The following is a 57,671-nucleotide window of genomic DNA, read 5'->3' as shown; positions in this document are numbered from 1 at the left end:
GTACTGGAGACACCTAAGCAACAACCGGCTTCTGATGATGTCCCGGTGCTTCAAGAGCAAAAGTCGGCCAATCCGGCGACTGACGTGCCTCCAGCTCAAGAGCAGAAGTAAGAAGGTTTCAAACGCTGTATTGCCGAGGTGGTGGAATTGGTAGACACGCAACCTTGAGGTGGTTGTGCCCATAGGGTGTAGGGGTTCGAGTCCCCTTCTCGGTACCAATTATCAGGAGAGCCCGCAATTGCGGGCTTTCTTGTCGGTGGAAGGGTTACATTGACCCTGTAATGGATCGGTCGTATACTTCCGCCCCAGCTTTGTCGCGGGATGGAGCAGTCTGGTAGCTCGTCGGGCTCATAACCCGAAGGTCGTCGGTTCAAATCCGGCTCCCGCAACCAGTTTCAGAGGCCCCTTCCAAGGGGCTTTTTGTTAGCTGGACACTTTATAGCGCCGTTGCTTGACGGCGTTTCAGGGATGGGCGATTCGCCCATTTTTTTTTATTTGCACAGCATGCACAAACATGCACGAGGGGGTTCAGGTGTCGAGCAAGCTAGAACAGTTGCAGGCCTTGTTGGCCCCGGTGGTCGTGGCCCTTGGCTATGAATGCTGGGGTATTGAGTTTTCGGCTCAAGGTCGCCACTCACTGTTGCGCGTTTATATCGATAAGGAAGGCGGCGTGTTGGTGGACGATTGCGCCATCGTCAGCCGTCAGATCAGCGGTGTACTGGATGTTGAAGATCCAATCGCCTCCGAATATACCCTTGAAGTTTCCTCGCCTGGCATGGAACGCCCGCTGTTCACCCTTGAACAGTTTGCTTCGTTTGCCGGTGAACAAGTGAAGATCAGGCTGCGTTCGCCTTTCGAAGGTCGACGCAACTTCCAAGGCCTTCTGCGCGGTATAGAAGAACAGGATGTCGTGGTGCAGGTAGATGACCATGAGTTCCTGTTGCCGATCGATATGATCGACAAGGCCAACATTATTCCCAGTTTTGACTGATACGTGCCAGATACTGCGGATCCCGCGGATCCAATGGCTTGCGAAAGGCGAGGCGTACGATGAGCAAAGAAGTACTGCTGGTTGTTGAGTCGGTATCCAATGAAAAGGGCGTACCGGCTAACGTGATTTTTGAAGCGCTGGAGCTGGCCCTGGCCACTGCTACCAAGAAGCGGTTTGAAGACGAAGTTGATTTGCGTGTGGAGATCAATCGCCACACGGGTGCCTACGAGACATTCCGTCGCTGGACGGTCGTCGAGGAAGCCGACCTGGACGATCCCGCTATCGAAACCTGGCCGAGCAAGGTTGCGCAAACGCATCCGGGCGCCAAGGTCGGTGATGTCGTCGAAGAGAAGATCGAGTCCATCGAGTTCGGCCGCATTGCTGCACAGACCGCCAAGCAGGTCATCGTGCAGAAGGTTCGCGAGGCCGAGCGTGCACAGGTGGTCGACGCTTACCGCGAGCGCCTCGGGGAAATCATCTCCGGCACCGTGAAAAAAGTTACCCGCGACAACGTGATCGTCGACCTGGGCAACAACGCCGAAGCGTTGCTGGCCCGTGAAGACATCATTTCCCGCGAAACTTTCCGTGTCGGCGTGCGCCTGCGTGCGCTGCTCAAGGAAATCCGCACCGAGAACCGCGGCCCGCAGCTGATCCTGTCGCGTACAGCGCCGGAAATGCTGATCGAGTTGTTCCGCATCGAAGTGCCGGAAATTGCCGAAGGCCTGATCGAAGTCATGGCCGCCTCCCGTGATCCGGGTTCGCGCGCCAAGATCGCGGTCCGCTCCAAGGACAAGCGCATCGACCCGCAAGGCGCCTGCATCGGCATGCGCGGTTCGCGTGTCCAGGCCGTATCCGGCGAGTTGGGCGGCGAGCGTGTGGACATCGTCCTGTGGGACGATAACCCGGCTCAGTTCGTGATCAATGCCATGTCGCCTGCTGAAGTGGCGGCAATTATCGTCGACGAAGATGCCCATGCCATGGACATCGCCGTTGGCGCAGACAATCTGGCTCAGGCCATTGGTCGCGGCGGTCAGAACGTGCGTCTGGCGAGCCAGTTGACTGGCTGGACCCTGAACGTGATGACCGAATCGGACATCCAGGCTAAGCAGCAAGCTGAAACCGGCGACATCCTGCGCAACTTCATCGAAGAGCTTGAAGTCGATGAAGAGCTGGCACAGGTGCTGGTGGATGAAGGCTTTACCAGCCTGGAAGAGATTGCCTACGTACCGGTGGAGGAGATGCTCAACATCGACGGCTTTGACGAGGAAATCGTCAACGAGCTTCGCGCTCGGGCCAAGGATCGCTTGTTGACCAAAGCCATCGCTACTGAGGAAAAGCTGGCAGACGCCCATCCGGCCGAAGACCTGCTCTCGCTTGAGGGCATGGACAAGGATTTGGCGATGGAACTGGCGGTGCGCGGCGTAATTACCCGCGAAGACCTGGCCGAGCAGTCTATTGACGACCTGCTCGACATCGACGGCATTGACGATGATCGTGCCGGCAAGTTGATCATGGCCGCCCGAGCCCACTGGTTCGAGTAATAGGCGCGGCCTGAGGAGAGAAGTGCATGACGCAAGTCACGGTGAAACAACTGGCCGATGAGGTCAAAACACCGGTAGAGCGCCTGTTGCAGCAGATGCGTGAGGCAGGTCTGCCGCACACCGCCGCCGAGGAACATGTGACCGACAGTGAGAAGCAATCCCTGCTGACTCACTTGAAGAGCAGTCACAAGGCTAAAGTGGAAGAACCACGCAAGATCACTCTGCAGCGTAAGACCACCAGCACCCTGCGTGTTGCCGGTAGCAAAAGCATCAGTGTCGAAGTACGCAAGAAGAAAGTCTTCGTACAGCGTAGCCCGGAAGAAATCGAAGCCGAGCGCAAGCGCGAGCTGGAAGAACGTCGCGCAGTAGAAAATGCTGCCCGCCAGAAGGCTGAAGAAGAAGCCAAGCGTCGCGCCGAAGAAGAAGCGCGTCGCCAGCCTGCTGCTGCGCAACCGGAGCCGGTCGAAGCCGTTGCGGCACCTGCCCCGGCGGCCGAACCTGTGCGTGAAAGCGCGCCGGTCGTTGCGCCTGCTCCAGCACCTGCGGCCGATACCCGCAAGCGCGACGAACAGCGTCGTCCCGACAAACCACGTGCCGACGACAACCGTCGTGGCGGTGGCGGTGGTGATGGCGAGCGCAAGAACGCGCCTCACCGTGCCTCGGTCAAGGAAAAGGCGCCGGCACCTCGTGTTGCGCCACGTACCACCGACGAAGAAAGCGATGGCTTCCGTCGCGGCGGTCGCGGCAAGGCCAAGCTGAAGAAACGCAACGCCCACGGTTTCCAGAGCCCGACCGGCCCTGTCGTGCGTGAAGTGAAGATCGGCGAGACCATCACCGTGGGCGACCTGGCCCAGCAGATGTCGGTCAAGGCTGCTGAAATCATCAAGTTCATGTTCAAGCTGGGTACCCCGGCCACCATCAACCAGGTACTGGACCAGGAAACTGCCCAGCTGGTTGCTGAAGAACTGGGCCACAAAGTGACCCTGGTCAGCGACACCGCCCTGGAAGATTCCCTGGCCGAGTCCCTGAAGTTCGAAGGTGAAGCGGTTCCACGTGCGCCGGTCGTGACTGTCATGGGTCACGTTGACCACGGTAAGACCTCGCTGCTCGACTACATCCGTCGTGCCAAGGTAGCTGCGGGCGAAGCCGGCGGCATCACCCAGCACATCGGTGCGTACCACGTTGAAACCGAACGCGGCATGGTCACCTTCCTCGACACCCCGGGTCACGCCGCGTTTACCGCAATGCGTGCCCGTGGTGCCAAGGCGACCGACATCGTGATCCTGGTGGTCGCGGCGGACGACGGCGTGATGCCGCAAACCATCGAAGCCGTTCAGCATGCCCAGGCTGCTGGCGTACCGCTGGTGGTTGCGGTGAACAAGATCGACAAGCCGGGTGCTGACCTGGATCGCATCCGTAGCGAATTGTCGGCTCACGGCGTGACCTCCGAAGAGTGGGGCGGCGACACCCCGTTCGTACCGGTTTCGGCGAAGATGGGTACCGGCGTCGACGAATTGCTCGAAGCGGTATTGCTGCAGGCCGAAGTGCTCGAACTGACCGCCACTCCATCGGCCCCTGGCCGTGGTGTGGTAGTTGAATCGCGCCTGGACAAGGGCCGCGGTCCGGTGGCGACGGTCCTGGTTCAGGACGGTACGCTGCGTCAGGGCGACATGGTGCTGGTTGGTTCGAACTATGGCCGCGTGCGCGCCATGCTCGACGAGAACGGCAAGCCCATCAAGGAAGCCGGTCCGGCTATCCCGGTCGAGATCCTCGGCCTGGACGGCACCCCGGACGCTGGCGACGAGATGAGCGTTGTGGCTGACGAGAAGAAGGCCCGTGAAGTCGCGCTGTTCCGTCAAGGCAAGTTCCGCGAAGTCAAACTGGCTCGCGCACATGCCGGCAAGCTGGAAAACATCTTCGAGAACATGGGCCAGGAAGAGAAGAAGACGCTCAACATCGTCCTCAAATCCGACGTCCGTGGTTCCCTGGAAGCCTTGCAAGGCGCTCTCAACGGCCTGGGCAACGACGAAGTGCAAGTGCGCGTGGTCGGCGGCGGTGTCGGTGGTATCACCGAGTCCGATGCCAACCTGGCCCTGGCTTCCAACGCGGTACTGTTCGGCTTCAACGTGCGTGCCGATGCCGGCGCGCGCAAGATCGTCGAGCAGGAAGGTCTGGATATGCGTTACTACAACGTGATCTACGACATCATCGAAGACGTCAAGAAAGCCCTGACCGGTATGCTGGGCAGCGACGTGCGGGAGAACATCCTGGGCGTGGCCGAAGTTCGCGACGTGTTCCGTTCGCCGAAGTTTGGTGCCATCGCCGGTTGCATGGTGATCGAGGGTGTCGTTCACCGTAACCGTCCGATCCGTGTACTGCGTGAAGACATCGTGATCTTCGAAGGCGAGCTGGAATCGCTGCGTCGCTTCAAGGATGACGCTTCCGAAGTCCGTGCCGGCATGGAGTGCGGTATTGGCGTCAAGAGCTACAACGACGTCAAGGTCGGCGACAAGATCGAAGTCTTCGAGAAGGTCCAGGTTGCTCGCAGCCTCTGACTCGCGTACTTCAAGAGCCGCAACGGGCAGCCGCATGAACATGCGCTGCCGCGCTGGCGGACTCTAAACGCAACGCCCGGTCTGGCTTTCGCCAGGCCGGGCGTTTGCCGCTTTCAGACCTTGCGGGTTTCCCGTAGGGCAGTAACAGGTAACAAGACATGGCAAAAGAATACAGCCGTACCCAACGAATCGGCGATCAGATGCAGCGCGAGCTGGCCCAGTTGATCCGCCGCGAAGTCAAGGACCCGCGTGTCGGCCTGGTCACCATTACCGCAGTGGAAGTCAGCCGTGACGTCGGTCATGCGAAGATTTTCATTACCGTGATGGGCCAGGACGGTGCCGAGGAAATCGCCCAGAGCATCAAGGTGCTCAACTCCGCCGCTGGTTTCCTGCGCATGCAGTTGGCCCGTGAAATGAAGCTGCGCAGCGTTCCACAGTTGCACTTCCACTACGACGAAAGCGTCGTGCGGGGCGCGCACCTGTCGGCGCTGATCGAACGCGCGGTGGCTGAAGACAGCCAGCACGCGGCTGAACCCGAAGACTCCAAGGAGTAATCGGTGGCCCAGGTCAAACGTATCCGCCGCAACGTCAGCGGCATCATCCTGCTCGACAAGCCGCTGGGGTTTACCTCCAATGCGGCACTGCAGAAGGTTCGCTGGTTGCTCAACGCCGAGAAGGCCGGGCACACCGGCAGCCTCGACCCACTGGCCACCGGCGTGCTGCCGCTGTGCTTTGGCGAGGCGACCAAGTTCTCCCAGTACCTGCTCGATTCCGACAAGGGTTATGAAACTCTGGCGCAATTGGGCAAGACCACCACCACCGCGGATGCCGAAGGTGAGGTTCTGCGCGAGCGTCCGGTGACCGTTGGTCAGGCTGATATCGAAGCTGTGCTGCCAGGTTTTCGTGGGCAAATCAGTCAGATACCGCCGATGTACTCCGCCTTGAAGCGTGATGGGCAACCGTTGTACAAACTGGCCCGTGCAGGCGAAGTAGTGGAGCGCGAACCGCGTTCTGTTACTATTGCGCGCTTGGAATTGCTGGCCTTCGACGGTAATACTGCGCGGCTGGCCGTGGATTGCAGCAAAGGCACCTATATCCGCACGCTGGTCGAGGATATTGGCGAGCAATTGGGCTGTGGTGCGTACGTGGCAGAGCTTCGGCGGACCCAGGCCGGTCCTTTCACGCTGGCCCAGACGGTCACGCTGGAAGAGCTCGAGGCCGTGCATGCCGAAGGCGGCAACGAAGCGGTCGACCGCTTCCTGATGCCATCGGACAGCGGTCTGCTGGATTGGCCGCTGCTGCAGTTCTCGGAACACAGTGCGTTCTACTGGCTCAACGGCCAGCCAGTACGTGCCCCGGATGCGCCGAAGTTCGGCATGGTCCGGGTACAGGATCACAACGGTCGCTTCATCGGTATCGGTGAAGTGAGCGAAGACGGGCGCATTGCGCCGCGTCGATTGATTCGGTCGGAATGACCGGAACCCGCCTGGGTAACAGCAGGCGGGCGAGTGTGGCTGTTAACAGGCACGGTCACGACTCATTTATAGATACAGGGATTTGTCCCTGGCCTGTTGGTACGGTTTCCCTGGAAACGGTACCTCACAAGAGGAAAGCCACATGGCACTCAGCGTTGAAGAAAAAGCTCAGATCGTGACCGACTACCAGCAGGCTGTTGGTGATACTGGTTCGCCAGAAGTGCAAGTTGCACTGCTGACCGCCAACATCAACAAACTGCAAGGTCACTTCAAGGCCAACGGTAAAGACCACCACTCCCGTCGTGGTCTGATCCGCATGGTAAACCAGCGTCGTAAGCTGCTGGACTACCTCAAGGGCAAAGACGTTAATCGTTACAGCACCTTGATCGGCCGCCTGGGCCTGCGTCGCTAATCAGCGATTGCGCTATGAGGTTGGTTGTCTGTCGGTTGCCCGCGCCTTGCGTCGGCAATGGGCAGGCTTCCAGCCTCAAGTTTTATCTGGACAGTGGTTGGGCCGATTCCCCGCGCTGCCCAAGAATTTCGCAAGAAGACAAGTTCCCCAAGAGCCACAAAGAAGGTAGGACACCGTGAACCCGGTAATCAAGAAATTCCAGTTCGGTCAGTCGACCGTTACCCTCGAGACTGGCCGTATCGCCCGTCAGGCCTCCGGCGCAGTGCTGGTCACCGTTGACGACGACGTCAGCGTATTGGTGACCGTTGTCGGTGCCAAGCAAGCCGATCCAGGCAAGGGCTTCTTCCCTCTGTCTGTCCACTACCAGGAAAAGACTTACGCTGCCGGTAAGATCCCTGGCGGTTTCTTCAAGCGCGAAGGCCGTCCTTCCGAGAAAGAAACCCTGACTTCCCGACTGATCGACCGCCCGATCCGTCCGCTGTTCCCAGAAGGCTTCATGAACGAAGTGCAGGTTGTCTGCACCGTCGTGTCCACCAGCAAGAAGACCGATCCGGACATCGCTGCGATGATCGGTACCTCGGCTGCCCTGGCCATCTCCGGCATTCCTTTCGATGGCCCGATCGGCGCTGCCCGCGTAGCGTTCCACGAAAGCACCGGCTACCTGCTGAACCCAACCTACGAGCAACTGCAGGCCTCGAGCCTGGACATGGTCGTTGCCGGTACTTCCGAAGCCGTGCTGATGGTTGAATCCGAAGCCAAGGAACTGACCGAAGACCAGATGCTGGGCGCTGTCCTGTTCGCCCACGACGAGTTCCAGGTGGTGATCAACGCCGTCAAGGAACTGGCCGCCGAAGCCGCCAAGCCAACCTGGAGCTGGGCTCCGCAAGCCGAAGCCACCGAGCTGCTGGGCGCGATCCGTGCCGAATTCGGCGATGCGATCTCCCAGGCCTACACCATCACCGTCAAGGCTGACCGCTACGCGCGCCTGGGCGAGCTGAAGGACCAGGTCGTCGCCAAGCTGTCCGGCGAAGAAGGCCAGCCGTCCGCCGCTGAAGTCAAAGCCGCTTTCGGTGAGATCGAATACCGCACCGTTCGCGAAAACATCGTCAACGGCAAGCCGCGTATCGACGGTCGCGACACCCGCACCGTACGTCCGCTGAACATCGAAGTCGGCGTGCTGCCAAAGACCCACGGTTCGGCGCTGTTCACCCGTGGCGAAACCCAGGCCCTGGTCGTTGCAACACTGGGTACCGCCCGTGACGCGCAACTGCTGGACACCCTGGAAGGCGAAAAGAAAGACCCGTTCATGCTGCACTACAACTTCCCACCGTTCTCGGTCGGCGAGTGTGGTCGCATGGGTGGCGCCGGTCGCCGCGAAATCGGTCACGGTCGCCTGGCGCGTCGTTCGGTCCAGGCCATGCTGCCGGCTGCCGACGTGTTCCCGTACACCATTCGCGTGGTATCGGAAATCACCGAGTCCAACGGTTCGAGCTCGATGGCTTCGGTCTGCGGCGCTTCCCTGGCCCTGATGGACGCCGGTGTGCCGATGAAGGCACCGGTTGCCGGTATCGCCATGGGTCTGGTTAAAGAAGGCGAGAAGTTTGCCGTCCTGACCGACATCCTGGGTGACGAAGACCACCTGGGCGACATGGACTTCAAAGTGGCCGGTACCGCCAAAGGCGTCACCGCACTGCAGATGGACATCAAGATCAAGGGCATCACCGAAGAAATCATGGAGATCGCCCTGGGCCAGGCCCTGGAAGCTCGCCTGAACATCCTCGGTCAGATGAACCAGATCATCGGTCAGTCCCGTACCGAGCTGTCGGAAAACGCTCCGACCATGATCGCGATGAAGATCGACACCGACAAAATCCGTGATGTTATCGGTAAAGGCGGCGCGACCATTCGTGCGATCTGCGAAGAAACCAAGGCTTCGATCGACATCGAAGACGACGGTTCGATCAAGATCTTCGGCGAAACCAAGGAAGCGGCAGAAGCAGCTCGCCAGCGCGTCCTGGGCATTACCGCAGAAGCCGAGATCGGCAAGATCTACGTCGGCAAGGTCGAGCGCATCGTCGACTTCGGCGCCTTCGTCAACATCCTGCCGGGCAAGGACGGTCTGGTTCACATCTCCATGCTGAGCGATGCTCGCGTCGAGAAAGTGACCGACATCCTCAAGGAAGGCCAGGAAGTGGAAGTGCTGGTGCTGGACGTGGACAACCGCGGCCGTATCAAGCTGTCCATCAAGGACGTCGCAGCAGCCAAGGCATCGGGCGTTTAATCACCCCCGCGCCTGACCGCTGAACAAGCAAACGCCCCGACTGGTTCGGGGCGTTTTGCTGTGGGTCGAAAAATCTTCCGGCGCCGGTTGCCTGGCTACAGGGGACGATGCTAGGTTTAGCCACCGCCCGTGTAGCTCAGTCGGTAGAGCAGCGCACTCGTAACGCGAAGGTCGCAGGTTCGATTCCTGTCTCGGGCACGATTACCCTCGCTACTTCACCTTCCTGCTCAGTTCCTCGACCGTGCGTTTGAGCTGGTCCATTTCCCGATCCTGATCACTCAACTCCCGTTTAAGCGTCGAGATTTCACTGCTGTTCGAGTTCGAACTGGAACCGCTGTTGCGCTTGAGGTCTTCCACCTGCTCGCCAAGGTCGCGCAGGTCTTGCTCCTGTTCCTTGACGGTACGCTTGAGTTCTTCGATTTCCTTGTTGCTCGAACTGGAGCTCGAGCCACCGCTGCGCTTGAGTTCTTCAATCTGGCGGGCTTGCTCGGTGAGGGTGCGTTTCTGCTCCTCCAGTTCAGTGGTGTTGGCCTTTACATTTTTTGGCAGTTCTTCCAGAACGCCGACGCTGATATTGGTCTTGAAGAGCAAGTCCTTGTTGAATGAGCTGCGCAGGGCTGGAATGGTATCGGAGGGCAATGTGTAACCAGAGTCGGTTTCGACAGCTGCTTGGGCTGTGCCTGCCAGGATCATATTGCCGAGCAACAGGGTGGCAACGCCGACGTGAAATGAAGGCAAAATGCAAAAGCTGCGCATCACTGGGTTCCTTGTGAGGTGCCGACATGGCACATCGCTATGACTGGAAATTCTGATGGTTGTTCCCAGCTTATCTCCGCGTTTATGGCCTATGTTTTGTAGGGCAGATGTAAAGAGCCGTGTAAATCGTCGGCAAAACGTCCTATATTCGTCCCGGCACGAAGATCGCCCAGCAGTTTTCAGATGATCCCCGAATGGTTCTGAAGGCCAGGTAAACCGGGCTTCTAACGGTTTTCTGCGGCAGAGAGATCCTTGATGATCCAGATCCATCCTCCATTCCTCCGATCAACGAGAACGACATGACCGCTAAAGAACTGACGCAAGAAGCCAGACACGAAGAAGCACTGCGCAAATACGCCCTGGACACGCCTCAGTTACTGGAAGAAATCAAGAACCTGAGCGCTGACGAGCAGAAAGACCAGCTCCAATGGGCGTTCGAGGACGAGGCCGAAGCCCAGGGGCTGCAACCTTGGGAGTTGACGCTCAAGTACACCAGCACACCTGAAGAATTCGAGGCGCAGCGCCTTGCATTGCACAAGGAGGCGGCCGAGGTGTTGGGAGTGGAGTGGGATGAGTACTGCGAGATGAATAATCTAGTCGTTTAGCAACAAGCTACAAGCTACAAGCCAAGCACGGAACAGCTTGCAGCTTGCAGCTTGTAGCTTGCGGCTTGAAGCTGCTCAGAGACTGAGCCGCATCGACAGGTCCACAGCCTTCACATCCTTGGTCATCGCTCCGATCGAGATGTAGTCCACCCCGGTCTCGGCAATCGGGCGCAATGTGCTTTCGTTGATCCCGCCGCTGGCCTCCAGCTTCGCCTTGCCGCCGTTCAGGCGCACGGCTTCACGCATGTCGTCCAGGCTCAGTTCGTCGAGCATAATGATGTCGGCATTGGCCGCCAGCGCTTCCTTCAATTCCGCCAGGCTTTCCACTTCGACCTCCACCGGTTTGCCCGGGGCGATCTTGTGGGCGGCCGCAATGGCCTGTGCGATCCCGCCGCAGGCGGCGATGTGGTTTTCCTTGATCAGGAAGGCGTCGTACAAGCCGATGCGGTGGTTGTGGCAGCCGCCGCAGGTGACTGCGTACTTCTGCGCCAGGCGCAGCCCGGGCAGGGTTTTGCGGGTGTCCAGCAGCTTGACCTGGGTGTCGGCGACAAAATCGGCCAGGTAGCGGGCCCGCGTGGCGACGCCCGAGAGCATCTGCAGGAAGTTCAGCGCGCTGCGCTCGCCGGTCAGCAGCGAGCGCGCCGGGCCTTCGAGGTGGAACAGCGCCTGGTCGGGGCTCACCCGGTCGCCGTCGCGCACCTGCCAATGCACCGCGACGCGCGGGTCCAGTTGCCGGAACACGGCATCGACCCAGGCCGTGCCGCTGATGACGGCGGCGTCGCGGGTGATGATGGTGGCCTTGGCCAGGCGTTCGGCGGGGATCAGTTGCGCGGTGATGTCGCCGCTGCCGATGTCTTCGAGCAACGCACGGCGCACATTGGCTTCGATTTCAACGGTCAGATCGGCGAGACGTAGATTCGGCATAACAGGCTCCACAAACAAAGTGGTCCGATTATAGGGCCAGGCCATGAACGAACCCAAGGCGCTGGCAGGCGACTGCGCCTAATCAAACCTGCATTTGGTCGCGTCTTCGCAACGTTTACGCGTTTCTCGGGTCACTTGATGCGCGGTATTTCGAGCGGGATCACAGCACCCTCTGGTGCGACACCGTTCTTTTGGTCGATAATCCGCCTTTCGATTGACGTCATGTCTTTGACGTCGCCAGCCGAAGACCACCGTTCCAGGAGGCCAGGATGCACAATGACGGGAATGTAGTGCCTTTACACAAGGTATCTGCCGATCAGGCGAATCGTTCGCCGCTCCCGCGCCTGCCGGTGATTCTGCTTCAGGTTCGCGACAAGGCCGCGCAGCAGTTGCGCGTGGGCCTGCAAGGGCTGTTCGATAACGCCGACGACACCCTGTTTGAAATGGCCGACCGGGCACGCGACGACATCGAGCAGAACCTGTTCTTCGAAGCCATGCGCGACCTGCGCCTGAAGCGCAAAAGCATCGAACGTGAATTCATCGAGCAGTTCTTCGAGGCCTTCGTCAGCCTTGCCCAATACGACGTCACCCAGGCCACCCTCGCGCCCATCCAGGCTTGCAGCGCCTCGCCCCAGCTTTCTCAAGACGAATTGGAGCGACACCTGGCCGTCGAGGCCATGGTCACCCGGGTGCTCAAGCGTGATGGCCTGGCGCTCGAACAATTGACCGCCCGGCTCAGTGCGTTGCTGGCCCGGCCGCTGGGCAACCCGCAAAACCCCCTGAGCCCCGCGCTGCTGTGTGAGAACTTCCTGCAAGCCGGGCGCAACCTGGGCGTGGGGATCAAGGTCAAGCTGATCCTGCTCAAGCTTTTCGAACGCTATGTGCTCAGCGAGTGCGACCCGCTCTACGCCGAAGCCAACCAGTTGCTGGCGGCCACCGGTATCCTGCCGGAGCTCAAGGCCGCGCCGTCACGGCGCGCGTCGGATCGTCTCGACGAGCCCCCACGGCCCAAGGCCGATGCGATGGCCAAGCCCAGGTCGGCCGAGGTCGATGACAGTGTGCAGGAGGTGTTCGCGGCGTTGCAGAAGCTGTTGATGCAGGTGCGCGGCAGCGTGGCGCCGACCCTGGAAGCCAGCGCGCCGGCCCAGCCGATCTCCACTCGCGACCTGCTGCGACTGCTGTCCCATTTGCAGCAGTACGCGCCCACCGTCCAGGACGAATTCGACCTGCGCAGCCAGCTGGAGCAGTTGCTGACGCGGGTCAGTGTCCGCAGCGGCAAGTCCCGGGTGGTCGAAGACGCGGATGAAGACGTCATCAACCTGATCTCGATGATGTTCGAGTTCATCCTCGACGACCACAACCTGCCGGATTCCTTCAAGGCCCTGATCGGCCGCCTGCAGATCCCGATGCTCAAGGTCGCGGTGCAGGACAAGAGTTTCTTCAGCCGCGGCAACCATCCTGCCCGGCGGTTGCTCAACGAAATTGCCGCCGCGGCCATGGGCTGGGGCGATTGCGACGATCATCAGCGCGACGCGCTCTACCTGCGTATCGAGCAGGTGGTGCAACGCCTGTTGAACGATTACGTCGATGACCCGGCGATCTTTTCCGAACTGCTCGCCGATTTCCTCGCCTTCACCAGTGACGAGCGCCGCCGCAGCGAGCTGCTCGAACAGCGCATCCGCGATGCCGAGGAAGGACGCGCCAAGGCCGAGCTGGCACGCTTGCGGGTCGAGGGCGCGCTGAACCAGGTGATGCTGGGCAAAGTCTTGCCCCAGGCCGTGGTGGAGTTCGTCCTGCAGGCCTGGAGCCAGGTGCTCCTGCTGACTTGTTTCAAGCATGGCAAGTATTCGGCCGAGTGGCAGGCCGACGTCCTGACCCTGGAGCGGTTGATCTGGAGTGTCCAACCCCACGACGAACCCGATGCCGGCCTGCGTTTGCTGGCGATGGTACCGGAGTTGCTCAAGGCTTTGCGCGAGGGGCTGAGTCGCTCGGCGTTCGACCCGTTTGCCACCAGCGAGTTTTTCAGCGAACTGGAGGTCTTGCACGTCCAGGCCCTTGAGCGGATGGGGCAAGCACAGACGCAGGCTTCGTCGGCGGATTCGCCGGTCATGGTCGAGGTGGCGGAGAAAATCGTCTTGCGCACCGCCCATAAAGGCACGGGGGACAGCGCGGCGGTGCGCTTGCCAGCCGATGACGTGGGGCTGATCCAGGTCGATCAACTGCGCCTGGGCAACTGGGTCGAGTTCCAGGAAGAGGATGACAACACCCTGCGCTGCAAGCTGGCGGCGATCATCGAGGCCACCGGCCAGTACATCTTCGTCAACCGCACCGGCCTCAAGGTGCTGGAGCACAGCCGCACCAGCCTGGCCCTGGAGTTTCGTCGGGGGGCGGCGCGCCTGTTGGACGACACGTTGTTGTTCGACCGGGCGCTGGAATCGGTGCTAGGCAACCTGCGCCAGCTCAATCGCGGCAAGTGATCGCGCAGCGCGGGCCGATCACGGCATACTGACGGCATCCACCGTCGTCTTCGAAGGAACCTGTATGCAGTTGGACTCCGCGAGCGGTTGGTGCGAGGGCGTGCGTCATTGCCCTTCGCCCAACTTCAATGCGCGCCCCGAGGGCGAGATCTCCCTGTTGGTGATCCACAACATCAGCTTGCCACCGGCTCAATTCGCGACGGGCAAGGTGCAGCAATTCTTCCAGAATCGCCTGGATGTCACGGAGCACCCTTACTTTGCCGGTATCGCCGACCTGCGGGTCTCTGCACATTTTTTGATCGAACGTGACGGCGCCGTCACCCAGTTTGTCTCTTGCCTGGACCGGGCGTGGCATGCGGGCGTCTCGTGCTTCGAGGGGCGAGAGACCTGTAATGATTTTTCCTTGGGCATCGAGTTGGAGGGCACCGATGATCTGCCCTTTACCGACGCGCAGTACGCGGCCCTGGTGGCGTTGACCCGGCAGTTGCAAGCGGCTTTCAGTGCGATCACGGTGCAACGCATCTGCGGACATAGCGACATTGCCCCGGGACGCAAGACCGATCCGGGACCGGCATTTGACTGGGCGCGCTATCGTGCGGCCCTGACAGAAGGGGAAGGACAATGAGTTTTCTGGTGTTGCTGCTGGCGGTGTGGATCGAGAAGTTCTCGGCCCTGCGTCAGCGGGTCCAGCGCGATGGCGGTTGGCTGCAAGAGCTGAACAAGCTTGAGGCAAGGCCGCGCTGGGTCAATCGGCCGTGGTTGGTGTTGGTCGTGATGGTGCTGCTGCCGGTGGCGTTGCTGGCATTGCTGCTGTGGGTGCTGGAGCCGGTGGCCTATGGCTTGCTAGCGCTGCCGGTGCACTTGCTGGTGGTGATCTACAGCCTGGGGCGCGGCGATCTGCTGGCCGACCTCGGGCCGTTTCGCGATGCCTGGCGTCGCGAGGATCTGCAAGCGGCCACCCATGTGGCCAAGCGAGACCTGGACATTGAAGCCGACGACGGTGACCAACTGCTGGAGCGGGTCCAGGGGCATCTGCTGTGGCAGGCCTACCAGAGCTTTTTTGCGGTGATCTTCTGGTACTTCTTGCTGGGCCCGGTCGCGGCGCTCAGCTACCGCCTGCTGGCACTGGCCGCCGAACACAGTCACAACGCCGGCGTCGCCGAGCGTGCCGGGCAACTGCGCCACGCCTTCGATTGGGTGCCGGTGCGGCTGCTCGCGGCGAGCTTCGCCCTGGTGGGCAACTTCGTCGCGGTCAGCCGGGTGATGTTGCACGAACTGTTGAACTGGAACATCAGCGCCGCCGACCTGATCGACAAGGTCGGCCTGGTGGCCGGCGAGATCCCCAAGCCCATGGCCGGGCCGGACGGCATCAACAGCCTGGATCGGCTCTGGGAATTGCTGCTGCGCGCGGCGGTGCTCTGGTATGCCGGGTTCGCATTGTGGACGGTGCTGGCCTGACCTGTGTAAATGATGTGGGGTGCATGATTTTCGTGGCGAGGGAGCTTGCTCCCGCTGAGGTGCGAAGCACCTCCCCAAAGACGGCGTCCGCCTGGCGCCCGAGCGGGAACAAGCGTCCTAGTCACAGTGCTCAGCGTCCCCTGTGACTCGTTAACCTTAAGTTACAAATCTCCCCGCCGATTTAGGCTATATAGGGACAGCGCCCCGAATGGTGGCTTTCTGCTGTCTCTGTGCGCCAGCCATAACAATAAGAACATTCCCGGGAGGCTTCCTTGTGAAGAGTTTGCTCTGGCCCGCTGTCGCGCTGATGAACCGCCTGAGCTTCGGCATGAAGTTCAGCCTGATCAGTGTGTTGTTCCTGGTGCCGATGCTGGTGACCAACTTTTTTCTGGTACGCGATTCCTATCGGGAGTTTCAGGGCACCCAGGTGGAGCTGCAAAGCCTCGACCTGTTGGCCAGCAGCCTGGCCCTGCGCCGAGACCTGGAAACCCTGAACAACCTGGTGCAGATCAACGCCAGCCTCGGGCAGTCCGGCAAGGCCGGCGACGTGGAGGCGAAGATCGGCACCCTCGAACAACAGGTCCTCGCGCGGCTGCAAGGCATGACCGCGATGGCGGTCGAGCCCGAGCAGGTCAACGCCTTCGATGCCAAGCGCGACGAAATGATTGCCGCATTCAAGGCCCAGCAGGCGGAAAGCTCCTTGCAGAGCAAGAGTGCGCTGATCGGCAAGCTGCTCAACAGTGCGCAGACGTTCAGCCAGATCATTGCCAGCCAGGCGGGGTTGAGCCGCGACAACCAGAGCGACATTCGCCAGCTCAGCGAATTGATCGTCGGCATGACCCCGAAAGTCACCCAGATCCTCGGCGAAGGCCGGGCGCTGGGGGCTTCGTCGCTGGGGTTGGGGTTTCTCAATTCGGCGTCCAGTACCCGCTTCGATGAATTGCTGGCGCAGATCGAAAAGCTCCAGGGCGAATACGAGGTGAAACTGCAGGACACCCTGGGCGCCAGCCAGGCGGCCGGGCAAGCCTTGGCCGAGCAGGCCAACGGCAGCAAGGCCAGCCTCAAGAAGGCCAGTGAGCTGATCGAAGAACAGGTGGTCATGGCCGATACCCTCGATGCGCCGTGGCCGGCGTTCTATGAGCAGGTCAGCGGCCTGATGGCGCAGACGTACCGGCTGAATGAGGCGACCCAGGACTTTCTCGGGGTCCAGTTGCAGCATCGCCTGGAGCAGAACCGCAGCCACATGGTGTTGCAAGCCGTGGCATTGGCCGCGGTGTTCCTGCTGATCTTCTACCTGTACGCCGGTTTCTACGCCTCGACCCGCACCACCCTTCAACACCTGGGCCTGATGATGGACAAGGTGGCTGCCGGGGACATGACGGTCAATTTCGTCGCCCGCAGCAAGGACGAGCTGGGCGAGTTGGGCGAGGTGTTCAACGGCACCGTGGCGAAAATCCATGACTTGATCGAACAGGTCGGGCGTACCGTCGCGGAAGTCGAGCGCCAGGCCGGGCAGGTGGAAACGGTGTCGGCCCAGAGCAACCAGGCTGTTGCCGGACAACGCAGCCAGATCGAACTGGTCGCGACGGCGATGAACCAGATGTCGGCCACGGCCCAGGAAGTGGCCCGCAGTGCCGCGGCAGCGGTCAGCAGCGCCCATAGCGTCAACGATGAAACCCTGAGCGGCCGCGGCCTGGTGGAATCCCAGCAGGGCAGCATTGCCCGGTTGGCCAGCGAGATCGATCAGTCGGTGCAGGTGATCAATCAACTGGCGACCGACAGCCAGGCCATCAGCCGGGTGTTGGATGTCATCAAGAGCATTGCCGAGCAGACCAACCTGCTGGCGCTCAACGCCGCCATCGAGGCGGCCCGGGCCGGTGAACAGGGCCGGGGTTTTGCGGTGGTGGCCGATGAAGTGCGGACCCTGGCCAAGCGGACCCAGCAATCGACCGAGGAAATCGAAGCGATGATCACCCGCCTGCACGGTGGCGTGGGGGCGGCGGTGAAGGCGATGGGCACCAGCCATGAGATGGCCAACGGCACGGTCGGTCAGTCGGAAAAGGTCCAGCAGGCCTTGGAGAATATCCTCGGAGCGGTTGGCATGATCGTCGACCAGAACCAACAGATCGCCGCGGCCGTGGAGCAACAGACGGCGGTGGCCCATGACATTGACCAGAACATTGTCGAGATCAACCGCGCGGGTGAACGTACCGCTGAAGGGGCGCACCAGACGGAAGATGCCAGTCGTGAGTTGTCTGCGCAGGTGGTGCAGCTCAAGCAGTTGATCAATGCGTTTCGGGTGTAGGTGGTTGTGGGGGTGAGCCGGCTCGCGATGACGGTCTTGTGATGTGGGTTTTGTTGATTGAGTGCATATCCGTTGCTGCGGTAACGGCTGCTTAGGGTTCCGCCCTTACGGCGGCTTACTTTTTTTCAGACGCCAAAAAAAGTAAGCAAAAAAGGCTTGGCCCCACCACTGGGCACCTCGCCTAGGCTCGGTGTGCCCGAACGCAGGCATTGCTCCGTGGGCCCGCCGCGAAGGGCCCTCCATGGCCCAGCGCCGCTATCCCGGCCTCCATGCCGGGATGCCCACTACGCAATGCCTGCGTTCGGCCCTTGTGGTTAATGGGGCCCAAGATCAAAAGCAGGATCAAAAGCCTGCGCGAGGCGGCCTAACTCTCGCGGCTATACCTCAATCCCCTGTGGGAGCGGGCTTGCCCGCGAAAGCGGCCTGGCAACCGACCAATCTCTCCCAGCAGTACACAATTGCCCTATGGCAAGCGCCGCTCAGTTCACCAGCCGAACAATTCTCGGGCGTTGGCCGTGCTGGCCTTGGCCAGTTGTTCGGGGGGCACTGCCATGATTTCGGCCAGGGCTTGGCAGATGGCCGGCAGGTGTGCCGGGGTGTTGCGTTGGCCGGGGTACATGGCCGGCGGCATGTCGGGGGAGTCGGTTTCCAGTACGACCGCTTCCAGCGGCAGTTGGGCCAGTACCCGATGCATGCGCAGGGCCTGGGGCCAGGTTGCGGCGCCGCCCAGGCCGAGCTTGAAGCCGAGCTTGATGTATTCGCGGGCCTCTTCGAGGCTGCCGGCGAAGGCGTGGATGATCCCCGCCCGTGGGTTGGCCAGGCGCTTGAGCGTGGCGATCACGGCGGCGTGGCTGCGGCGTACGTGGATCAGCGCCGGCAGTTCGAAGGTTGCCGCCAGGTTCAGTTGCGCTTCGAACAGCGCCTGCTGGCGCTCGCGGTCCAGGTCCTGAAGGTAGTAGTCCAGGCCGATTTCGCCCACCGCACACAATTGTCGATGCCCGGCGAGGCGGGCCAGCCAGTCGCGCAAGTGCATGACATCCTCGGCCCCGTGCTGTTCGAGGTACACCGGGTGCAGGCCCAGTGCGGCGTGCAGGTCGGGGTCGCTCTGCACCAGGTCCCAGACCCGCTGCCAGTTGTCCCGATACACCCCCAGCACCACCATTTGCCGCACGCCCAGGGCGCGGCTTTCGGCGAGCAGTGCCGGGCGGTCGGCGTCGAAGTCGGGGAAGTCGAGGTGGGTATGGGTGTCGATCAGCTGCATGCCTCAGCCCTGATGAATGCGCTGCTTGAACGTCCGTGCAATGGCCTGCACGCCAGGTTGGTAGTCGTTGTTCTCGATGGCCGCCAGTGCCAGCTCCAGGGCTTTTTCGGCGATCAACTGGTGCTGCTGGGACATGGCGTTGACCGGCAGCGGCAGGAAGTCCAGCAACTGCGTATCGCCGAACGTGCCCAGGCGCAGCGGACGCGACTTCAACGGGAAATCATGCAGGGCGTCGAACACCCCTTGCAGCAGCACGTAGGACGTGGTGATCAGCGCGTCGGGCAAGTGGCCCAGGCGGGCGAGCATTTCATCCATCAACTGGCGCCCGCATTCACGGCTGAAAGACTCGCCATGTTCGATCAGCACCTGGCCCTCGAAGCCGGCCAGTGCATCGCGAAAACCCGCGGTCCGTTCCTGGCTGATGCTCAGTTCGGGGCGAGCGCTGATCAGGGCGATCTGCCGAGGGTTCGTTTCCAGCAAACTGCGGGTCAGGTGCAGGCTGGCCTGGCGGTCGTCGCTGATGACCGAGCAGAACTGCGTCGGCTCCATCACCCGGTCGATGGCGATGATCGGGATGCCCTTGGCCTGCAACTGCTGGTAGCTGTCGTCGCCGGCCGGCAGGCAACTGGCGACGATCAGCGCATCGCAGCGCCGGGCGCGGAACAGCTGCAACAATTGCCGTTCACTGTCGGGTGCGTCGTCGGAACTGGCGATCAGCAACTGGTAGCCCCGTGCCCGGGCGCCTTGTTCCAGCAACTTGGCGATGCGTGCGTAACTGGGGTTTTCCAGATCGGGCAGGATGAAGCCCAGCGTGCGGGTATGCCGGCTGCGCAGCCCGGCGGCCTGGGGGTTTGGCGTGAAGCCGTGTTCTTCGACCACCGCACGCACCCGCTCGACGGTCGCGTTGCTGATGCGTTGCTGCTCGGCCTTGCCGTTGATGACATAGCTGGCGGTGGTCACGGACACACCGGCCAACTGGGCGATATCACTGAGTTTCAACCGGTTTTTCCTTGTTTTTCCGGGTTTGACCCGACAATGAGGGCCATCCTACCCGATTCGTGCCGAAGGTCACTGCCGATGGCTGACGACAAGTTGCACTTCAAGGATGAGAGATTATCGAGTAACGTGCCAATCTTTCTAGATTAAACGTTTCAGCAAGCGTATTTTCAAGGCTAGCAGGATTTTTTGGCCGCACTGCCGCGATACCGCCAAAAGCTGTCCTGCAACGCTAAGCTGATTCTTTCAAAACAATACCTGGCGCCGACCGGACGCCAAAAAGGAGAAGGCATGCTCGAGCTCACTCTAGAGCAGATATCCATGGCGCAGACAGCCGTGGATAAAGACGCTGCGTTGCAATTGCTTGCTGACAAACTGGTGGCCGATGGCCTGGTGGCTGACGGCTACCTCGCCGGCTTGCAGGCTCGCGAAGCCCAGGGCTCGACCTTTCTTGGCCAAGGTATCGCCATTCCCCACGGCACTCCGCAAACCCGCGACCTGGTCTACTCCACCGGCGTGCGCCTGCTGCAATTTCCCGAAGGCGTGGACTGGGGCGACGGGCAGATTGTCTACCTGGCCATCGGCATCGCGGCCAAGTCCGACGAGCACCTGCGCCTCCTGCAATTGCTGACCCGCGCCCTTGGCGAGACGGACCTGGGCCAGGCCTTGCGCCGGGCCGGGTCTGCCGAAGCGTTGCTGAAGCTGCTGCAAGGCGCGCCGCAGGAACTGGCCCTGGACGCGCAGATGATCGGCCTGGGCGTGTCGGCCGACGATTTCGAAGAGCTGGTATGGCGCGGCGCTCGTCTGTTGCGCCAGGCCGATTGCGTGAGCAATGGCTTCGCCGGTGTGCTGCAACAGGTCGAGGCGCTGCCCCTGGGCGATGGTCTGTGGTGGTTGCACAGCGAGCAGACGGTCAAGCGTCCGGGCCTGGCCTTCGTGACTCCGGACAAGCCCATCCGTTACCTGGGCCAGCCGTTGAGCGGCCTGTTCTGCCTCGCCAGTCTCGGCGAGGCCCATCAGAGCTTGCTGGAGCGGCTCTGCGCGCTGCTGATCGAAGGTCGTGGTCACGAATTGGGTCGCGCCACCAGCAGCCGCAAGGTGCTGGAAGTGCTCGGCGGTGAACTGCCTGCCGACTGGCCCAGCGCACGCATCGGCCTGGCCAATGCCCACGGCTTGCACGCGCGCCCGGCGAAGATCCTCGCCCAGTTGGCGAAAAGCTTCGACGGCGAAATCCGCGTGCGCATCGCCGACGGCCAGGACAGCGCCGTGTCGGTCAAGAGCCTGAGCAAGTTGTTGAGCCTGGGGGCCCGGCGCGGCCAGGTCCTGGAGTTCGTGGCCGAGCCAGGCATTGCCGCCGATGCGTTGCCGGCCTTGCTGGCGGCCGTCGAGGAAGGCCTGGGCGAGGAGGTCGAGCCGCTGCCGCCAGCAACGATGCCCGAGCAAAGCCCGATGGCCGACGTCGCGACCGTGGTGCTGGCGCCCGAAGCCGGCAGCCTGATCCAGGCCGTGCCGGCGGCGCCGGGTATTGCCATCGGCCCGGCCCACATCCAGGTGCTGCAAGCCATCGATTATCCGCTGCGCGGTGAATCGGCGGCCATCGAGCGTGAGCGCCTGCAAAACGCACTGGGCCAGGTGCGCCGCGACATCGAGGGGTTGATCGAGCGCGCCAAGGCCAAGGCCATTCGCGAGATCTTCATCACCCACCAGGAAATGCTCGACGACCCGGAGCTGACGGACGAAGTCGACACCCGCTTGAAGTTGGGCGAGAGTGCGCAAGCCGCCTGGATGGGCGTGATCGAAGCCGCCGCGAAAGAACAGGAAGCCTTGCAGGACGCCTTGCTCGCCGAGCGCGCCGCCGACCTGCGCGACGTGGGCCGCCGTGTGTTGGCGCAGTTGTGTGGCGTCGAAACCCCGAACGAACCCGAGCAACCCTACATCCTGGTGATGGACGAAGTTGGCCCATCCGACGTGGCGCGCCTGGACCCGAGCCGGGTGGCGGGGATCCTGACCGCCCGCGGCGGCGCCACGGCCCACAGCGCCATCGTCGCCCGCGCCTTGGGCATTCCCGCGTTGGTGGGGGCCGGTGAGGCGGTGTTGTTGCTGGCGCCGGGCACCTCGTTGTTGCTCGACGGCCAGCGCGGTCGCCTGCACGTGGAGCCCGACGCCGCCACCCTGCAACGGGCCAAGGAGGAACGCGACACCCGCGAGCAGCGCCTCAAGCTGGCCGCCGAGCAGCGTCACCAGCCGGCGTTGACCCGCGATGGCCACGCCGTGGAAGTGTTCGCCAACATTGGTGAAAGCGCCGGTGTCGGCAGCGCGGTGGAGCAGGGCGCCGAAGGCATCGGGCTGTTGCGCACCGAACTGATCTTTATGGCCCACACCCAGGCGCCGGACGAAGCGACCCAGGAAGCCGAGTACCGCAAGGTCCTCGATGGCCTGGCCGGCCGGCCGCTGGTAGTGCGCACCCTTGATGTCGGCGGCGACAAACCACTGTCGTACTGGCCGATCGCGAAAGAAGAAAACCCGTTCCTCGGCGTGCGCGGCATTCGCCTGACCTTGCAGCGCCCGCAGGTCATGGAAGCGCAACTGCGGGCCTTGCTGCGCTCGGCCGACGATCGTCCGTTGCGGATCATGTTCCCGATGGTGGGCAGCGTCGACGAATGGCGCCAGGCCCGGGCCATGACCGAACGCCTGCGCCAGGAAATCCCGGTGGCGGACCTGCAACTGGGGATCATGATCGAAGTCCCGTCCGCCGCATTGCTGGCGCCGGTGCTCGCCAAGGAGGTCGACTTCTTCAGCGTCGGCACCAACGACCTGACCCAATACACCCTGGCCATCGACCGTGGTCACCCGACCTTGTCGGCCCAGGCCGATGGCTTGCACCCGGCGGTGCTGCAACTGATCGACATCACCGTGCGCGCCGCCCATGCCCAGGGCAAGTGGGTCGGCGTGTGCGGCGAGCTGGCGGCTGATCCGCTGGCGGTGCCGGTGCTGGTGGGCCTGGGCGTGGACGAGTTGAGCGTTTCGGCCCGCAGCATCGCCGAGGTCAAGGCACGTGTGCGCGAGCTGAGCCTTGCGCACATTCAAACCCTGGCCCAGGAGGCATTGGCCGTGGGCAGCGCCGATGATGTGCGCGCATTAGTGGAGGCGCTGTAATGGCGAAGATTCTTACCCTGACCCTCAACCCGGCGCTCGACCTCACGGTGGAACTGGCGCGCCTGGAACCGGGCCAGGTCAACCGCAGCGACGGCATGCACACCCATGCCGCCGGCAAGGGCGTGAACGTGGCCCAGGTGCTGGCCGATCTCGGCCACACGCTGACGGTCAGCGGCTTTCTCGGCCAGGACAATGCCCAGGCGTTCGAGACGCTGTTCACCCAGCGCGGTTTTGCCGACGCCTTTATTCGCGTGCCGGGTGAAACCCGCAGCAACATCAAGTTGGCCGAACAGGACGGACGCATCACCGACCTGAACGGTCCCGGACCTGTGGTCGACGTCGCCGCGCAGCAAGCGTTGCTCGATCGGCTGGAACACATTGCCCCTGGCCATGACGCGGTGGTGGTGGCAGGCAGCTTGCCCCGCGGTGTCAGCCCGCAGTGGTTGCAGGCCTTGATCACACGTTTGAAGGAACTCGGCCTGAACGTCGCACTCGACACCAGTGGCGAGGCCTTGCGCGTTGCGCTGGCGGCGGGGCCGTGGCTGATCAAACCGAACACCGAGGAACTGGCCGATGCGCTGGGGTGCGAGGTGGTGAGTGAGCGGGCCCAGGCGCAAGCGGCGCAGCGCCTGCATGCCCAGGGCATCGACCATGTGGTGATTTCCCACGGTGCCGATGGCGTGAACTGGTTCAGCGTCGGCTCGGCCCTGCATGCCACGCCGCCCAAGGTCAGCGTCGCCAGCACGGTGGGCGCCGGGGACTCGCTGCTGGCCGGCATGCTGCACGGCCTGCTGGGTGCGCAAGCCCCGGAGCAGACCCTGCGCACCGCCACCGCCATCGCGGCCATGGCGGTCACGCAGATCGGTTTCGGCATTCGCGACACCGCGCTGCTGGCGTCGCTTGAACAGGGTGTGCGCGTGCGCCCCCTGACAGAACAATAAGAGGGTTCGCGAGATGAAATTAGCCATTGTGACGGCCTGCCCGAACGGCATGGTCACCAGTGTGTTGTGCGCCCGCCTGCTGGATGCGGCGGCGCAGCGCCAAGGGTGGAGCACCAGCGTCGAGGTGCATGACGCGGCTCATCCGGAGCGCCAATTGTCGGCGGCAACCCTCGAAGCGGCCGAATGGGTCTTGCTGGTGGCCACCGGACCGGTGGACCTGTCGCGGTTCGTCGGCAAGCGCCTGTTCCGCAGCACTCCGGCCCAGGCCCTGCAAGACGTCGATTCGCTATTACGGCGCGGCGCCGAAGAAGCCCAGGTGCTGGTCGAGTCGCAGGTGGCGGAAGAGGCGCCGGGCGCTTCGGCCGAACGGGCGCCGCGCCTGGTCGCCATCACCGCGTGCCCGACGGGCGTTGCCCACACCTTCATGGCCGCCGAGGCGTTGCAGCAGGCCGCGAAGAAGCTCGGTTATGACCTGCAAGTGGAAACCCAGGGCTCGGTGGGCGCGCGCAATCCGTTGAGCGCCGAAGCCATTGCCGAGGCCGATGTGGTGCTGCTGGCCACTGACATCGAAGTCGCCACCGAGCGTTTCGCCGGCAAGAAAATCTACCGTTGCGGCACTGGCATTGCCCTGAAACAGGCTGAAGCCACGCTGAACAAGGCCTTGGTCGAAGGCCGCCAGGAAAGCGTTTCGAGCAGCGCCGCCGGCCCGGCCAAGTCGGAGAAGACCGGGGTCTACAAACATTTGCTGACCGGCGTGTCGTTCATGCTGCCGATGGTGGTGGCGGGTGGTTTGTTGATTGCGTTGTCGTTCGTGTTCGGCATCACGGCCTTCAAGGAACCTGGCACGCTGGCCGCCGCGCTGATGCAGATTGGTGGCGACACCGCCTTCAAGTTGATGGTGCCGTTACTGGCCGGCTACATCGCCTATTCCATCGCCGACCGTCCGGGCCTTGCGCCCGGGATGATCGGCGGGATGCTGGCGAGTACCCTGGGCGCCGGCTTCATTGGCGGGATCATCGCCGGTTTCCTGGCCGGTTACGCGGCCCAGGCGATCAACCGCTACGCACGCTTGCCCCAGAGCCTGGAAGCGCTCAAGCCGATCCTGATCATTCCGCTGCTGGCGAGCCTGTTCACCGGCCTGGTGATGATTTACGTGGTCGGCAAGCCGGTGGCGGGCATGCTCGAAGGCTTGACCCATTTCCTCGACAGCATGGGCACCACCAACGCCATTCTGTTGGGCGTGCTGCTGGGCGCGATGATGTGCATCGATCTCGGCGGGCCGATCAACAAGGCCGCCTATGCGTTCTCGGTGGGCCTGCTGGCATCGCAAAGCTATGCGCCGATGGCCGCGACCATGGCCGCCGGGATGGTGCCGCCGATTGGCCTGGGCATCGCCACCTTCATCGCCCGCCGCAAGTTCGCCCAGACCGAGCGCGAGGCCGGCAAGGCGGCGCTGGTATTGGGGCTGTGCTTCATCTCCGAAGGTGCGATCCCGTTCGCCGCCAAGGACCCGCTGCGGGTGATCCCGGCCAGCATCGCCGGTGGTGCGTTGACCGGTGCGCTGTCGATGTACTTCGGCTGCAAGCTCATGGCGCCCCACGGTGGACTGTTCGTGATGCTGATCCCCAACGCCATCAACCATGCGCTGTTGTATTTGCTGGCGATCGTGGCGGGGAGCCTGGTGACCGGCGTGGCGTATGCGCTGCTCAAGCGGCCTGAAGCAGTGGAGATGGCGTTGGAGCCGGCCAAGGCCTGATTACGTTCCAGAAGACTGAACCCCCCCTGTGGGAGCGAGCTTGCTCGCGATAGCGGTGTGTCAGTTGACGATGATGTCATCTGACACACCGCTATCGCGAGCAAGCTCGCTCCCACAGGGGGTTATGGCGTGTTTATAAAACCTGTCACACCCGATTCACACACCCATGCTTAAGTCTCCCTAATTCAAGGGAGAACACCATGAGCGAATTCGACCGGGACCGGCGTCGTGTGATACAGGCCGTGGGCGCAGGATTATTGTTGCCGGGGTTGGCGCCGGTGGTGATGGCTTCGGTCAAGGATCGCCCGGTGCTGACCGACGGTGTGCAGTCCGGCGATTTGCAGGGCGATCGGGCGATGATCTGGAGCCGCAGCGACCGCCCGGCGCGGATGGTGGTGGAGTGGGACACCCGCAGCCAATTTCGTAATCCGCGGCGGGTGGTTTCGCCATTGGCCGACCGCCGCAGCGACTTCACCGCTCGGGTCGAGCTCACCGGCTTGCCGCCCGACCAGGCGATTTTCTACCGGGTGCGCTTTGAAGATGCCCAGAGCGGCGTCGCCAGCGAGCCCTGGTTCGGCCATCTGCGCAGCGCGCCGCAGTTCAAACGCAACATTCGCTTTGTCTGGAGCGGTGACACCGTCGGCCAGGGCTTTGGCATCAACCCCGACATCGGCGGCATGCGCATCTACGAAGCCATGCGCCTGCGCCTGCCGGACTTCTTCATCCACAGCGGCGACACCATCTACGCCGACGGTCCGGTGCCGGCGCAAATCACCACCGAAGGTGGCCGCGTCTGGCGCAATCTCACCACTGAAGCCAAGAGCAAGGTCGCCGAGACCCTGGATGAATATCGCGGCAACTACCGCTACAACCTGATGGATGAAAACGTGCGGCGCTTCAACGCCGAGGTGCCGCAGATCTGGCAGTGGGACGACCACGAAGTGGTCAACAACTGGTCGCCCGGCAAGCAACTGGACGAGCGCTACCAGACCAAGGATATCCACAGCCTGGTGGGGCGTGCGCGGCAGGCCTGGCTGGAGTACGCGCCGATGCGCCTGCAGAAGGCCGATAACGGTGGGCGGATCTATCGCAAGCTCGGCTACGGGCCGATGCTGGATGTGTTCGTACTCGACATGCGCAGCTACCGCGAAGCCAACGACGCCAACCTCGGCGCGGCCAAGCCGTTCCTCGGGCGCGAGCAGTTGAATTGGCTCAAGCGCGAATTGAAGCAGTCCCGGGCCCAATGGAAGGTCATCGCCGCCGACATGCCCATCGGCCTCGGCGTGCCTGATGGCGAGGTCAGCCCCGGCGTGCCGCGCTGGGAAGCGGTGGCCAACGGTGACCCGGGGCAGGCCCAGGGCCGGGAAGTGGAAATCGCCGAACTGCTCGGCTACCTGCGCAAGCATCAGGTGCGCAACTACGTCTGGCTCACCGCCGATGTCCATTATTGCGCGGCCCATCATTATCACCCGGAACAGGCGGCGTTCCAGGATTTCGTGCCGTTCTGGGAATTCGTCGCCGGGCCGTTGAACGCCGGCAGCTTCGGCCCCAACGCCCTGGACAAGACCTTCGGCCCCGAAGTGGTGTTCCAGAAGGCGCCCCCCGCCCAGAACGCCTCGCCGTTTGCCGGCTACCAGTTCTTTGGCGAGGTGAACATCGACGGACAGAGCGGGGCGATGAGCGTGGTGTTGCGGGATCTGGAAGGGGTGGCGGTGTTCGAGAAGAAGTTGGAGCCGGTTTGACCCAAGGCTGACCGGGATTCCCTGTGGGAGCGGGCTTGCTCGCGAATGCGTCGTGTCAGTCATGCATCTATCAACTGACACACCGCTTTCGCGAGCGAGCTCGCTCCCACAGGGGATCGTGTTGCCTGGGCGGTCAGTAGACGTCCCGCCGATAGCGTCCCTGTTCGATCAGTTGCTCCACGGCCTCACGTCCCAGCGCCTCGTTGAGCACCTGGTCCACGCCCGATGCCATGCCTTGCAAGCTGCCGCAGACGTAGATCACCGCGCCGTCGGCCAGCCATTGCTTGAGCCGTGCGGTGGATTCGCGCAACCGGTCCTGGACGTAGATTTTCTCCGGCTGGTCCCGAGAGAACGCCAGGTCCAGGTGTTCCAGGTCGCCCGAGGTGACCCATTCCTGCAACTCATCGCGGCAGTGGAAATCATGTTCGCGCTGGCGCTCGCCAAACAGCAGCCAGTTGCGCTGCATGCCTTCGGCGACGCGGGCCTTGAGCAGGCTGCGCAGGCCGGCCAGGCCGGTGCCGTTGCCGAGCAGGATCATCGGCACGCCCTGGGGCGGCAGGTGGAAGCTGCTGTTGCGGTGTACCCGCAGGCTGATGGCGCTGCCCAGCGGCGCATGTTCAGTGAGCCAGCCGGAACCGATGCCCAGGCTGCCGTCGGCGTGACGCTCCTGGCGCACGATCAGCTCCAGCACGCCGTCGGCCGGGATCGAGGCGATGGAGTACTCACGCATCGCCAGCGGTGCCAGGGCATCCACCAGTGCCTGGGCGTGCAGGCCCACCAGGTGGGCGCGGTTTTCCGGCAGATGGCGGGTGGCCAGGGCTTGTTCGAGCGTCTGAGTCAAACCATCGAGCTGGACGCGGGCGTGGCCGGCGATGCCGAGGCCGTCGAGGAAGTGCTCGATGGCCCACGGGTCATTGCGCGGCAGCACGTGCACCAGGTCACCGGCCAGCCAACTGCTCGGGCCGGGCGCCGTGAGGCCCAGCAGGTACACGCCCGCGCCGCTGCTGTCGGGGTTGAGCAGGGTGCGTTGGCTCAGCGTCCATGGCTCGAAGGCGGGCGCTTGCCAGGTGTCGGCGGGCGCCTGGCCGGTCAAGTCGGCCAACTGTTGCTGCCAGTGGCGCAGAGCGTACGGATCGCCGCTGTCGACTTCCACCGGGGCGAACAGCGTCTTGCCGCCATAGGCCGACAGCCAGGCGTGCAAGCGCCGGGCGAAGCCGCAGAAGTGTTCATACTGGCGATCGCCCAGGCCCAGCACCGAGTACTGCAGGCGTTCCAGGCTCAGGGCGCGGCCCAGTACCTTGCGTTCGAAACCGCGGGCACTGTCCGGCCCTTCGCCGTCACCGAACGTGCTGACGACGAACAGCGCGTGGGTGGCGTTGCTCAGGTCCTGCTCGCTGACCCCGGCCAGGGCCTGGACCTTGACCGGCAACCCGGCGGCCTGGAGCTGGCCGGCGGTCTGCCAGGCCAACTGCTCGGCGAAGCCGCTCTGGCTGGCGAAGCCGATCAGCCAGGCCGGCCCGGCGCCCGGCTGGGTAACCAGTTCCTGGCGAGCCTGCCGGACCTGGCGCTGCTTGCGGCGCCGGTCCAGGTACAACAACCAGCCGGTGATGAAGAATAGCGGCATGGCGAGGGCGGCGACCGTCACCAGAATCCGCCCGACCAGGCCGAAATAGCTGCCAACATGCAACGCATAGACGCTGGTGAGCAATTGCGCCTTGAAGCTCTTGTCGCTGTAGCGGCTGTGCCGGCTGATGGCGCCGGTGGCCGGGTCGAGCATGAGCTGGTTCAGGGCCCGGTCATGGGGCGAACTCTTCAGCAGATAGAACACCGTGGCCGGTTGCCCGGCCACGGGCGGCATGCGCACGTTGTAGGCGGACAAGTCCGGGCCGGCCGCGCTGTAGATGCTGCTCCACATGGCGCGGTAGTCGGCCACCGGCGGCGGGCCCTCAGGCGCCGGGCCGCGATTGCGCGCGCGTTCTTCCTGGGGGGCATCGGAGAACAGGCGGGTCACGCCTTTGTTGTACCAGTCGTAGGACCAGGTCAGCCCGGTCAGGGCCGCCAGCAGATAGAACAGCAGGCACCAGGTACCGGCCACCGAGTGCAGGTCCCAATTGAAGCTGCGACCTTTCTTGGCCCAGTCGAGGGTCAGCCAGGCGCGCCAGTTGCGCCATTGGCGTGGCCAGCGCAGGTACAGGCCCGACAGGCAGAAGAACACCAGGATCAACGTGCAGGCGCCGGTGATTTGCCGGCCCACTTCGTCGAGGGTCAACACGCGGTGCAACTTGAGCATCAGGCCGAAAAAATCCTGGCCTACCACGTCACCCATGAACTGGGCGGTGTAGGGGTTGAAATAGCGCATGGCCCCGCGCTTTTCCCCGGGCGGCGCGGTGAAGATCACCCGCGCGGCGTTGCCGTTGTCGGTCTCGACCCAGAGCATGGCGACGGTCTTGCCGGACGCGGCTTCGATCTGTTCCACCAACTCGGCGGGGGGCAGCACGCCGGCCGGTTGTTTCTCGACTGTCAGCACCTGGGGGTTCAATGCCCGCAGGATCTCGTCCTGGAACGACACCATCGCCCCGGTGATGCCCATCAACGCCAGGACCAGCCCGGCACTGATGCCGAAAAACCAGTGCAACTGGAACAGGGTTTTCTTCAACACGTCGCCGCCTCGTTCATTCATTACTGTTCATCACGGCGCGCATTATGCCGTGTGTTATCGAGAACCATTCATAAACACGCATAAAAGCCCCACTCATGCGGATGAGTGGGGCTTTTATGCGTGGAGCGAATGGTCATCTTGTGGGAGCGGGCTTGCTCGCGAAGGCGCAGTGTCAGGCAACCTGTTCGTCGACTGACTCGCCGTCTTCGCGAGCAAGCCCGCTCCCACAGCTCCTCAGGCTGACCATTGAGCCGGGTTCCTGGCTCCTATCAGAAGTGGAAGTTGGTACTCAGCAACGCGGTGCGCCCGGCCGCCTGGTTGGCGAAGTGGGTCGAGAACGCTTTGTCGTAGTAGGTTTCGTCGGTCAGGTTCTGCACGTTGAGCTGCAGGTCCAGGTGCTTGTTGACCTTGTAGTTGGCCATCGCGTCGTAACGCACGTAGGCGTCGACCTGGGTGGTATTCGCCACGTTGCCGAACACGTCGTCGACATAGAACGCGCCGCCGCCAATGGTCAGCTTCGAGGTGAGCGCGTAGGTGGTCCAGATGCTGGCGCTGTTCTTTGGCGTGTTCGGCAGTTCGTTTCCGTCGGTGGTGCTCATCGGGCCGCCATCGACTTGCTCGCTGTCCAGGTAGCTGTAGCCCGCGAAGACCTGCCACTTATCGGTGATCTTGCCGCTGGCCGACAGTTCGAGGCCGTCGACGCGGGTCTTGCCGGCGTTCTCGTACGTGGTGGTGTCGACCTGGACCCGGGCGTTGTCTTTCTCCGTGCGGAAGATCGCCGCGGTCAGCGAGAGGCGGGCGTCGAGCAGGTCCCACTTGGTGCCGATCTCGTAGTTCTTGGTGGTTTCCGGTTCCATGTCGCTGGCCAGCAGGTTGCCGCTGCGGTCCGGCGTGCCGCCCAACGGATTGCCTTCGGTGCCTTCGCCGACCATGTTGCCTGGCGGTGTGGCCGATGTGGCGTACGAGGCGTAGAGACTGCCGTTGTCCGCCGGTTTCCAGACCAGGCCGAACTGGCCGGTGATGAACTCGCTGGTGTCATCGCCCTTGGACGTGGTGGTGCCAGCGGCGTTGTAGGTCTTGTACTTCGTGTCGAAATGGTCGTAGCGCAAGCCCATGTTCACCAGCCATTGCGGCGACAGCTCCAGGGTATCGAACACATAGAGCGCGCGGGTGACGCTGGTGGTGTCGGTGCCGGCGTAGTTGCGTGCAATCGTGCCGTTCCACGGGTCATTGGGATTCGGGTTGGAGAGCGAAGTGCAGTTGTAGCCGCTCGACGCGCCGACCATCGACGGCGTGCAGTTGGTGTTCGCTGCCGTGGTCCCCGGCACCGTGTCGGTGTTGACGGTGTAGGAAGACTTTTCACCTTTCTCGCGGCTCAGCTCGATCCCGGTGGAGAAACTGTTCTTGAAGCCGGCGACGTAGAAGTCACCGAACAGGTCGGTCTGGTTGGTGGTGGTGTCGACGTTGCTCACGCGGCTATTGGCCCGGCGCCAGACCGTGCCGTTGTTGACGTTGCCCTTGCTGTCGTCAGGCTGGGTCAGGATGTAGTCCTGCATGCTCGAACCGTGGCGCAGGGTGTTCTTGAGCGTCAGCGCGTCGCTCAAATCGTGCTCGATGGCGAAGGTGGCCGTGTCGGTGCGGGTCTTGCGAAAGTCCCGGTCGGTGAGGCCGTAGAAGTTGCTGCTGTCGCCGCCGTCGTTGGGCTTGTCCGGGTTGGCTTTGGTGCGGTCGGCCGTGCGGCCCGAGGCCGGTACGGTGTAGGGGATGCCCGAGTCTGGCAGGTCGTTGCTTTCCAGGTGGTAGTAATCGAGGTTGACCCGGGTATCGGTGCCCAGGCCGAACGCCAGCGACGGCGCGATGCCCCAGCGGTCGTAGTCGACCTTGTCGCGGCCGGCGACATTGCTTTCATGGCTCATCAGGTTGAGACGGCCGGCGGCGGTGTCGCTGAACTGATAGTTGCCGTCCAGGGTGTAGCGCTGGGTCTGGTCCGAGCCCCAGGTGAAGCCGCCGTCGAGGCTGTCGCCCAGGTGCGCTTTCTTGCTGACCAGATTGATTGTTCCGCCTGCGGCACCGCGCCCGCCGACGGCGGAGTTCGGGCCCTTGCTCACTTCAATCGATTCCACGGCGAAGATCTCGCGGCTCTGCGAACCGGTGTCGCGCACGCCGTCGAGGTAGGTGTCGCCCTGGGCATCGAAACCGCGGATGAACGGACGGTCGCCCTGAGGGTTGCCCCCTTCACCGGCACCGAAGGTGATGCCGGGCACGGTGCGCAACGCGTCCTGCATGTTCAGTGCCCCCGTGTCCTTGAGCACCTGCTGCGGGATGACGGTGACCGAGCGTGGCGTGTCCACCAGCGGCGCGGTGTATTTCGGGGAAGAGGCTTTTTCGACCTGATAGGACGTCGCGTCCAGGCCCTGGCCGGTGATGCGGGTGGCGTCCAGGGCGATGGCGTTGCGCGGAGCGTTCTCATCGGTGTCCTGCGCGGCCTGGGCCACGTGCGTCGCGGACGTTGCACTGAGGGCGACGCCGATGGCCGACGCCAACAGGCGAGGTGAGTTGACCGGTGATGGTGTGGGTTGACGCGACATGAAAAATTCCTTCCCCCAAGGATTCGAGGCCGCGGAATATAGGGTAAACAGGGTTTTGTATCAATTGCGAAATATTGCTATTTGAGAGGAATTTACATTCTTTACAATTTGCCTTTACGGGTGCTCCAGTGCGACATCGACGGGGGTTGTGCACAGCCAATAAGAATCACTACCATTGGCACCCCGTTTTATCCACAGGTCCAAATGCCATGTTGCTGCACATTCCCAGCGTGTTTTCTCCTGATGAAGTGCAGCGCATCCGCGAGGCGCTGGAGCAGGCCGAGTGGGCGGACGGCAAGGTCACGGCGGGCTTCCAGTCGGCCAAGGCCAAGCACAACCTGCAGTTGCCCGAGGGCCATCCGCTGGCCAAGGAGATCGGTGCCGCGATGCTGGACCGGCTGTGGAAAAACCCGTTGTTCATGTCGGCCGCGCTGCCGCACAAGGTGTTCCCGCCCCTGGTGAACTGCTACACGGCGGGCGGCAATTTCGATTTTCATATCGACAACGCGGTGCGCCAGCCCAAGGGCAGTGCCGAGCGGGTGCGCACCGACCTGTCGGCCACGTTGTTCTTCAGCGATCCGCAGGACTATGACGGCGGCGAACTGGAAATCCAGGACACCTATGGCACCCAGCGGGTCAAGTTGCCGGCCGGGGACATGGTGCTGTACCCGGGCACCAGCCTGCACAAGGTCACCCCGGTCACTCGCGGCGCACGTTATGCCTCGTTCTTCTGGACCCAAAGCCTGGTGCGCGAAGACAGCCAGCGGGCGCTGCTGTTTGAAATGGACGGCGCGATCCAGCAACTGACCCAGGACATGCCCGATCACCCCTCGTTGATTCGCCTGACCGGCACTTATCACAACCTGCTGCGCCGCTGGGTCGAGGTGTAAGTGACGGACTTTCGTCTGCGCCGCCAGGAAGTGCTCGACACTGATGCGCTCACGACCATGCTCGACGAAAGCCCGGCGCGGGCCGCCCAGGCGATCCTGGTCGCCGCCCGTGAGGGGGTGCTCGAAGCCCAGGCCCTGCTCGGGCAGATCCTGCTCGACGGCCAGGGCATCAGCCGCGATGGGCCGCTGGCCCTGCGCTGGTTCAGTATTGCCGCCGGGCGCGGGCACCTGATGGCGCGCAACATGCTCGGGCGCTGTCATGAACACGGCTGGGGCTGCACCGCCGATGCGTCGATCGCCGCCAGGCATTATCGCCAGGCCGCCGAGGCAGGCCTGGACTGGGCGATGTACAACTACGCCAACCTGTTGGCGACCGGGCGTGGTGTACCTGAGGACCAAGGCCAGGCGCTGCGTCTGTACCGTCGTGCCGCCGAACAGGGGCACGCGAAGTCGATGAACCTGCTGGGCCGTTACCTGGAAGAGGGGCGTGCCTGTCCAGCGGACCCGGTTGCCGCGGCCCAGTGGTATCGACGTTCAGCCGAAGGCGGTGATTTTCGCGGGCAGTTCAGCCATGGCTGCGTGTTGCTGGCCGGCCACCGGGTCGACGAAGGACTGGCCTGGCTGCGGCGCGCCCTGGAGGGCGGCAATCTCAATTTCCTGCGGGTGGCGGTGCACACCTTGGCCCGGGCACAGATGCCGGTGTTGCAGCCTTTGGTCGAGGCCTATCAGGCGCGTATCGCGGTATTGGATCAAGGTGCCGTTGCGTAATAGCCGAACGGGTTATTTATCTATTCATACTTGAATGTCGTCGCTTGCTATAAGCGGTTGGCGGGTTTGTAGTATCCGCTAATGTTTGCATTGTTTTCGCGCTTTGACTTCATTTGCTTCGATCGACTAGTGTCCGAGCGGCTGTATGTAACTTGTACTTCGTTCGGCAGCGTTTAGTTAATGGTTGTCGGTCAATCGATAATTAAAGGATTAATTATGAATACCCATGCTGTGTGGAGCGAGGCACTTGAAGATGCTTCGTCCGAAGAGATCACCCTGTTTGCGCAATTGGCGCCGAAGACGCTGTCCAACGCCTCGGCACCGACCCAGGAAGGCGAGTCCCGTGGCAAGGGCCTGTTGCTGACCAAGAAACAGATCATCGACCTGAGAAAGTATGAGTCGGCTGCCCTGGCGCTGCCCTATCACGTGGCCGATGTGAAGGATTACCTGAACTTCGGTGATCCTGCCGGGGGCGGGGCGGGGCTGCGCGTCGACGACTTCGTCAAGACCTTCCGCGCCACCCGTACCCACGCCCGCCGCTGGTCGCCCCTGCGTGAATCGATCATGCTGACCGGCAGCCAACTGAAGTTGTTTGCCGCCAGCATGGCCATTTACGAAAGGTCCATGGAGGAAGTCTATGACGATGTCCGGGCCGCCCGGTTACTGGATAAAAATAATATTGAAACCCTGGAACAGCTAAAACAACTGGAGTTGGAGCTGGGGGGTAAGTTTCCCGGTATTGACTTGCCGCCGGGTACGGTGGAAGACATCGGTTACTACCTGGATCAGATCTACAAGAAAGTGGGGGATAATCTCAAGGTCGTTAAAAGCATCAAGTTGGCACTGGATTACTTTGGCTATGACTTGCGCCAGCACATCCTGCCGGAGATCAAACTACGCCTCAGCTTGATCGGCAGTACGTTGTTGCCGGCCGAAGTCGAGATGCTCAAGCGACAGGTCGATGACCGGGCCTTGCGCATCGAAGAGAAAAATACCGAATACGCCAATGCCGTGGAGCGGTCCCTCGGTGCGGCCACGGGCATGAACCTGATCGGCCTGGCGCTGGCCATTTACCTGGGGGTGGAGGCCGAAAACATCCGCGCCGAACGAAACCGCCTGTACCAGGAGCAGGAAGCGGCCATTGAAGAGCTGCGGGGCAAACACCAGACCCTGGGTTCCCTGAGCCGGGTCAAACATGACCTGCAAGGCCTTGAACTGGTGGCGATCGACGCCGACATCGCCACGCAGAACCTGATGCACGTCTGGAATGTCATGCACCTTTACATCCAGTCCTCCCAGGATGCGGTGGCCAAGATCACTGATGCCCTCAGGCTGCGCCTGTTCATGCAGGCCTTCCGGGCAGTGGCCTCGCCGTGGAAGCAGATCGAGCACGATGCGGATGCCCTGATCGCGGTGTTCAAGGAAGCCGACGAGGAATACGAGCGTGTCTATGGCATCAGGACACGCGCCGCGTTTGCCATGCTGCCGAGCACCGATTACCCGACGGTCGATACCGGCATCCTGGCCGACAGCAACCGGCTCATGAGGGACGGCGCCATTCAATCCCGCGTGCTGTTCATTCGCTGGAATTACCTGCCGCAACTGCACCAGCGGTTCGATGCCCTGGTGCTCGGCGTGGACAACAGCAGTGATGTGCTCAAAGAGGTGGCGCTGAGCACCCGGATGGCCCTCGAAGGCCGGGTGCGTCGCTTGCAGGCGCTGGACAAGGAGCTGGCAAGCGCCTTGGACGAGCAGGATGTCCAGGACATCGAGGCGGACCGCGCCGGGGAGCTGGCGCAGATGAGTCGCTGCGTGACGCAGTCCACCCGGCAGCTCAGCGATCAGTTGTCGACCATCCGCGACGTGTTCGACCGACGCCTGAGCTTGGGCTTCGTCGAAGACATGGAACGCGAACAACACCGCGTCGAGGCTGGCCTCAAACGTCTGGAAGACGAGCGGGCCGAGCGTCAAAAGGCCCGTGGCCTGGCCAGCGACGCCATCGGCCTGCTCAAGACGGGTGGTATCGAAGCGATTGGCAACGACCTGGTGCTGACCCTGGAGCACATGACGAAACTCGGTATCGCGCCACCGGAAGTGCAGTTGGTCATGCAGGCGATCGAGCAGCTCAAGAAGACCCTGGTGCAGGTCGGCGAAGGGGTTCGCTTCCTCGACCTGGTGCGCGCACGCGACCAGTTGGCCGGGAAAATCCAGGCGCTGGACGCCGATATCGACAAGCTCCACAGCCAGCTCAACGCCCTGAAGGGCAAGGTCCAGTTCATCCGGGTCATTCATGGCATCGACGATGAGCGCCAGCGCTATGTGGGCCAGTACCAGGGCGTGGTCGCGGCTTACCGCTCGTTCGCCCGGTTGATCGAGGCCAATGCCTACCTGGAGCAAGAGCAGCGCAGCCTCGACCTGATCCACCAGGCGCAGCGGTTCATGGCGTTCCTGGCGCCGCTGGCCTTGCCCTTGGCGCTGCATGGATGACGCCCACGGCGGGGAGGGATCATGGTCGATTTTCTGTTGGACGAGAAACACTTCTCGGCGTTGGGCGAATACATCGGTTTTCTGAGCGACCTGCCGTGCAGTCTGGCGGAAATCGAGCAGTTCTCCGGTCTGTTCCGCCGCTCGGGGCATGTGTTGCTGACGCCCCCCGATGCGCAGGCACTGACCCGCGCCGCGACGGACAATGAAAACCGTTGGAACGCGATTGTCTGTGTGGTCCCGTCGTTGGGTTTCATGGTGCATCGGCTGGTCGAGAAAACCGCCACCTTCGTGGCAGAGTTCGAGCAGGTGGCCCGGGATGCCATGCTGGTGACCGATCCCCCGTTGCTCGGCGACCTCGACCCGTCGCGCTTCTCGCCGGTCAACGTCGGTGCACAGGGGAGCAATCGCACCGCCAGCGTCATGCAGCTGATCGACAACCTCTGTCGGCGGCTGGATGAATGTGCGGCCGCGGGTGCTCGCCTCAAGGCGTTGATTGTGAGCGTCTCACAGACCATCCACAGTCTGTTCGTGCGTTTCATCGATTCGTTGACGCTCAGGCTCTGTGCCTGTCATGGGCCGGTGCCCAAGATCGAGGTCTACTACGCCTTGGGGCGGATCAGCCTGCCCGGCATGCAGTACGATGCGGGTGCGCAGCATTCCCAGGCGCAGCGCAAGGCATTGGCGCAAGCACACCTGAGGGCGTTGAACGGGCTCTATGTGCGTTCGACGTCGGCGGCGAACAACATTGCCGACCTGTGCCATCGCCTGGGGTATTTCCTGACCCAGGTGAAGCTCGAACTGCAAACCCATGATCGACAGCAGAGTCTGCGCCGGGCAAGGGCTTCGTTCGCTCAGTTGGCCTATCCGCTGGCGCAATTGAGGGCGATGGCCCACGCCTTGCGAGCGATGCCGTTGCGAGTGGAGGCGGGGTGATTGACCGTTCCCACGCAGGTGCGTGGGAACGTTCTGACGGGCGTCGATTTATACGTAGAAGGATTTCAGCGGCGGGAAGCCATTGAATTCCACCGCGCTGTAGCTGGTGGTGTAGGCACCGGTCGACAGCCAGTACAGGCGATCACCGATGGCCAGGTTCAGCGGCAAGCCATACTTGTAGTTCTCGTACATGATGTCGGCGCTGTCGCAGGTCGGGCCGGCGATGACCACTTCTTCCATCTCGCCTTTCTTCTCGGTCCAGATCGGGAACTTGATGGCTTCGTCCATGGTTTCGATCAGGCCGGAGAACTTGCCCACGTCGGTGTACACCCAACGCTCGACGGCGGTGCGCGATTTACGCGCCACTAGCACCACTTCGCTGACCAGGATGCCGGCGTTGGCAATCAACGAACGGCCCGGTTCCAGGATGATTTCCGGCAGGTCGTCGCCGAAGTCTTCCTTGAGGAAGCGAATGATTTCTTCGGCGTAGGTTTCCAGGCTGTTGGTGCGGGTGATGTAGTTGGCCGGGAAGCCACCGCCCATGTTGATCAGCTTGAGCACGATGCCGTCTTCTTCCTTGAGACGCTCGAAGATGACCTTGACCTTGGCGATCGCGGCGTCCCAGACGCTGATGTCGCGCTGTTGCGAGCCGACGTGGAACGAAATGCCGTAGGGCACCAGGCCCAGGTCGCGGGCCAGGATCAGCAGGTCCATGGCCATGTCGGTCTGGCAGCCGAATTTGCGCGACAGCGGCCAGTCAGCCGTGGTCGAGCCTTCGGTGAGGATGCGCACATAGACTTTCGAGCCCGGCGCGGCCTTGGCGATGTTGCGCAGGTCGGCTTCGGAGTCGGTGGCATACAGGCGCACGCCCTTCTCGTAGAAGTAGCGGATGTCCTTGGATTTCTTGATGGTGTTGCCGTAGCTGATCTGGTCTGGCGTGACGCCGCGGCTCAGGACCTTGTCCAGCTCATAGATCGAGGCGATGTCGAAGTTCGAGCCTTTTTCCTTGAGCAGGTCGATGATTTCCACCGCCGGGTTGGCCTTCACGGCGTAGTAGACCTTGGCGAACTCGAAACCGGCGCGCAAGTCGTCGTAGGCCTGGGCAATCATCGCGGTGTCGATCACCACGAACGGGGTTTCCTGCTTGTCGGCGAACGCTTTCATCTTCTGGAAAGTTTCGCGCGCGAAATAATCTTCGACCTGGATCGACATACTTGGGACTCCTACTGGCAAACATCAGGATCAATGGGTGTGAAGGCCGGGTAGCCTTCGTGAACGTCCTCCGTATCCCCACTTTGGTTCGCCTACTTCCCAAGGCATTGCCGCCGAAAGCAAAAAGGCCATCCAGGTCGTTTGAGAGCTACTGCGCTTGGCAATACTGCGTTGGAAAGAGGCTCGGAATGCTCATTTACAATCAGTAAACTCCGCTTCCTCGCCTCTTCCCGCCTTGTCTTGCCTGCGCTCGCTACGCTCTCAAACGACCTGGATCTAGGGATGCCCTTGGCCTTGCTGTCTCGTCGTCAGTACTTGAGCCGGATGGATCGTTTCCAGCATGGACGTTCGGCGCGAACTTTAGGGCGTGAGGGGCCTGAGATCAACTAAAAATGTCGCGTTTTTGCACACATCCGTCGTGCGGGCGGCGACAGCTCCTGATGTAACCGACCTGCATGACAGATTGATGTTCCCCTGGATCGGTCAATGACGGCGCTCGCTGCGATACAGGTTCGAGGTTTGGGGTCTGTGTGGGGCGAGCGCGCTTACTCGCGCTGAGGTGCATAGCGGCCCCAAAAGGTGGTCATTACGCAACCGAGCGGGAGCAGGCTCCTGGCTACAGGGACAGGCGTAGCTCATTTGTTGATCAATGACCCGCCTGTTATGAGGAAAACGTTTAATTAACCTCGATTGACTGTCACTTCTGACAGTAGGCGCTCGCCCAAGATTACCGAATACTCAAATCCAGACAGTCGTTCTTCATGATTTTAATGCTGCGGATACCGGCTTATATCCGGCGCGCGGCGTATTGAATTGTGCCTTGAATCACTGCGGATTTTGCGATGTAGAGAACTCCAGGAGAGGGACATGCGCAAGTATCGGGTCATCTTGAACGCTTCTTTAATGATCGGACTCTTCACCAGTTGCGGCTTGTCACAGGCCGACCCGGGAACGGACACGGCGAAGTTGATGGAGTACTGGTATCGCTTGACTGCTCGCGATTGTGGCAGCGGCAGGTTGGCGTCCGATTGTTCAGGTCTGATACTTCGCGGGATCGCCAGTAAACAAAGTTACTTGCCCTGGGATGCCAGTCCGTTTTCACACAGCGTTGAAGCCGGCGGAAGCGGTCTTTCGGCCGGTGGCACATCGGTTTCCTACTTGAGGAAGGACGTTGAGTTCAACGGGCTGGGAATGCTCCGCTACAACGGCTTTGCGCTGACGCCCAATGATTTCGTGGACGACAAGACCCAGTTCAAGATCAAGGTGCTCTGCGCGTTTGTCATCGACTCCTGGACCAATTATCGGAACAACAACGGTTGCGGTGATTACCAGGAGAATGGCAATACCCTGGGCGTCGTCGAGGACTACTGCCAGAAGCTGAGCATCAGCAACCCCAAGGCCTGGATGGAACACTACGATCGCCAGACCCAGGACCCCGAGGTGACGAAAGCCCACCGCTTCCAATGCGGTTTCGATACGACCCGGGATTACTTCGGCAGCTATAACAAGGCCGACGCATTGAACACCTTTGTCGAGGCTCGCAAGGTGCTGGCCAAGGACCCGGAGGAGCAGGGCGATGCGATAAACACCCAGTCCGAGTTGCGGATCGAAACCTGGCCGGATAACAAGTACTGGAACAGGGACTGGAGCAGCCAGGACCGCAAGAAGTTCGACGCGCCTGTCGCCAGTGACAGCGATTCAGCAAAAGCCACGCGCCTGGAACTTCCCATCGCCGCGTTCATTTATGAAAGTGGCGTGGATTACATCGACAGAACGACCCGGGCGTTCACCGCCCGCGACTTCGCCCGTGATGACCAACGCCGTTGGGTGGAGCAGGGTAATGCCTGGAAGCCGATCATCAAGGTTCAATTTCCTCGTTCTATCGGCGAAGACGCGAAGTTTGCCTACTATCCGGTCGATCAACAGATACCCGCCCCCGCGGACAGCCGTTCTTGTGATAACTACATCGAAAAACTCGAGTGGGATAACAACTATGTAGAACCGGTGCTGGGAACGATCTCCTCGCTCAAGATCACGCCCACGGCGTGTGGCAGAAAAGCCGGTGTCGGGAAAACCAATGTGGTGTTGGCCGAGTTGGCGATCAAGGCCGCAGCGCTCGATCCGAATCGCAAGGATTGGAATTTCGACAACATGGGCAGCAGCATGCGCCGCCAACTGGCTTGCCACCTCGACTCTCCGGACATCGCCGAGAACAAGCCCACCTGGAGCATTGAGCCCGCCCGTCCCTACGTGCCCCATGACGTGATCATGAAGTTGCCGGGTGACAACAGATGTAATCCGCATTGAACGCAGGGGCCAGGCTGTCTGACCCGCCTCTGTGAGGGGCAGACGGCCCGGCCCGGGTGATGACCGGCCTTCCAGGTGACGAGCATGGCGAATCTCAGCCGCAAAAAATCGGTAAAGCTGTTCTTTTTGACGGGTTGCATGATTATCTCGTTGCAGTCCCTTGCTGAAACGCTCACGGGCGCGGCCCTGCAATCGGGCGAAGAGACGGCCGCCGACTTGACCCGCCGTTACTACGATACAGCGCTCAACTGCGGTTCGCCGACGGCACCGGCCTTTCTATGCTCGGGGGTGGTGGCACGCACGACCTACGCGGGCAACTTCGACCCTTGGGACCATAGCGAGTTTTCCAGGACGACCGGGGCCGTTTCGTTTTCCTACCTGCGCGCCGATGCCCGGTTCGGCGCAGCGCCTTGGGGCACCAACGACGCCAAGCATGGCTATATCTTTTACCCCATCCTTCAGACGCCGCCGGGTAAGGCCAAGCCTTCGGTCATCTGTTATTTTCCTTACGACGGCGCCACCCTCTACCGCAGCAAGCCAGGGGCCTACGGTTGCCGGGACAGCATCACGCAGTTCGTCTACCCACAGAGCAAGCCCTGCAATGAACAGAATATTTTCACCGCCAAAGCCTGGCTGGCGCATTTTCGCAAGGTGGCCTACGGCAACCCCGCCAGTTGTGCGTGGATGGTCAACGATGGGTTGAATGAGCAAGCCACCGCCAACTTCAATGCCGGCTTGCAAGTGCGAAAGGACGTTGAACTCGAGGCCGGTGGCGCCGATTTCAACTTCAAGAACCACAACGAACTTCGAATCGAGGCGTGGCCGGAAAAAAATCCGACCCCGTTGCCCATCCAGGCGTTTTTCTGGATCTCGGGCTCCAACGATCTGGAGGCCGCCAGGACCGACCAGAAGAAATACTTCGAACGGACCCAGGGGCTGGTCGTCCCCATTGTCCGGGTGACACTGCCGCCCGGTCCGAAGGAGCATTTCAGCTTTCAATACGTCAGTGCCGACCAGGCGATCAACCCGGTGGTGCCGGCCACCGCGTGGGGCGCGCCCGGCGTGCCCAAGGCCTACAGTTCAGCCACGGGCGAGCGCTTGAGTATCAAGAATATCTACCGGGACGATTACCTCGCCGTGCAATTGCCGCTCAGTGGCCTGGAGGCTGCCGATACGGTAAGCGTGCAGTGGCGAGGGCGGGTGCCGTACAGCAGCCCGCCGGTGCGTTATGGTGACCTGCCTGCCGACAAGCAGGTGTTGATTCCCCGTCCCGAAGTGGTCGACAGCGTCGGGCTGACGGTGCCGGTGAGCTACACCGTCAAGAAAGGTGGCGTCGGCGAAACCCAGACGTCCGCCGTGTTGTACCTGGCCGTTGATCCCCAGGCCCTGGACCTTCCAGCGCCCGGTTACTCGGCCGGCACGGTGATCATCTATTCACCCGCCCCAGCGGGCTCGACGCTACGCGTACGGGCCATGGGACAGAGCATCCTCGATACGGGCAGCCAACTCGTCACCGCCGGCCAGGCCAATCGCTTCGTGCTCGACCCGGCCTGGGTGGCGCAAAACCGAGGAAGAACGGTGTTGATCAACTACTCGGTCTTCACCAACCTGAGCCCGCAGTGGCTGTTTTCCCGGGTCCTCAGGGTTTCGCTGTAACGCTCAGCCGGCTGCCACTTCGGCCGGCGACACGATGCTGGTCTTGCCGCCACGCGAGCGTCCGGAGCTCAGGTATTCGGCGATGGATTCCTGGGTCACCTCGCCGAGGAAGACCCGTTCGGCGTCCATCACCGGCAGCCACGAGCGGTTGAACTCGTACATGCGCGACAGCAGGATCCGCAAGTGTTCGTCGTAGGCCGCCGTGGCGTTGAACTCGCGCAGGAACTGTGCGCAAGTACCGGTCTGGCGGTGCAGGTCACGGCGGCGCACATAGCCCAGCGCCTTGTTCTGGGCGCAGGTCACCACCACGTGGCGCCGGTCATGTTCGTCCATCAATTCCAGCGCCTCGGCCACCGGGGTTTCCGGGCTCACCGACGGGGCGTTGTCGGCCGCGTCCTCGGCCTTGACCAGCAGCAGTCGCTTGAGGGTGCTGTCCTGGCCAACGAAGTTGCTGACAAAGTCATCGGCCGGGTGCGCCAGCAGCGTGTCAGGGTGATCGCACTGGATCAGCTTGCCGGCGCGGAAAATCGCGATCTTGTCGCCCAGCTTGATGGCTTCGTCGATGTCGTGGCTGACCATGATCACGGTCTTGTTCAGCGCCCGTTGCATCTCGAAGAACTCGTTCTGGATCATCTCGCGGTTGATCGGGTCCACCGCGCCGAAGGGCTCGTCCATCAGCAGCAACGGCGCATCGGCCGCCAGGGCGCGGATCACGCCGATCCGCTGTTGCTGGCCGCCCGACAGTTCCCGTGGGTAGCGGTGCAGGTACTGCTTGGGTTCGAGCTTGATCATGCTCATCAGCTCGCGGGCACGGTCGTGGCATTTCTGCTTGTCCCAGCCGAGCAGCTTGGGCACCACCACGATGTTTTCCTCGATGGTCATGTTCGGGAACAGGCCGATCTGCTGGATCACATAGCCGATGTTGCGGCGCAGGGTCACCTCGTCGAGCCCGGTGGTGTCTTCGCCGTTGATCAGCACCTTGCCCGAGGTGGGCGGGATCAGGCGGTTGATCATCTTCAGCGTGGTGCTCTTGCCACACCCCGATGGCCCGAGGAACACGCAGATCTCGCCTTCATTGACGGTCAGGTTCACCGAGTCCACGGCCTTCACATCCTTGCCGTTGCTCTTGAAGGTTTTGCTGAGGTTTTGAAGTTCGATCATTTGAGGAGTCCTTTTGGAGTCAGCGAGCGTTGCAGCCATTGCAGGAGCAGGTCGGCGAAGATGGCCAGGAGGCTGACCAGTACGGCGCCGACGATCAGCATCGACATGTCGCTGCGGCTGATGGAAGCGAGGATGAGCACGCCCAGGCCACCGGCCCCGATGGTGGCGGCGATGGTCATGACGCCGATGTTCATGACCACGGCGGTGCGCACGCCAGCCAGGATCACCGGCACGGCGATGGGCAACTCGACCATGCGCAGGCGCTGGCCGAAGGTCATGCCGATGCCGCGGGCGGCTTCACGGATGCCGGGTTCGACACCCGTGAGGGCCAGGTAGGTGTTGCGCATGATCGGCAACAGGGAATACAGGAACACGGCGGTGATCGCCGGCATCGGCCCCAGGCCCTGGCCGAACTTGGAGTAAAACGGCAACAACAGGCCGAACAGTGCAATCGACGGGATCGTCAGCAGCACCGTCGCGCTGGCTTGCAACGGACCGGCCAGCGCCGGGAAGCGGGTCATGAAAATGCCCAGGGGCACACCGATGAAAATCGCCAGGCTCACGGCGATGCCCACCAGCGTGACGTGCTGCCAGGTCAGGTGCATCACTTGCTGCCAATCGAGATGGGAAAAGGCGTTCAACAGTTCCATGGCTTTTCCTCCTCAGGGGATGGGGTGCTGGCGCAGGAAATCGGCGGCAACGGTGGAAGGGCTTTGGTGGTCGACGTCGACCCGGGCGTTGAGTTGGCGCATGGTTTCGTCGTCGAACAGCGCGGCCAGGGGCTTGAGTTGCTCGGCCAGTTGCGGGTGGGCGTCGAGGAATGCCTGGCGCACCACCGGCGCGGCGGTGTAGTCGGGGAAGTAGTGCTTGTCGTCTTCGAGCAACTTCAACTTGAACGCGTTCAGCCGCCCGTCAGTGGTGTACACCAGGCCGGCGAACACCTGGCCATTGCGCAGGGCGGTGTAGACCAGCCCGGCGTCCATCTGGCGGATGTTCTTGCGGGTCAGGTTCATGCCGTACTGCTCGACCATGCCTGCCAGGCCATCGGAGCGGTTGGCGAACTCGGTGTCCAGCGCCACCAGGTGGTTCTCCTGCGATTCGGCCTGCAACACCGTGTTCAACTGGCTGATGTTGTTGATCTGCGGGTACTGGCGAGCGATTTTTTCCGGCAGGGCCAGGGCGTAGGTGTTGCTGAACTTCGACGGTGCCAGCCACGCCAGGCCTTTTTTCGCGTCGAGTTCTTTTACCCGGGCGTAGGACTGGGCGCTGTCGAGTTTTTCCGTGACGTGGTTGTAGGCCACCAGCGACACACCGGTGTACTCCCAGAGCAGGTCCAGTTGTCCGGTTTCATGGGCGCTGCGGGCCAGGTTGCTGCCCAGGCCGCCGGTGATCTGCGCGTCGTAGCCTTTGCTGCGCAGGTATTGCGCGGTGATTTCCGCCAACAGCGTCTGTTCGGTGAACACGCGCGCGCCAAGGCGGATCACCGGTTTTTCCGCCGCTTGGGCGAACCCGGCCAGCAGCAGGGCGCAGCCCAGTATCAAGCTCAACTTCTTCATGATGATTCCTTTATCCAGCGGCTTCAGGACGCCGCAAACCGCGCTCCAGCCAGAGTCGGCTGGCCAGTGTCACCAGGCCGTCGAGCAGCAGCGCCAGCAGGGCGGTGCAGGCCGCGCCGAGCAACAACTGCGGCTGGTTGTTCAAGGCGATGCCGGGGAAGATCAGGCTGCCGAGGCTGTTGGCACCGATCAGGAACGCCAATGGGGCGGTGCCGACGTTGATCGCCAGGGCCACGCGCACGCCACCGACGATGATGGGCACGGCATTGGGCAACTCGACCTTCCACAGCACCTGGCGTGGGGTCATGCCGATGCCGACGGCGGCTTCCTTGAGGGAGCCCTGGACGTTCTTCAGGCCTTCATAGGTGTTGCGCACGATCGGCAGCAGCGAGGCGAGGAACAGGGCGAAGATCGCGGGCCCGCTGCCGATGCCGAGGATGCCCAGGGCGATGGCCAGCACGGCCAGGGGCGGAACGGTGTTGCCGATGTTGAACACTTGCATGAAGCGTTCGGCGCGCCCGACCATGCCTGGGCGGCTGAGGGCGATGCCGGCGGGGATGCCCACGATCAGGGCCGCGAGCATGGAAGCGAGCACCAGCATCAAGTGGGCTTGCAGGTAGAACAGCAAATCGTCGCGGTAGTGCTGGATCGTATCGATGCCGATCCAGTGGACCAACAGGGCCAGGAGGGCGACGACGACCGCACCTCCCATCAGCCCTTTGCCATAGCGGATAGCCACAGGCGGACTCCTTTGTCTTTCAGTCGGCGCACGCGTTCCCGGGCGGCGTACCTTCATTGGCGGCCGGGAAAGCGTTCGCGGGGAGCAGCTCTTGTCGATGCCGGCCAGCGGCATGTCACGGGAGCCATGGGCGCAGCTTCGTCAGGCTAACTTGCTGATTTTCCAGGCCCTGACGAAAAGCTGTCGCAGGGGGTGGACGTCTGCGCCGGGCAAAAGGTTCCCAGGTCGGGAAAGATCGGGCCCACAGGGATGCGCTCAACGGTTCGGTTCCTGGCACAAGTTGAGCTATAATCGCCGCCCTTTTTTGTCACCAGCCAGGCGATTTCCCATGACCAAACAGGCCGCCGAAGTCGCGAAACGCCGCACTTTCGCCATTATTTCCCACCCCGATGCCGGTAAGACCACCATCACCGAAAAACTTTTGCTGATGGGCAAGGCGATTGCGGTCGCCGGCACGGTGAAGTCGCGCAAGTCCGACCGCCATGCCACCTCCGACTGGATGGAAATGGAAAAACAACGGGGTATCTCCATTACCACGTCGGTCATGCAGTTCCCGTATCGCGATCACATGATCAACCTGCTCGACACCCCAGGCCACGAAGACTTCTCCGAAGACACCTACCGCACCCTGACGGCCGTGGACTCGGCGCTGATGGTCCTCGACGGCGGTAAGGGCGTCGAGCCACGGACCATCGCGCTGATGGACGTCTGCCGCCTGCGGGACACGCCGATCGTCAGCTTCATCAACAAACTCGATCGTGACATCCGCGACCCGATCGAACTGCTCGACGAGATCGAAGCGGTTCTCAAGATCAAGGCCGCGCCCATCACCTGGCCGATCGGCTGCTACCGCGATTTCAAGGGCGTGTACCACCTGGCGGGCGACTACATCATCGTCTACACCGCCGGCCACGGGCATGAGCGCACCGAAACCCGGATCATCGAGAAGCTCGACTCCGACGAGGCCCGCGCCCACCTGGGCGACGAGTACGAGCGCTTCATCGAGCAACTGGAGCTGGTGCAGGGCGCCTGCCACGAGTTCGACCAGCAGGCATTCATCGACGGCCAGATGACGCCGGTGTTCTTCGGCACCGCCCTGGGCAACTTCGGGGTCGACCATGTCCTCGACGCCGTGGTCGACTGGGCCCCGCGCCCGCTGGCACGGGTCGCCAACGAGCGCACCGTCGAGCCGGTGGAAGAGAAGTTCACAGGCTTCGTGTTCAAGATCCAGGCGAACATGGACCCCAAGCACCGCGACCGCATCGCGTTCATGCGCATTTGCTCCGGCAAGTACGAAAAAGGCATGAAGATGCGCCACGTGCGCACCGGCAAGGACGTGCGCATCGGCGACGCCCTGACCTTCTTCTCCTCGGAGCGCGAGCAACTGGAAGAGGCCTTCGCCGGTGACATCATCGGCTTGCACAACCACGGCACCATTCAGATCGGCGACACCTTCACCGAAGGCGAAGCCCTGGGCTTCACCGGGATCCCGCACTTCGCCCCGGAACTGTTCCGCCGCGTACGCCTGAAAGACCCGCTCAAGTCCAAGCAACTGCGCCAGGGTCTCCAGCAACTGGCCGAAGAAGGCGCCACCCAGGTGTTCTTCCCGGAGCGCAGCAACGACATCATCCTCGGCGCGGTCGGCGTGCTGCAGTTCGACGTCGTCGCCAGCCGCCTGAAGGAGGAATACAAGGTCGAGTGCTCCTACGAGCCGATCACCGTCTATTCCGCCCGCTGGGTGGATTGCAGCGATAAGAAAAAGCTCGAGGAGTTCTCCAACAAGGCTGTGGAAAACCTCGCGCTGGACGGCGGTGGCCACCTGACCTACCTGGCGCCGACCCGGGTCAACCTGGCGTTGATGGAAGAGCGCTGGCCGGATGTGAAATTCCGAGCGACGCGCGAGCACCACTAAGCGTCAAGGCCTGCCACCCAAACCCCGCTGTGAACGCAGCGGGGTTTTTTATTGCCCGTATGCCGGGCCAGGGCCCCTGTGGGAGCGAGCTTGCTCGCGAAGGCGGTGTGTCATTCAAGAGGGATGTTGGCGGATAGACCGCTTTCGCGAGCAAGCCCGCTCTCACAAGGGCAGGGGTCATAACTGGACGAGATAAGCGTTATTCGAAACCAATCTGCCCATCGACGGCATTTCTGGCCATCTCTGAGCGTCCTAATGGGTGAACCGGTCTGTTCAGCATTGGATTTTCTTGAGCCGTCAGGCCTTGGCTTCATCCGCGAAAGAAGGAATCGGCTATGAACACACTGCTGCGCATGATGTTTTTGTTGAAGGTGTTGGTGATGTTGTCCCTCGGTTCGTCGGCGGCTTGGGCGGAGTGCGACCAGCACGAACAACACGCCTGGAACGGGCAGGTTGGCCAGGGCGACATGATGCTGGCCGCGACCCAGGAGCCCGGCGATCAGGACGATGACGATTCGACCATCGACCAGCCGGACACTGACGACGGTGATGAAGGCGACGAGGGCGACAGCCAGACGTAGCTTTCACCGCTCAGAAAAATTGTGGCGAGGGGATTTATCCCCTCGCCACAGGAGACGCGAACTGATCGTTACGCCGCGCCGTCGAGGAACTGCTCGGCGTAGTGGCACGCTACCAGGCGGTTATCGAGCGGGCGCAAGGCCGGTTCTTCAGTCTTGCAGCGCTCGGTGGCATACGGGCAGCGCTTGTGGAAGGCGCAGCCAGACGTAGACTGCTGACCTAAAGGAAAACCCCTCCAGCCCAAACCGATACTCAGTTCGGGGCTGGAGGGTTTTTTTTATGCAGGGCGCATTATCCAAGGCAAGGACTTACCCCTGTGGCGAGGGAGCTTGCTCCCGCTGGACTGCGCAGCTGATGAATCGGATACCGACGATGGCGATGGCGACAGGCAGTCGTAAATCACCGGCAAAATAACGCCCTTCTGCCTTGACGGATTGCACCCGAAACTGCGGAGTTTTAGCAGCGGGCCGAAGACATTTGTAGGTTTTTTCTGTAACGCTTTTCTCCGTCACTCGTAGCTCCATTCTTCTTTTTCATGACCAAACGCTTTGCTCTCGACGTTGAAGTCACAAGCGATTAGTTTTAAGCCGTCGGCAAACATCGACAAAGGAAAAACCGCGAACCAGGGGGCTGTTTTGTCAGGGCTGATTTCATTAAGCCATTATCGTGGCAGCGCGTTGATCCCATGCTGGTCTACGCAATGATCAATTAGAAATCGATATTTAAAAATTAAATTTACAATGATGTTTCTTGATGGTATGGATTATTGCGTGATATTTCTCGACGTCGAAACGATATGCGCAATGGATAGCTCATTTTTTTCAAGGTCTCAGTCGCGATGGATAGCATCAGTGTAAGAAATTTGTCCAAGACTTATCGAATAAAAGAGCGCTCAGAAAGGGCGTTTGGTTGGTTGACAGACCTTGTATCTCCCAAGGCTTCTGAAAAAACAGCGGTTGACGATATTTCCTTCACCGTCAAGCAGGGTGAGGTCGTGGGCTTTCTCGGCCCGAATGGCGCAGGTAAAACCACTACATTGAAAATGCTGTCGGGGTTACTCTACCCGACTGCCGGAAAAATATCGGTTCTGGGTCGGAAGCCTCAACTGCGGAATAAGGAATTTCTCAAGTCCATCTCGCTGATCATGGGGCAGCGTCAACAGTTGATCTGGGACTTGCCGGCCATGGAAACCTTTCGGCTGAATCAGAAGATATTTGAAATTCCTGATGCGCAGTTCAAAAAGACTTATGGTTATTTGGATGAGTTGCTTCAGGTGTCGAAGTTGGCCAAGGCGCCAGTGCGTACCTTATCGCTTGGCGAGAAAATGAAGTGTGAGCTGGTTGCGTCATTACTTCATGATCCCAAGGTTCTTTTTCTCGATGAGCCTACCATTGGGCTTGATGTCGGTGTGCAGAAGATAGTTCGTTCGTTTATTCGGGACTATAGTCGCGAGCGCAATGTAAGCGTACTGCTAACGTCGCATTACATGCAGGATATTGAGGCCCTGTGTGAGCGAGTCGTTGTGGTTTCCGATGGCAAAATATCCTTTGATGACACCCTGGAGTCATTGCGTAAACGCATGTCGGATCACCGCATCATCACTGTGGAGCTATCCGAAAATATCGTGGCTTCAGCGCTGGGCAGATATGGTCTGGTGCGTTCCACGGACGGCTTTGTGCATGAAATGCTGGTCCCGGCTGCCGAGGTCGTGGCCGTTTGTTCGCGGGTTCTGGCCGAGCAGCCGGTCATCGACATTTCCATTGGTGATCCGCCGATCGAAGAGGCGCTGTTGAAGCTGTTCGTGGCCTCTCAGTCCGATACCCGGAAAAAGGTCCCGGGTGCTTCCGGGGAGCGTGTCGCATGAGCCGGTTTGCAGTGAAAGTCGCAGGGGTGGCGCGCACGGCCATTCGTCGCAAAATTGCACATCGCGCAGAGTTGTTCGTATTGGTGCTCGCGTCTTTGGTGCCGTTGTTCATGATGGTCATCTGGATGGGTATTGCAAAAGATGCCGCACTGGAAGGTTTCACACCATTAAGGTTTGCGGCTTACTTTGCGCTAGTGTTTCTAGTTGGCGAAATAGTCTCTAGTACGGCTGCTGAGGAAGTGGAGAACGACATCCATTCGGGCGATATCGGCAGTCTCCTGTTAAGGCCATTCAACATTGCGCTGTATTATTTTTTGAGCGAGCTGGCTTCAGCGATGGTCAGGGTTATTCCAGTGTTTTTTCTGGTGGTCGGCGTATTCCTGTTTTCTGAAGCGGGTCAATATTTACACCTGAGCTATCTTCTCCCCGCACTGCTCGGGGTAATGCTTGGGTTTGCCATAAATTACTTGTTGTATTTCATTGGCGGGCTTGCGGCTTTCTGGTCCGATCAGGCAAGTACCTTTGATCTGGTATTGACTTACATGCTTACTCTGTTTGGTGGTGTTCTCGCACCCTTGACACTTTATCCCGAATGGATGCAGTCGATACTTGAGTGGTCACCGTTCCCTTATATTATTAGTTTTCCAATACGAATCATTATGGGGGAGCTGACCGTCGAGCAACTGATCAACGGATTGCTGTTTCAGATAGTGCTGGTCGTTGCGTTCTCGTTGTTGGCTCATTTTGTCTGGGCCAAAGGTGTTAAGCGTTATTCGGTGTTTGGGTAATGAAGACATTAGGCGCAGTCAAGGCGCTTCTAACTGCAAGGTTGCAGGCGAATATGAAGGATCGTGTTCCGGTCTTTGTCAGCCTGCTGAACACTGCTTTGCTGGGATTGTCCGTTTATGTCGTGATCGAGATTTTCTTTGGAAATGTCGAGACAATTGGTGGCTGGAACAAGCAGCAGTCGATTGTGCTGTATGGGGCATTCATTTTTATTCGCTCCTTTGTACAAATGTTGGTGTTGCCTAACTGCGAGGCTGCCTCGAAGTTGATTATCAACAAGTCCATTGATACTTACTTGTCCAAGCCGGTTGACCTTCAAACTATCCTGGCTTTTGGGCAGCTACGCCTGTGGCATATCTTCGGCGCCCTGCTGGGGCTGGGATTGATGCTGGGCGGTAGCCATGCGCAGGGACAATTGACGTTGCAGACGCTGGGCGCTTTCTTCGTGTTCCTGACACTGGCATGTGCGCTGGTTTACTCGGTCTGGTTCAGTATCGCGAGCCTGGCGTTTTGGACCAAGAAGACCGGCAACATTTCCCACCTGCTATTCATGTTTTTGACTACCGGTCGGTTTCCGTCCAGCGCGTACCCGGAGTGGATCCAAGTCGTGATCATGACCGTAGTACCTGTCTTTTTCATCATGGAAGTGCCCGCACAATCAGCGATGGGGTTGACGACGGGGCGGTCATTGGCGGGCGCTGTTCTGGCCACCCTGGCCTTCTTGTTGTTGTCGAGATTGCTTTGGCATTGGGGGGTCAAGAAATACCTTCGAGAAGGTGCCTGACACAAGAAGCATCGAAATTTAGACCATAAACATGGAATGATATGGACAATTTTCTGAATGTATTCGCCGATCAGGTTCGGCGGGCGCCTGGCGCCATTGCAGCTTCGGATGGCTGCAACCGTCTGAGCTATCGCGATCTTGACGAAATATCCGACGGCTTCGCCCGCATGCTGATCGCCGCATCTGTCAGGCCGGGCGATATTGTCGCTATCGGTCTGGAAAGGGGACTCGGATTTCTGATTTCGATGATTGGCCTGTTCAAGGTAGGGGCCGCTTATCTCCCTCTGGATCGTACTCTGCCGCTGGATCGGCGGGCCTATATGCTGGAGCAATGCAGTTGCCGATGGCTGATAGCGGAAGACGACGCCCAGTTACAGATCGACGGTATTGGCCTTCTGACAATGCCGGTCCGGCTCGAAGGCCTTAAGGACGGGGCGCCGCTCGAGCGCTGCATACTGGAGGACGACAGTCTCGCTTATGTGATTTTCACCTCTGGCTCGACAGGGATGCCCAAGGGGGTGATGGTCCATCACGGTGGAATGCTCAATCATCTGCTGGCCAAAGTCGAAGATCTGGGCATGCACAAGGCGCCCAACGTGGCGCAAACAGCGCCACAGAGTTTCGACATTTCCGTCTGGCAGTTCCTGGCGCCGCTCATCTGCGGCGGGCGTACGGCAATCCTGACCCGTTCGGAGTTTCTTGACCTGGATCGTCTGGGGGCACGGATCGAGCTCGACGAAATCGATATCCTGCAAGTGGTGCCGAGTCATCTGTTGGCCATTCTGGATGCGATTTGCGTAGATGCCCAAAACGCACGCTTCGACCGTTTGAGCTGCCTCGTCGCTACGGGCGAGGTGCTGCCCGTTTCACTTGCCCGACGTTGGTTGACGACCAAGCCTCACGTCCCTTTGGTCAATGCCTACGGGCCGACTGAATGCAGTGACGACGTCACTCACCAGGTTATTACCCGGATGCCTGTGGCTGACCAGGCGATCCCGATCGGGCGAGCGGTACGCGGTGTTCGGCTGGTGGTACGCGATGCTGACCTGGTAGCTTTGCCCGTAGGTGAAGTCGGCGAACTCTACGTTGAAGGGGTTGCGGTGGGGCTCGGCTATATCGGTCACCCCGACCTGACTGCCAAGGCGTTTGTCATTGTCGATGGTCGCCGAGCCTACAAGACCGGCGACCTCGTCAGTTGTGATGGTGAGGGTGTCTTTCACTATCACGGTCGGGCCGATGATCAGGTCAAGGTCCGAGGTCACCGGATCGAGCTGAGTGAAGTCGAATTCGGCATCCTGCGACTGGCTTACATCAAACAGGCGGCAGTGGTACTCAACACTTCGCGCACTCGTGCCTTCCTGACGGCTTTCATCGTCGAGCAGGAGGGCACCGCAACCGATCTTGATAGGCTGCGTCTCGACCTGCACGACGTCTTGCCGGAACACATGATTCCATCCGAGTTTCGGGTTCAGTCGTCTCTTCCCCAAACGTCCAATGGCAAGATCGATAAGAAAAAGCTCACGGCCATCGCTAATGAAACAACGGCGCCTGACACCGTACAGAGCGTTGCGACAACTGCAACTGTCGGCGCAGAGGCGCTACTTGAGACCTGGCGTGAATTGCTGCGTAACCCGGCGTTGCGACCCGCCGACGATTTTTTCAAGCAGGGGGCTGATTCGATTCTCGCCTTGCAGTTCATTGCACGGGCGAAGGCCCACGGATATGCCTTCACACTCGGGGACATCTTCCGGCATCCAACCACGATCGGGCTGCTCAAGATAGCCAGAACCCAAAACGCGGTGGCCGGTACCGCAGCGAGGGTGGGCGTTACACAGTTGGATCCGCAACAAGCGAAGGGCGATTCGACATCCTTCAAGCAGATTTCGCCGGCGCAGAAGGGCATCTACGTTCAGTCGCTGCGAACCCGTCATCGCACGACTTACGTGCTGCAGTATTCGTTCCGCATGCTGCTGCCTGATGGCGGTGCCGTGCTGGAAGACGGATGGCGCAAGGCACATCAACACCATGAGTTGCTGCGCAGCGCGTTTGTTCTCGCGCCGACGGGCCAACCGGTGCGTGTCGTTGTCGAAGACGCTCCACTACGATGGACTCGGACCAGTCTTCTGCACCTTTACGACGAGCACCAGCGCAAGCATCTGGAAGACTTCCTCGTTCAGGACAAACAGACCGGTTTCGAGCTGGATCAGCCGGCGCTCTATCGGGTGCATCTGTTCCATTTGGGGGGCCACGATTATCAATTTATCCTCAGTGCCCACCATCTCGTGCTCGATGGTGCATCGATCTTTGCGCTGATGAGCGAAGTATTCTCGGGAGCGCCGGTGGCGCAGGATGCATTTTCAACCTATATCGCCGGCCAGGAAAAATTCCACTTGCAACGGGAGGATCAGCAACTCTGGTCGGATCTCCTGGAACCCTTCCATGTGCCGGTCTGCGTAGCTGACAAGCTTGCTGAGCCGTCCTTGAAACCGGTCGAACATCGAGTCTTCAACAGACGACTGCCCGCGACGCTTGAGCAGGGCATCACGGGGCTGTGTGGTCGTGCCGGGGTCACGATTGCCGCTGTTGCGGCAACGGCCTGGGGGATGGCACTCAATGCAATAAATGGCGGGCAGCACCAATTATTTGGAATGATTGTCTCGGGGCGTGCCGACACCGGGGTTGGGCTGGATGATATCGGGATGTACGCCAATACCTTGCCGATTCCCTTGGCACTGGCGGCGACGCAGAGCCCCGAGGTCAGCCTGCAGGCGGTCAGTAGGCGCATCGCCGAGCTGCTTCGCTTCGAATCGATATCCATGAACGAGGCGTTGGCCAGCACGCGTTCGCGTTTTGCCAACGGCGCTTTTGATACGGTGCTGAACGTCGAGACGTTGGCGGATTGGGCTGTGCTTGAGGCCCCCGGCGTCACGGTCGAACTCACGCAGGTGACTGACCTCACCGAGTTTGCCTTTGCCGTTGAAGTCCTTAGCGGCGCAGATGCCATCACTGTGGATTTCATTCGCGATCCTGAATATGTCTCCGAGGAGCGAGCAGAGGCGCTGTGCGAACATTTCCTGAGTGCACTGACCTATATCTGTGAAGCACATCGCCCGCTGCAAGAGTGGCGGGGCTGGCAAGGTGTGCCCATGGTCAGTGACGAAACTTCGGCTCCGAAAGATCAATACCCGACGTCTTCGCAGCACACGTCCTTCGACACGATGGTGCTGGCTGTGGCGCGTGCAATCATCGGCGATGACACGATTGCCCTGCAGCAGAATTTCTTCTCTTCGGGCGGAGACTCGATCGGTGCGTTGCAACTCATCGCTCGTTTGAGAAGCGATGGGATGACAATTGATCTCGACAGCATCTTTGCCAGTCGATCACTGTCCGAAATCGCCCAGGCAGTGCGGCCGCTGCACTGTACCGCCCGTGGAGAAATTCATCCGCCGACCGGTGCAACCGCACTAGTGCCTGTACAGCGCTGGTTCGCCGAACAGCAGCTAGTCAACCCTGCCCATTGGTGTCTCGGCACGGCGGTCGAGATTCACCGTCCCGTCGCGGCCGATACCCTTGTCGCGATCACTCACAAGATACTGGAGCGCTATCCGATATTGAGTGCGCAGTTCAAGATCGGCGATGGATACGACCAGACTATTCCGGCCAATCCCGTCGATGCGCAGTCGAGTTGCAGAACAGCGCAACTCGCTGCATCGATCGATCAATCGACGGAGCATATCCGGGCGGTGCTGGACGAGTCTCTGTCCGGTCTCGACCTCGAGCAGGGCGATCTGTTTCGCGCGGTGCTGTTTCGCACCCCGGATCCCGACACCAATCTACTGGTGCTGGTGGCGCATCACCTCGTGATCGATGCGGTGTCCCTGCGAATCCTCGTCGAGGATTATCTGCGCCTCTATGCCGGCAGCACGGTTCCTGCGCAGGTCACCCCGTTTCGCGTCTGGGCGCAGCAGCTTGCGAGTCACGGCCAGGCATTCAAGAACGATGTCCTGTCGCAGACCGCCTACTGGTCGCGGGTCATCGAGGCAATTCCCGCTGCGATACCTTTTGACCTGAACCGGCGACCATCGGGTCGCACCGCAATGTTGTCCCGGGGGTTGAGCTGCGCGGCGACCAGCGCCTTGATCCGGGAGGTACCTGCGGCTTACAACACCCATATCAATGACATTCTGATCTCCGCGCTGGTCCGGGCGTTTTCCGGCTGGCGGGCGAGACCGGACATTGCGATCAACCTCGAAGGACATGGCCGTGAAAGCGTCCTGGAAGGTGTCGACGTGTCCCGCACGGTAGGCTGGTTCACCTCTGTGTTCCCGGTATGCCTGAATGATCCCCAAGAGGGGCTTGGAAGTTTGATTCAGGCGACCAAACGTACACTCGCGGATATCCCGCAACGAGGTATAGGGTATGGTCTGCTGCGTTATCTGTTCAATGAGTCCCGGGTGATTCCTGCTGCCGAGCCCATGGTGCAGTTCAACTATCTCGGGCAATGGGACAACGTGTCATTTGTTGACCCGGATGCGTGGATGCCGTCTGCCCAGGTCCTGAGTCTCCTCGATCAGGTGTCGGTGGACCCGCGCAACGGACGCCAACATGCACTGGAGATCGAGGCAAGGATTGCCCAGGGTCGATTTGAAATCGACTGGTATTACGACGACGGAATCCTGTCCCCGCAAGAGGCCGAGGATCTTGCGACGCGCTACGTCGATGCATTGGCGCAGATCATCGAGCATGGCACGGCGGGCGCCGTGGTGCGGGTGCCCGGCGACTATCCGGATGTCGATCTGACGGACGATGAGTTGCAGTCGCTGATTGCAGGCGTCGGCGCCGTACCGGCGGATATCTATCCGTTGTCACCGACACAGGAGGGAATCCTGTTCCAGCACCTGATGAGCGGTGACGACACCTATACACTGCAGTACGTCATGGACATTAATGGTGACGTCGACATCAGTGTGCTGGATGCGGCGTGGCAGGTGCTGGCCGAGCGTCATCCGATCCTGCGCACGGGGTTCTTCTGGGATGCGGTGGCGGGACCGGTGCAATATGTGCTGCAGAAGGCAACTTGCAGTTGGCAGATCATCGCGGGTAACGGTGATCCGGCGCAATATGAACGCCTGATGCATGATGATCGTTCACGGATCTT

General features: G+C 61.2%; 39 protein-coding genes, 3 tRNA genes and 1 pseudogene (2 of these 43 cut by a window edge). 31 read left to right on the top strand and 12 right to left on the bottom strand.

Going from position 1 to position 57,671, the window contains the following annotated elements; genetic code table 11:
* Positions 1–162 carry the 5' portion of a hypothetical protein gene (locus tag VM99_20405; GenBank protein AKK00320.1) on the bottom strand. Its footprint begins 63 nt before the window's first position, so 162 of the gene's 225 nt are visible here — the first part of the coding sequence; it begins with the start codon at positions 160–162; the stop codon falls past the left edge of the window.
* Here VM99_20405 and VM99_20400 point away from each other — a divergent pair.
* The 10 genes from VM99_20400 (at position 133) to VM99_20355 (ending at position 9,456) form a co-directional block, all read left to right on the top strand.
* Positions 133–218 (top strand) — tRNA-Leu (locus VM99_20400). The genes VM99_20405 and VM99_20400 overlap by 30 nt on opposite strands.
* A gap of 97 nt (positions 219–315) precedes the next feature.
* A tRNA-Met gene (locus VM99_20395) sits at positions 316–392 on the top strand.
* Positions 393–532: 140 nt separating this feature from the next.
* The gene (locus VM99_20390) at positions 533–991 is read left to right on the top strand and encodes a ribosome maturation protein RimP (GenBank protein ID AKK01809.1); all 459 of its coding nucleotides are present in this window, start codon (positions 533–535) and stop codon (positions 989–991) included.
* Positions 992–1,050: 59 nt separating this feature from the next.
* On the top strand, positions 1,051–2,532 hold the full coding sequence (nusA, locus tag VM99_20385) for a transcription elongation factor NusA (GenBank protein AKK00319.1): 1,482 nt from the start codon (positions 1,051–1,053) through the stop codon (positions 2,530–2,532).
* Positions 2,533–2,558: 26 nt separating this feature from the next.
* Entirely contained in the window at positions 2,559–5,087 is a 2,529-nt protein-coding gene (locus tag VM99_20380) for a translation initiation factor IF-2 (GenBank protein ID AKK00318.1), read from the top strand.
* Positions 5,088–5,245: 158 nt separating this feature from the next.
* The gene (locus VM99_20375; GenBank protein AKK00317.1) at positions 5,246–5,641 is read left to right on the top strand and encodes a ribosome-binding factor A; all 396 of its coding nucleotides are present in this window, start codon (positions 5,246–5,248) and stop codon (positions 5,639–5,641) included.
* Between the two features lie 3 nt (positions 5,642–5,644).
* Positions 5,645–6,562 carry a pseudouridine synthase gene (locus tag VM99_20370; protein AKK00316.1) on the top strand — a complete coding sequence of 306 codons (918 nt, stop codon included), beginning with the start codon at positions 5,645–5,647 and terminating at the stop codon, positions 6,560–6,562.
* Positions 6,563–6,704: 142 nt separating this feature from the next.
* Positions 6,705–6,974 carry a 30S ribosomal protein S15 gene (locus tag VM99_20365; GenBank protein AKK00315.1) on the top strand — a complete coding sequence of 90 codons (270 nt, stop codon included), beginning with the start codon at positions 6,705–6,707 and terminating at the stop codon, positions 6,972–6,974.
* A gap of 175 nt (positions 6,975–7,149) precedes the next feature.
* The gene (locus VM99_20360) at positions 7,150–9,255 is read left to right on the top strand and encodes a polynucleotide phosphorylase/polyadenylase (protein ID AKK00314.1); all 2,106 of its coding nucleotides are present in this window, start codon (positions 7,150–7,152) and stop codon (positions 9,253–9,255) included.
* Positions 9,256–9,380: 125 nt separating this feature from the next.
* A tRNA-Thr gene (locus tag VM99_20355) sits at positions 9,381–9,456 on the top strand.
* Between the two features lie 9 nt (positions 9,457–9,465).
* Here VM99_20355 and VM99_20350 read toward each other — a convergent pair.
* Positions 9,466–10,011, bottom strand: a complete 546-nt coding sequence (locus VM99_20350; GenBank protein AKK00313.1) for a hypothetical protein — start codon at positions 10,009–10,011, stop codon at positions 9,466–9,468.
* Positions 10,012–10,310: 299 nt separating this feature from the next.
* Here VM99_20350 and VM99_20345 point away from each other — a divergent pair, with 299 nt between their 5' ends.
* A complete protein-coding gene (locus VM99_20345) occupies positions 10,311–10,616 on the top strand; it encodes a dephospho-CoA kinase (GenBank protein AKK00312.1) in 306 nt (101 codons plus the stop codon).
* 75 nt (positions 10,617–10,691) lie between these two features.
* On the opposite strand, the gene VM99_20340 is transcribed toward VM99_20345, so the two are convergent.
* Entirely contained in the window at positions 10,692–11,540 is an 849-nt protein-coding gene (locus VM99_20340; GenBank protein ID AKK00311.1) for a nicotinate-nucleotide pyrophosphorylase, read from the bottom strand.
* Positions 11,541–11,809: 269 nt separating this feature from the next.
* Here VM99_20340 and VM99_20335 point away from each other — a divergent pair, with 269 nt between their 5' ends.
* From VM99_20335 to VM99_20320, 4 genes are all read left to right on the top strand, one after another.
* A complete protein-coding gene (locus VM99_20335) occupies positions 11,810–14,017 on the top strand; it encodes a thymidine phosphorylase (protein ID AKK00310.1) in 2,208 nt (735 codons plus the stop codon).
* A gap of 64 nt (positions 14,018–14,081) precedes the next feature.
* Entirely contained in the window at positions 14,082–14,642 is a 561-nt protein-coding gene (locus VM99_20330) for an N-acetyl-anhydromuranmyl-L-alanine amidase (protein ID AKK00309.1), read from the top strand.
* Positions 14,639–15,475, top strand: a complete 837-nt coding sequence (locus VM99_20325) for a membrane protein (protein ID AKK00308.1) — start codon at positions 14,639–14,641, stop codon at positions 15,473–15,475. Before VM99_20330 ends, VM99_20325 begins: the two co-directional genes overlap by 4 nt.
* A 274-nt stretch (positions 15,476–15,749) precedes the next feature.
* Positions 15,750–17,780, top strand: a complete 2,031-nt coding sequence (locus VM99_20320) for a chemotaxis protein (protein ID AKK00307.1) — start codon at positions 15,750–15,752, stop codon at positions 17,778–17,780.
* Between the two features lie 484 nt (positions 17,781–18,264).
* Here VM99_20320 and VM99_20315 read toward each other — a convergent pair whose 3' ends face one another.
* Together VM99_20315 and VM99_20310 are read right to left on the bottom strand one after the other, a co-directional pair.
* Positions 18,265–19,041, bottom strand: a complete 777-nt coding sequence (locus VM99_20315) for a hydrolase TatD (GenBank protein ID AKK00306.1) — start codon at positions 19,039–19,041, stop codon at positions 18,265–18,267.
* Between the two features lie 3 nt (positions 19,042–19,044).
* Entirely contained in the window at positions 19,045–20,040 is a 996-nt protein-coding gene (locus VM99_20310) for a transcriptional regulator (GenBank protein AKK00305.1), read from the bottom strand.
* Positions 20,041–20,328: 288 nt separating this feature from the next.
* Between VM99_20310 and VM99_20305 the strand changes: the two genes are divergently transcribed.
* From VM99_20305 to VM99_20290, 4 genes are all read left to right on the top strand, one after another.
* On the top strand, positions 20,329–23,193 hold the full coding sequence (locus tag VM99_20305) for a PTS fructose transporter subunit IIA (GenBank protein AKK00304.1): 2,865 nt from the start codon (positions 20,329–20,331) through the stop codon (positions 23,191–23,193).
* Positions 23,193–24,134, top strand: a complete 942-nt coding sequence (locus VM99_20300; GenBank protein AKK00303.1) for a 1-phosphofructokinase — start codon at positions 23,193–23,195, stop codon at positions 24,132–24,134. The genes VM99_20305 and VM99_20300 overlap by 1 nt, the downstream gene beginning before the upstream one ends.
* Positions 24,135–24,147: 13 nt before the next feature.
* Positions 24,148–25,890 carry a FruA gene (locus VM99_20295; GenBank protein ID AKK00302.1) on the top strand — a complete coding sequence of 581 codons (1,743 nt, stop codon included), beginning with the start codon at positions 24,148–24,150 and terminating at the stop codon, positions 25,888–25,890.
* Between the two features lie 200 nt (positions 25,891–26,090).
* Positions 26,091–27,632: an alkaline phosphatase gene (locus VM99_20290; GenBank protein ID AKK00301.1), complete on the top strand. Its 1,542-nt coding sequence runs from the start codon at positions 26,091–26,093 to the stop codon at positions 27,630–27,632.
* Positions 27,633–27,765: 133 nt separating this feature from the next.
* On the opposite strand, the gene VM99_20285 is transcribed toward VM99_20290, so the two are convergent.
* Together VM99_20285 and VM99_20280 are read right to left on the bottom strand one after the other, a co-directional pair.
* A complete protein-coding gene (locus VM99_20285) occupies positions 27,766–30,291 on the bottom strand; it encodes a flavodoxin (protein AKK01808.1) in 2,526 nt (841 codons plus the stop codon).
* 269 nt (positions 30,292–30,560) lie between these two features.
* Entirely contained in the window at positions 30,561–32,879 is a 2,319-nt protein-coding gene (locus VM99_20280; GenBank protein AKK00300.1) for a ligand-gated channel protein, read from the bottom strand.
* 209 nt (positions 32,880–33,088) lie between these two features.
* Here VM99_20280 and VM99_20275 point away from each other — a divergent pair, with 209 nt between their 5' ends.
* The 4 genes from VM99_20275 to VM99_20260 all read left to right on the top strand — a co-directional run bounded on the left by VM99_20275 (position 33,089) and on the right by VM99_20260 (position 37,957).
* Complete coding sequence (locus tag VM99_20275; protein AKK00299.1) at positions 33,089–33,769, top strand: Fe(II)-dependent oxygenase; 681 nt, start codon at positions 33,089–33,091, stop codon at positions 33,767–33,769.
* Between the two features lie 57 nt (positions 33,770–33,826).
* Complete coding sequence (locus tag VM99_20270; protein AKK01807.1) at positions 33,827–34,537, top strand: Sel1 repeat-containing protein; 711 nt, start codon at positions 33,827–33,829, stop codon at positions 34,535–34,537.
* 216 nt (positions 34,538–34,753) lie between these two features.
* A complete protein-coding gene (locus tag VM99_20265; protein AKK00298.1) occupies positions 34,754–37,024 on the top strand; it encodes a hypothetical protein in 2,271 nt (756 codons plus the stop codon).
* A 21-nt stretch (positions 37,025–37,045) separates the two neighbouring features.
* Positions 37,046–37,957 (top strand): hypothetical protein, encoded by a 912-nt coding sequence (locus VM99_20260; GenBank protein AKK00297.1) that lies wholly within the window; start codon positions 37,046–37,048, stop codon positions 37,955–37,957.
* Positions 37,958–38,005: 48 nt separating this feature from the next.
* Here the strand turns inward: VM99_20260 and VM99_20255 are convergent, their stop codons facing one another.
* The gene (locus VM99_20255) at positions 38,006–39,169 is read right to left on the bottom strand and encodes an ornithine decarboxylase (GenBank protein AKK00296.1); all 1,164 of its coding nucleotides are present in this window, start codon (positions 39,167–39,169) and stop codon (positions 38,006–38,008) included.
* Between the two features lie 867 nt (positions 39,170–40,036).
* Here VM99_20255 and VM99_20250 point away from each other — a divergent pair.
* The gene (locus tag VM99_20250) at positions 40,037–41,476 is read left to right on the top strand and encodes a hypothetical protein (protein AKK00295.1); all 1,440 of its coding nucleotides are present in this window, start codon (positions 40,037–40,039) and stop codon (positions 41,474–41,476) included.
* Between the two features lie 189 nt (positions 41,477–41,665).
* Positions 41,666–42,496 (top strand): annotated as a pseudogene (locus tag VM99_20245) (hypothetical protein).
* 639 nt (positions 42,497–43,135) lie between these two features.
* On the opposite strand, the gene VM99_20240 reads toward VM99_20245, so the two are convergent.
* From VM99_20240 to VM99_20225, 4 genes are read right to left on the bottom strand one after another with little or no spacing between them, the layout of a single operon-like run.
* Positions 43,136–44,293 (bottom strand): glycine/betaine ABC transporter ATP-binding protein, encoded by a 1,158-nt coding sequence (locus VM99_20240; protein ID AKK00294.1) that lies wholly within the window; start codon positions 44,291–44,293, stop codon positions 43,136–43,138.
* Positions 44,290–44,943, bottom strand: a complete 654-nt coding sequence (locus tag VM99_20235) for a choline ABC transporter permease (protein ID AKK00293.1) — start codon at positions 44,941–44,943, stop codon at positions 44,290–44,292. The genes VM99_20240 and VM99_20235 overlap by 4 nt, the downstream gene beginning before the upstream one ends.
* 12 nt (positions 44,944–44,955) lie before the next feature.
* Positions 44,956–45,849 carry a glycine/betaine ABC transporter substrate-binding protein gene (locus VM99_20230; protein ID AKK00292.1) on the bottom strand — a complete coding sequence of 298 codons (894 nt, stop codon included), beginning with the start codon at positions 45,847–45,849 and terminating at the stop codon, positions 44,956–44,958.
* Between the two features lie 10 nt (positions 45,850–45,859).
* The gene (locus VM99_20225; GenBank protein ID AKK00291.1) at positions 45,860–46,588 is read right to left on the bottom strand and encodes a glycine/betaine ABC transporter permease; all 729 of its coding nucleotides are present in this window, start codon (positions 46,586–46,588) and stop codon (positions 45,860–45,862) included.
* Between the two features lie 328 nt (positions 46,589–46,916).
* Between VM99_20225 and prfC the strand changes: the two genes are divergently transcribed.
* The 6 genes from prfC to VM99_20195 form a co-directional block, all read left to right on the top strand.
* Entirely contained in the window at positions 46,917–48,500 is a 1,584-nt protein-coding gene (gene prfC, locus VM99_20220) for a peptide chain release factor 3 (protein AKK00290.1), read from the top strand.
* 335 nt (positions 48,501–48,835) lie between these two features.
* Positions 48,836–49,081 (top strand): hypothetical protein, encoded by a 246-nt coding sequence (locus VM99_20215; protein ID AKK00289.1) that lies wholly within the window; start codon positions 48,836–48,838, stop codon positions 49,079–49,081.
* An 836-nt stretch (positions 49,082–49,917) separates the two neighbouring features.
* Positions 49,918–50,943: an ABC transporter gene (locus VM99_20210; GenBank protein AKK00288.1), complete on the top strand. Its 1,026-nt coding sequence runs from the start codon at positions 49,918–49,920 to the stop codon at positions 50,941–50,943.
* The gene (locus VM99_20205; GenBank protein ID AKK00287.1) at positions 50,940–51,731 is read left to right on the top strand and encodes a hypothetical protein; all 792 of its coding nucleotides are present in this window, start codon (positions 50,940–50,942) and stop codon (positions 51,729–51,731) included. Before VM99_20210 ends, VM99_20205 begins: the two co-directional genes overlap by 4 nt.
* Positions 51,731–52,513: a hypothetical protein gene (locus VM99_20200; GenBank protein AKK00286.1), complete on the top strand. Its 783-nt coding sequence runs from the start codon at positions 51,731–51,733 to the stop codon at positions 52,511–52,513. The genes VM99_20205 and VM99_20200 overlap by 1 nt, the downstream gene beginning before the upstream one ends.
* A 41-nt stretch (positions 52,514–52,554) precedes the next feature.
* Positions 52,555–57,671, top strand: partial view of a hypothetical protein gene (locus VM99_20195; protein ID AKK00285.1) — the 5' portion only. Its footprint extends 994 nt past the window's final position; the window shows 5,117 of its 6,111 coding nt (coding positions 1–5,117); its start codon is at positions 52,555–52,557; its stop codon lies beyond the right edge, outside the window.

It is taken from the genome of Pseudomonas chlororaphis, from assembly GCA_001023535.1.
GTDB lineage: Bacteria > Pseudomonadota > Gammaproteobacteria > Pseudomonadales > Pseudomonadaceae > Aquipseudomonas > Aquipseudomonas chlororaphis_E.
The sequence above is the reverse complement of the archived record's forward strand: the minus strand, read 5'-3'. Positions and strand labels throughout refer to the sequence as shown.

Coding starts and splice junctions, on each gene's coding strand:
- nusA (AKK00319.1), top strand. CDS start 1,051: ATGAGCAAAGAAGTACTGCTGGTTGTTGAGTCGGTATCCAATGAAAAG.
- VM99_20380 (AKK00318.1), top strand. CDS start 2,559: ATGACGCAAGTCACGGTGAAACAACTGGCCGATGAGGTCAAAACACCG.
- VM99_20375 (AKK00317.1), top strand. CDS start 5,246: ATGGCAAAAGAATACAGCCGTACCCAACGAATCGGCGATCAGATGCAG.
- VM99_20365 (AKK00315.1), top strand. CDS start 6,705: ATGGCACTCAGCGTTGAAGAAAAAGCTCAGATCGTGACCGACTACCAG.
- VM99_20350 (AKK00313.1), bottom strand. CDS start 10,011: ATGCGCAGCTTTTGCATTTTGCCTTCATTTCACGTCGGCGTTGCCACC.
- VM99_20345 (AKK00312.1), top strand. CDS start 10,311: ATGACCGCTAAAGAACTGACGCAAGAAGCCAGACACGAAGAAGCACTG.
- VM99_20340 (AKK00311.1), bottom strand. CDS start 11,540: ATGCCGAATCTACGTCTCGCCGATCTGACCGTTGAAATCGAAGCCAAT.
- VM99_20335 (AKK00310.1), top strand. CDS start 11,810: ATGCACAATGACGGGAATGTAGTGCCTTTACACAAGGTATCTGCCGAT.
- VM99_20330 (AKK00309.1), top strand. CDS start 14,082: ATGCAGTTGGACTCCGCGAGCGGTTGGTGCGAGGGCGTGCGTCATTGC.
- VM99_20325 (AKK00308.1), top strand. CDS start 14,639: ATGAGTTTTCTGGTGTTGCTGCTGGCGGTGTGGATCGAGAAGTTCTCG.
- VM99_20315 (AKK00306.1), bottom strand. CDS start 19,041: ATGCAGCTGATCGACACCCATACCCACCTCGACTTCCCCGACTTCGAC.
- VM99_20305 (AKK00304.1), top strand. CDS start 20,329: ATGCTCGAGCTCACTCTAGAGCAGATATCCATGGCGCAGACAGCCGTG.
- VM99_20300 (AKK00303.1), top strand. CDS start 23,193: ATGGCGAAGATTCTTACCCTGACCCTCAACCCGGCGCTCGACCTCACG.
- VM99_20295 (AKK00302.1), top strand. CDS start 24,148: ATGAAATTAGCCATTGTGACGGCCTGCCCGAACGGCATGGTCACCAGT.
- VM99_20290 (AKK00301.1), top strand. CDS start 26,091: ATGAGCGAATTCGACCGGGACCGGCGTCGTGTGATACAGGCCGTGGGC.
- VM99_20280 (AKK00300.1), bottom strand. CDS start 32,879: ATGTCGCGTCAACCCACACCATCACCGGTCAACTCACCTCGCCTGTTG.
- VM99_20275 (AKK00299.1), top strand. CDS start 33,089: ATGTTGCTGCACATTCCCAGCGTGTTTTCTCCTGATGAAGTGCAGCGC.
- VM99_20270 (AKK01807.1), top strand. CDS start 33,827: ATGCTCGACGAAAGCCCGGCGCGGGCCGCCCAGGCGATCCTGGTCGCC.
- VM99_20265 (AKK00298.1), top strand. CDS start 34,754: ATGAATACCCATGCTGTGTGGAGCGAGGCACTTGAAGATGCTTCGTCC.
- VM99_20260 (AKK00297.1), top strand. CDS start 37,046: ATGGTCGATTTTCTGTTGGACGAGAAACACTTCTCGGCGTTGGGCGAA.
- VM99_20255 (AKK00296.1), bottom strand. CDS start 39,169: ATGTCGATCCAGGTCGAAGATTATTTCGCGCGCGAAACTTTCCAGAAG.
- VM99_20250 (AKK00295.1), top strand. CDS start 40,037: ATGCGCAAGTATCGGGTCATCTTGAACGCTTCTTTAATGATCGGACTC.
- VM99_20240 (AKK00294.1), bottom strand. CDS start 44,293: ATGATCGAACTTCAAAACCTCAGCAAAACCTTCAAGAGCAACGGCAAG.
- VM99_20235 (AKK00293.1), bottom strand. CDS start 44,943: ATGGAACTGTTGAACGCCTTTTCCCATCTCGATTGGCAGCAAGTGATG.
- VM99_20230 (AKK00292.1), bottom strand. CDS start 45,849: ATGAAGAAGTTGAGCTTGATACTGGGCTGCGCCCTGCTGCTGGCCGGG.
- prfC (AKK00290.1), top strand. CDS start 46,917: ATGACCAAACAGGCCGCCGAAGTCGCGAAACGCCGCACTTTCGCCATT.
- VM99_20215 (AKK00289.1), top strand. CDS start 48,836: ATGAACACACTGCTGCGCATGATGTTTTTGTTGAAGGTGTTGGTGATG.
- VM99_20210 (AKK00288.1), top strand. CDS start 49,918: ATGGATAGCATCAGTGTAAGAAATTTGTCCAAGACTTATCGAATAAAA.
- VM99_20205 (AKK00287.1), top strand. CDS start 50,940: ATGAGCCGGTTTGCAGTGAAAGTCGCAGGGGTGGCGCGCACGGCCATT.
- VM99_20200 (AKK00286.1), top strand. CDS start 51,731: ATGAAGACATTAGGCGCAGTCAAGGCGCTTCTAACTGCAAGGTTGCAG.